The following is a 55293-nucleotide window of genomic DNA, read 5'->3' on the forward strand; positions in this document are numbered from 1 at the left end:
GGACGAACTTCTTGAGCCGGGGGTGGTTCCTGAAGAAGGTAACGACCTCTCTGAGGTTGTCTTGGACGCGGTCGAACGTAACGCTCGAAACGGTCTTCGAACTCATGCGCTCTCTTTCTCCGCCGGGAACACCTGTGCATCTGCGTGTGACCACGTAACGTAGACGTCGTCGTCGACCGAGAACTGGTCGTCCGACCCCTGAATGACGAACGTTCCCAGTGACGTACTGATGCGATACGAGACGTTCTCACCCTGGTAAATGCGGTTTTCGACCGTTCCTGTGAGGGTGTGGGGCTCCGAGGGGGGGTCCCCGTGAAGCTCGAGCTGGTGTGGACGGATACAGAGGTCGATCGTCGATCCGTTGGCCCCGGTGATGTCGGCGAGTTCGCCGACGAGGGTGGCGTCGTCGACGCGAACGGTTTGCTCGTCGAGACGCAACGCCGCGTCGGTTTCGTTGACGTGTTCGACCGATGCCGGGATCACGTTGACGTCCCCGATGAAGTCCGCGACGAACTTGCTACTCGGTTCGACGTAGAGCTCCTCGGCAGTGCCGACCTGCTCGATCTGTCCCTCGTTGAGGAGAACGAGCTTGTCGGAGACGGCCATCGCGACCTCCTGGTCGTGGGTCACGTACAGAAACGAGATGCCGGTCTCTCGCTGAATCCGCTGGAGTTCGACCTGCATGTGTTGGCGGAGTTTCCGGTCGAGCGAGGCGAGCGGTTCGTCGAACAGGACGAGTTCCGGCTCGTTGACGATCGCCCGGGCCAGCGCGACGCGCTGTTGCTCGCCACCCGACAGCTCGTCCGGTTTCCGGTCTTCGTACCCCGACAGGTGAACGACGTCGAGCATCTCCGTGACCCGCTGTTCTCGTTTCTCTTTGGGGACGCCGCTTTGTTTGAGGCCGTACTCGATGTTTCCTGCCACGGTGAGGTGGGGGAACAGCGCCAGTCCCTGGAACATCATGTTGACGTTCCGCTCGAACGGTGGCTGTCCGACCATGTCCTCGCCGTTGAGCAGGATTTCTCCCGACGTGGGAGATTCGAAGCCGGCGACCATCCGCAGAATCGTGGATTTGCCCGATCCACTCGGTCCGAGAATCGAGACGAACTCGCCGTTGTCGACATCGAACGAGACGTCGTTGACGGCCAGTACGGAGCCAAAGTCTTTCGTGAGGTTGTTAATTTCGAGTAAAGACATGTATGTGTTCGTTCAATCGCGTTGTTATGCACTCTTGACTTCGGTCCAGATCTCGTCGAACGTTTCCAGAACGTCGTCGTCGAGCGGCCGTTCGAAGTAGAGTCGATCGTCCCACTCCTCCGGCCACATGTGGAACTCGATCCGTTCTTCGGTGAGGGTGCCGTCCTCCAACTCCGGTTCGTACAGCGCCATGAGATCGTCGTCGTCGACCGGCGGACGGTAGCCGAGTTCGGTCAGCATGTGTTTGATATTTTCCGGCCGGGAGACCCAGTCGATGAACAGCAGCGCCGCTCGCGGGTTGGGGGCATTCGACGGCAGCACGAAGTCGTTCATCCCGTAGAGGGTGCCCTCCTCGGGCACCGTGTAGTCGACGGGTGCCTCGTCGTCGTACTTGGCGATGTACGTCTGCCCGTCGAGCAGGGGGCCGACGACGACGTCCTCGTTGAGGAACATCCCGCGGGCGTGGTTGAACTCGGACCAGTACGTGACGTTCAGATCGCGCTGCTGTATCAACACTTCTCGGATCTCGTCCATGTCGTCCGGATCGAACGGATCCTGGCCCGTGTACAGCGCTGCGATCTGACACGCGTAGTAGGATCGGTCCCACATGAACATCTCGTCGGCGAACTCGTCGTCCCAGAGGACGCCCCACGACTCCGGCGGACTGTCAAAGACTTCCGTGTTGTACGTCAGCGACGGGTTGATACTGAGCGCCTGTGGCAGCGCGTACACGTCACCGTCCGTCGTGTGATACTCGTCTAAGATCTCCTTCAGCGAGTCGGGAACCTCCTCCCAGGCGGGCATCATATCGACAGGGAGCGGCTCCAGGTACTCGTTGTTCATCGCGCGGTCGGTCCAGTCGATGCCCGAGCCGATGCTGTCGATCTCCCCGTTCCCACCCTCGAGCTGGGAGTACCACTCCGACGGATCCGAGTAGGCGCCGGTGTTTACCTCGAGGTCGTACTCGTCGGCGAACGTCTCGGCCGCCCAATCGCGGAAGTCGAAGTACCAGTTCCAGACGTTGAGTGAGTCCTCGTAGTCCTCGGGAGGCCACTCCTCGAGATCCATCGGCCGGAAACCGTCGTCCGAACCCCCGCCACCCATACACCCCGCAAGTGCAGCCGCAGCGACCGCACCGGTTCCCTTCAAAACCGAGCGGCGTCTACGATTCATGTTATCTTGAACCATACAGGTCTCTGGTATCGCGCCCCATATATAATAGTTTGGTATACATCCAGATTTTTGGCCAGTATTTTGAATGCAGATGTCATATATTCTTTATTGCTAGATTGTATTCGGCCCGCCCGCCAGTTTTACAATATCGGTTCGCCTCTACTCACGGGATGGATGCCGATCGATCTAGACGGGCGGTCGTCGATCACATCGCGAACAGTCGCGACGAACTGGTCGACCTGTTGTGCGAACTCGTCGCACAGCCCTCCGTGGCGGGCGACGAACGAGCCGTACAGGAGACTATCGCAGCGAAACTAGACGCGCTCGGACTCGAGCCGGACGTCTGGGAACCCGACGACGAGGCTCTCCGTGATCACCCGGGCTTTTTCGAGACGACCTCCTACCAGCGACAGGGGTACGAGGGCCGGCCGAACGTCGCCGCGCGCATCGACGGTGGCGACGGTCGGTCGCTCGGACTCAGCGGCCACGTCGACGTCGTGCCGGTCGAGGCGGAGTCGTGGACAACCGATCCCTGGGAGCCGACGGTGATCGACGGACGCGTGTACGGTCGCGGAACGATGGACATGAAAGGCGGCATCGCCGCCGCCCTCACGGCGGTCCGGGCGCTCGTCGAACGGGACGTCTCCCTTGGCGGCGACCTCCTCTTGCAGACGACGATCGAGGAGGAAGAGGGGGGCTGCGGCGGCGTTCTCTCCGCGCTCGAGCGGGGGTATCGACCGGACGCGGCGATCATCCCCGAACCCTACGGCGTGCCGAACGTCGGGATCGCCAGCGCCGGCGTCCTGTACTTCCGGCTCACGGTTCACGGGAAGGCCTCACACGCCGCGCGCGGCTACGAGGGCGTTAACGCGTTCGAGAAGGCGACGAAACTTTCCGGAGCGCTCGCGGAACTCGATCGAGAACGGAAAGCGCGCATCTCGTACCCGCCGGCCGCACGGAGCGATCCCGCCGCCGAAGGGAGCGTCACGAACCTGAACGTCGGCATCGTCCGCTCCGGCGACTGGGTCTCGACGGTCCCCTCCAGGGCCGTCCTCGAGTGTCGCATCGGCTGGCCGCCGGGGGAGAGCCGCGACGACGTTCGACGGCAGGTTCGGGAGGCCGTCGACGGCGTCGTCGAAAACGACGAGTGGCTCGCGGAACACCCGCCGGGCCTCGAGTGGTTCGGGTGGAGCGCCGAGCCACACGAAGTGCCGAGAGACGCCGAGATCCTGTCGATAGCGAAACGCCGCGCCGAGGAAGTAACTGGCGACACGACCGAGTACGTCGGCGGACTCGCCGGGATGGACGAGCGATTTTACAACAACTACTACGACATCCCCTGCGTCACGGTCGGGCCCTCCGGAGAGAACGGACACGGCGCGGACGAGTCCGTCGAGATCGAATCGCTGGTTGAAACCGCCCAGACCATCGCGCTGTCGGCGATGGACTGGTGCGGAATCGACGAGTAGCGCCTGCGCCGTCTCACTCGTCGCGGACGCGAACGTCGAGCACCGACGGGCCGGACTGCTCGAGTGTGCGCTCGAGTGCGGGGCCCAGAGCGTTGGGATCGTCGACGCGTTCGGCGTGGGCACCGTGGCTTTTGGCGTTCGCGACGAAGTCGATCGGCGGATCGAAGTCCATCCCGTCGTACTCGTGGTCTTCCGCGTCGCCGCCGAACAGGCGGGTCGCGTTCTGTTTCAGTACCCGGTAGTTCCGGTTGTTAGGGATGACAATCGTGAGGTCGAGGTCGTACCGAACCGCGGTGTAGATCGCCTGCGGGTAGTACAGGTACGAGCCGTCTCCGACGACGCCGACGACCGGACGCGAATCCGATGCCATCGTCATCGCGACCGCCGACCCGACCGTGGCGGGCGTGCCGTAGCCGAGTCCGCCGCTCTTGTTCGAGATCATCCCCTCGGATTCGAAGTTCCACTCGTTGCGGATGTAACGCGCCGTCGTGATAGCCTCGTTGACGAGATAGGCGTTCGGAGCGACCCGCTGTAGCTCCGCGATCAGTTCGCGTTTCGAGAGGACGTCGGCGTTGACGGACTCCTGGCCGCCGTCCTCGCGCTCGAGGCGGCGCTCTATTGTGGCGATCGCCCGCTCTCGTCTGGCCGCCGTCTCCGAGCCGAGTTCGTCCTCGACCGCCTCGGCGACAGCGTCCATCGTCTGCCCGACGTCGCCGAGCACCGCGACGTCCGCCGGGTGGTTCTTCCCCAGTTGCCAGGCGTCGTCGCTGAGATGGAGGAGGGTCGCATCCGGATCGATCAGCGGCTGGTCCGGTTTAAGGTCGGGAATGTGCGTCGAACAGCCGACGAACGCGAGCGCGTCACCGTCCATCCACTCGGCGTACGATTCTGTCGAAGGGGCGACGGTGCCGACCCACTGGTCGTGGTCCGTCGGGAAGTTGACCTCGCCCATGAGGATCTCCCCGTGAACGCGCGCACCGCACGCCTCGGCTAGTCGAACCGCGGCGTCGATCGCGTTGGTTCCGGCGCGGGCGACGCCGTCGCCGACGACCAACACCGGATCCTCCGCGTCGATCAGGCGGTCAGCCGCGCTGGCGATCTGTCCGGCGTCACCGCCGCCGGCGTTCGGAATCGCGCCCAGCTGTTCGGGCTCGGCGGTCGTCTCGGCGGTCATCACGTCGACCGGCAGACCGAGGAAGACGGGACCGGTTGGCGGCGTGAGCGCGATCCGAAACGCGCGCCGCAACATCGCCGGCAGCGCGTCGACGTGTTTCACTTCGGCGCTCCACTTGGTGAACTGCCGAGCCATCCGCTCTATGTCCCCGTGCAGGATCGGCTCCGTGTGTTGATGATCGGTCGAATGATTGCCGGCGGTGACGACAAGGGGAACGCCGGCGAACATCGCCCCCTGGATGTTCGCCAGTCCGTGTGCGAGCCCCGGTGCGACGTGGAGGTTGACGACGCCGACGGGACAGGTGTCCGGCGGCCGGTAGCTGTCGTGGCGGAGCGTGCCCGCGTAGCCGGCGGCCGCTCCGACCGCGACGTCCTCGTGAAGCCCGAGGACATAATCGAGTTGACTCCCACTGAGTGCGTTCATGACGGGCAACTCCGTCGTCCCCGGATTCCCGAATACGTGCTCTACACCGTACTCGAGAAGCGTCTCTACGAACAGATCCGCGCCGGTACGTGCCGCTCTCTCGGACATACCGTCACCCTACTGAAAGCGACCCAATAAGCATTTGGGATGTTGATTTCAGTTCAGAAAAAGACGCTCTCGTTGTCTTCAGTTTGAAGAGTGGCGTCGGTCGGCCGGATTACGACTCCTCGAGCGGCCAGTACGTCTCGTGGTGGGAAACGGCCGCGTCGATCCACCTCGGGAGGTGGCCAGACGATTCGTCGACCCACGCGAACGGGTCGTCAACACCGTATTCGGGGAGTTCGACCGCCGACCCGGTCGCGCCCTCGAGGACGCCGAGCGTGGCGAACGGGAGGTGGCTGATCTGATAGCCGCCCTCCTGGACGATCGCGAGCCGACCGTCGCTCGCCTTGGCCGCGAGCGTCTGCGCCCGACGCCCCAACTCCCGGAATCCGCCGCGGGTCACGACGTTTCGGCCCAGCGGATCCGCCGTCCCGGGATCTTGTCCCGCACTCACCAGCACCAGATCCGGATCGTACGCTGTCACGACGGGTTTGACGAGGCGGTCGAAGACGTCCGCGTACCCCCGATCGCCGATGCCCAGCGGCGTCGGGACGTTGACGGTGTACCCCTCGCCCGCGCCGGTTCCGGTCTCCTCGAGCGAGCCCTCCTGGGGGTGGTACTGCGGGTCCCACGCGCCATGGTCGTGGTGGACGCTGACGTAGAGCACGTCGTCCCGGTCGTAAAAACACTCCTGCGTGCCGTTCCCGTGATGGACGTCCCAGTCGACGATGGCCACGCGCTCCGCTCCCGCTTCCAGCGCTGCCTCCGCGGCGATGGCGGCGTTGTTGAAAAAGCAGAATCCGTCGGGCTGGCCGGGCTGTGCGTGGTGCCCGCTCGGTCGGGCGAGAGCGTAGGGAACCGCCTCGTCGTCGCTCAGCGCGGCCTCCGCGGCGGCGATAGCGGTCCCGGCGGCGTACCGCGCCGCGTCGTACGTCGCCTCGTTCGCCCCGGTCGTCGTTCCGTCGATCCGGCCGCCGCCGTCCGCGCTGAACTCCCGGAGCCAGTCGACGTACGATCCGTCGTGTACACGGAGAAGCGCCTCTCGACTGGCGGGCGACGCGGATTCGAACTGCGCCCGATCGCCGAACCCCGACTCGAGCATCGCTTTGATGTTTTCCACGCGGGCCGGCTGATCCGGATGCGGTTCGTCAACCGCCAGGAAGGGCGCACTCGGGAGTTTGAACGACCCTGCCGGCGGCTCGTGTGCGATGGTCTTCCGGTGCCAGTAGACCGTCAGCGGCATCGTCTCCGCGCTCCCGTCGGCCGGTCTTGTGTCAGTCATCGGCTTCCTGATAATTGACGATCGTGTGCGCGATCGTCGTCGCGGTCTCGAGCAGCGAGTCGACGGTCGTGTGTTCGTCGGCACCGTGGAGGTTGTGGCCGACCGGGCCGACCGACACCGCGTCGACGTCGTAGTACCGCACGAAGAACCGCTCGTCGAGGCCAGCGTTGCCGCCGACGAACTGCCCGGCGGCTCCCGTCACCGCCTCGGCGTTCGACTTCGCGACCCGTACAATCTTCGAGTCCGTCGCTGTTTCGTGGGGCGCGGCCTGCCAGCCGAACCACTCGATGGTCGGCGGATTCGCCGCGAGCCACTCGTCGTCCTCGGCGACGGCCGCGATGGTCTCATCGATCTGCGTTCGGACCTCGGCGCGACTCTCGCCCGGCGGCCAGCCGACCCGCCCCTGCAGGACCGCCTCGCTCGGGACGGTCGAGGGCCAGTCGCCCGCCTCGATCGTCCCCAAGTTGAGGTTCGTGACGTTACCCTCGAGTTTCGGATCGGCAGCGTGAGCGGGCGGATACTCGATCCGCTCTTTCCGCTCGGCGTCGAGCTCCTCGAGCGCTGCGTACAGTTTCGCCGCCTTCCCGATCGCATTGACGCCCTCGTGACCCCACGCCGCGTGGACGCTCTTGCCGGGGACCTCGATTCGAAAGTACATCACGCCGGCGCTGGCCACGCCGATGTTCGGCACGTCGAACGGTTCGGCGATGACCGCGGCGTCCGGGACGTACCCCCGCTCGAGCGCGGAGAGCGCCCCGCCGACGCCGCCGTCCTCCTCCTCGATCGTGCTCTGGAAGAGGAGGTCGCCGCCGAGTTCGACTCCCTCCTCGAGAAGCGCCTCGATCGCGATCAGCACGGCTGCGAGTCCGCCTTTCATGTCCGCGACGCCGCGGCCGTACAGCGTGTCGTCCTCCCTCGTCATCGACCAGGGGTCGCGGTCCCACTCGGATTCGGTCACGTCGACGACGTCGATGTGGCCGCCGACCGTGAGGGTCGGCCCGTCGCCACCCTCGATGCGCGCGGCGACGTTCGGCCGGCCCTCGTAGCCGACGTCCGCGAACGAGGAGGTCTCGAAAAAGCCATCGTGGCCGCGGAGAGCCTCGTCGTCGGGTTCCCAGACGTCCGGCTCGAGCCCGAGGGTCTCGAGTGCGTCAACGATGACCTCCTGACCCGGCCCCTCGTTCCCGGTGACGGTTTTCGTCTCGACGAGCGCCGAGACGAGTTCGAGCAGTCGCTCCTCTCGCCGTTCGATCGCTTCCGTCAAGGCTGCCTTCATGCTTGACGCCACCCGATCGGTCGGTCGTGTGGATGCGGTTCGACGCTGCCAGCGCCGTTCGGATCGATACGGATCGGACGTGTCGTCGCTGTCGATATCATGAGCGTGTCGGGTTCTGAGAGAGCCGCGTGACGTGGCGTACGGGTTCGGTGACGCCGTTCTCGCCGGCCTACGGCTCGTCCTATCCGATGGGCTCATTCGAGCGAGAGATTAAATAGCTTCCCGTGACCGCAGACTATTTTAGACAAACTCCGGAAATAGATGACATGGTTAGTTCGGATTCAATATCTTCTGGAAGAGTTGTACAGTACCGAAACACTTAGCAACCGCTCTGCGGTATTCCGTCGCATGATATCTATCGACGAGGGTCGGTTTCGCGAGACGTTCGAACGATACGCCGACATCGGGCGGACCGAGAACGGGGGGATCCATCGTCTCGCGCTGACGGAAACCGACGGGCGCGTCCGCGATCAGTTCGTGAGCGACCTCGAGGCGCTCGGTCTCGATGTCAGGATCGACGAAGTCGGTAACATCTTCGGCCGCCGCGAGGGAACGGAGCCGGACGCAGCGCCGGTGGTCGTCGGCTCGCACCTGGATTCCCAGCCCTACGGCGGGCGATTCGATGGCCAACTCGGCGTCCTGACCGCCCTCGAGACCGTGCGAACGTTCGTCGACGAGGGAGTCGACCACCGTCGCCCGATCGAGGTCGTAAACTGGACGAACGAGGAGGGGTCGCGGTTCAAACCGGCGCTGATGGGTAGCGGGACGTTCACCGGCGAGTTCGATGTCGACGAGACGCTCGAGCGGACGGACGACGACGGGACGAGCGTCGAGGAAGCGCTCGAGGAGATCGGCTACCGGGGCGAGGTGCCGTGTCGACCCGGCGAGGACGTCCACTCCTACCTCGAACTACACGTCGAACAGGGACCGGTCCTCGAAGAACGCGATGTCGCCGTCGGCGTCGTCGAGGGCATCCTCGGGATGGTGTGGCTCGACGCGACGATCCGCGGCGAGGCCGATCACGCCGGCCCGTCACCGATGCACACGAGACAGGACGCGCTCGTCGCCGCAACCGACGTGGTCCAGGCCGTGCGGCGGCTGTCGAACCGGATAGCCGACGACGTCGTCACGACCGTCGGCGAACTGGACGTCTCGCCGAACTCGATCAACGTTATCCCCTCGACGGTCTCGTTTACCGTCGACGCCCGAAGCTACGACGACGACGTGGTCGCCGAACTCGCCGAGCGAATCGAACGGGAGATCGACCAGGCCTGTCGACGCGAGGGGACGACGTACGACCTCGAGGAGATCTGGCGGATCCCCCACACCGAGTTCTCGCCGACCGTTCGGGATACCGCGTTCGAGGCGGCGTCGGCGACCGACACCTCGACCCGGGAGATGGTCGGCGGCGCGGGCCACGACGCCTCTTATCTCAACGACATCACCGACGCCGGACTGCTGTTCGTCCCGAGCGTCGACGGGAAGACCCACAACGAAGCCGAGTACACCGAGTGGAGCGACGCCGTCGCGGGGGCGACTGTGTTCGCCGAAACGACCAGGAGACTCGCGCGATGACCGACCTCAAGTACCGGTCTCGGGTTGGCCGAATCAGTTCCGATCCCCACGGAACGATCAGAGATATGCCCTTTCCATCCAAATGACCGCCGACATCGACGAGCGAGACGTCGAAATCCTGCTCGCGATCGCCGAAGAGAAGACCCGGAGTACCGAAACGATCCACGAGGTCACCGGAATTCCGAAGTCGACGGTCCACTACCGGATCAAATCCCTCGAGGAAGCGGACGTAATCACGAACGACCTGCTCGAACTGGACCTGGCGAAGATCGGGCTCGAACTGACGGTCATCTCGGAGGTCTGGGCCGAGTTCGACGAAGGCTACCACGACGAGGTCGGACGGAAACTGAGCGACATCGAGGGCGTCAACCAGGTCTTTTTTACGATGGGGGATACGGATTTCGTCGCCATCGCGCGGCTCTCTTCACGGGACACGGTCGTCGACCTCGTCGAGAAGTACGAAACCATCGACGAAATTCAGCGAACAAGTTCGAAGTTCGTCATCACGACGATCAAAGAACACAGCGGCATCGGCCTCCTGAGCAACTACGAGGAAGCGACGTTGCTCGAGGCACACGACCTGGACGAGGACGCGTCGAGCGAGTGACGCCGGTCACGGCTGGCGAGTCTGGACGGGGTGGGGTGACATCCTCCCCGCCGTGAACGGCGGGGCTTCCCACAACAGTGGGATTCCGGCTGTGCCGTAGGTTTCAGTCCTGGTAAGCCGCGAGCGTCATCTGCGAGGATTTCTCGCTCGTCTCGCGGTGGACTGTGGCGCTGTCACTGGCGCTCCCATTCCGTGGCGAGTCATCGCGTTCCGGTTCCCAAGGAACGCTCTCTCCCCACGGATCTACGCGACCGGCGATGTTCGCCGCCGCGTTGATATCTGCTTGGAACTCCGTTACGTGGCAGTCGTCGTTGGTACACTTGAACTCCGCTTGCGACCCACGAGATCCGATGTGACCGCAGGCGTGGCACGTTTGGGATGTGTAGCGCGGGTTCACGCACTCGACCGGAATGCCGGCCTCGGTGGCCTTGTCTTCGATACGGCCCTGAAGCCGTGCGAAGGCCCACGCGTGGAGCCGTCGGTTCATGTACTTGCCGTAGTCCAAGTTCTCACGGATGTACGACAGGTCCTCGAGTACGATCACCGGATCCTCAAAGGACTTGGCGTACTCGACGGCTTCTCGAGACGCCTTCTCGACGATATCCGTGAGTAAATTCTGGTAGTGGTCGAAACGTTCGTCGATCCGCCACTCGGCGGCATCCCGTTCTTGCAGGCGCTGGAGTGTCGTGAACATCTCCTTGCGGAGGTGTCGCGCCCGACTGCCGCTTTCGAGCATCGGCTTCGTCGGCGTGTTGCGCTTGAGGGCACAGCCCGTAATCAACGCGGATTCGCCGATATCGAACCCGATGAACGTCTCGTCACCATCCCTCTCGGATTCTTCGACCGAGTACGTGACGGTGACGTGTAACACCCAATTACTCCGGTTCTGCTGAAGTCGGATCTGCCCGGCCTTGGCATCCTCGTTGAGGAGGTCATGCCAGAGGTCTTCTTGTTCCGGATTGATCCGAAGCGGAATCCAGAAGTTCGTTCCACGGCCGGGTTGCGGGACGTTCCAACAAATCTCGTGGTGACGAGATTCCTCACGATCGAACTTCGCAGCTTGGTTCGTAAGGCGGAGCGGGTGTTCGTCGTCCAACTTGCGGGCGTTGTACGTCGTTCGAAGCTTCTTAACGTAGCTACACAGCGCAGCCTTCGCCTGATACGGAAGATCGTATGGAGTAACGATATTGCTGACTCCACCAAGCGTATCCGCACCAGAGTCGAATGCCTCGTGCAACGCCTCGCAGTAGGTGGAGAGGAGACGCTGGAGGCGAACCTCTTTGCCCTGTGTCGGTGGAGCAAATGTCGCCTCGAGTGTCTTCGCCTCCTCAACCATGTGTATTTATACACACCCGCCACACTTATACATTTTAGGGTTGTATCGTAGCGTGATGGAACGCAAGCAGATAACGATCCGAGAGGATCAGGTCGAATGGATCGACGAGAACCACATCAACCTATCCAGCCTCGTGAGAGGCTGTATCGACGAACGGATGGAATCCGACTCAGCCGATTAACGGCAACTACGTAGTCGAGTGACGCGATTCACGCCCGCCCTAAAGGGCAGGATTCTCTCGCTGTTTGAAGATAGGACGATCTGCGTCAGTCGCGCGGTTCGGTGACGACAGCCTCAGACGACATCTTCTGCCTCGAGCGCATCTATTTCGTCCGCCCGATAGCCGAGTTCGGCGAGCACGTCCGCCGTGTGCTCGCCCAGCTCCGGCGGGTGGCGACGGATTTCGGTTGCCGACCTCGAGAAGTGCATCGGACTTCCCGCCATCTCGATCGGGCCGACCGTCGGGTGGTCGACGGTCTCGCGCATCCCGCGGGCCTCGGTCTGTGGATGCTCGAACACGGCCTCCATGTCGTGAACCGCGCGAGCGGGAACACCTGCTGCGTCGAGCAGGTCGACGATCTCGTCCGTCTCGTACGACGACAGCTCTGCCGCGAGTTCGGCCTCGAGCGTATCGCGGTGGTCGACCCGATCTGCGTTCTCGGCAAACCGGTCGTCCGCGAGGAGATCCGAACGCTCGAGCGCCTCACAGAGGCGTCGCCACAGTTTCTCCGAGGCGGCGGCGACGACGACGTGGCCGTCCCGCGTGGGAAACGCCTGGTAGGGAACGATTGTGGGGTGTCTGCTCCCCATCTGTTCGGGCGACTCGCCCGTCGCGAAGTAGTTGCTGGCCATGTAGGACATCCAGGCGACCTGACCGTCGAAGAGGCTGACGTCGATCTTTTGGCCGCCGTCGTCGCCGAACTCGCGCCGAAAGAGCGCCGCGAGGATCGCCTGCGTGGCGTACATCCCCGCACCGATGTCGGCGACTGCGACGCCGACCCGGACCGGCGACCCGTCGGCCTCGCCGGTGATGCTCATCAGCCCGCCCTCGGCCTGCATGATGAGGTCGTAAGCCGGCTTCTCGGCGTAGGGGCCCCACTCGCCGTACCCCGACAGCGAACAGTAGACGAGGTCGGGATTAGTCGTTCCGAGGGCGTCGTAGCCCAGTCCCCACTCCTCAAGCGTGCCGACCCGGAAGTTCTCCACGAAGACGTCGGCGTCTTCGGCCAGCAACCGCAGGATTTCTCGGCCGCGTTCGCGTTTGAGGTTGAGCGTCATCGACCGCTTGTTTCGGTTGACGCTCGCGTAGTAGGCGCTCACGCCGTTGTCGCCCTCGCCGAACTGCGGCGGGTGCCACCCTCGGGTCTGGTCGCCGCTGCCCGGTCGCTCGACCTTGATCACGTCCGCCCCAAGATCCGCCAGCTGCATCGTACAGAACGGGCCGACGAGGACCTGCGAGGCGTCGACCACGGTGACGCCCTCGAGCGGGCCGGTCTCGGCGTCGGGGTCGCGTGCTTCTCCGACCATGTGTTATCGTGTTTCGTGCCCGCTCATTACTTGTAGGCCGGAATACCGATCAGTTCCTCGCCGAGGACGAGCGTGTGGATGTCGTGGGTTCCCTCGTAGGTGTAAACGGTCTCCATGTTCGCCATGTGACGCATCGGCGAGTAGTCGGTGGTGATGCCGTTGCCGCCGAGCACCTCGCGGGCGACCTTCGACTGCTCGCGGGCCATCCGGACGTTGTTTCGTTTGGCCATCGAGACGTGCTGGGGTCGCATCTCGCCCCGCTCCTTGAGTTCGGCGAGCCGATAGGCTAGCAGCTGTGCGAGCGTGATCTGGGTCGCCATCTCCGCGAGTTTGCGCTGTTGAAGCTGAAACCGGCCGATCGGCCCGCCGAACTGCTCGCGATCCGTGGCGTACTGCCGTGCTTCCTCGAAGCAGTCCCGCGCGGCGCCGACGGCTCCCCAGGCGATGCCGTATCGTGCTTGAGTGAGACACGACAGCGGCCCCTTCATCCCCGAAACGCCTGGCAGGACGTTCTCCTCAGGAACCGAGACGTCGTTGAGGCCAATCTCGCCGGTGATCGACGCGCGCAAGGAGAGTTTCTCGGTGATCTTGTTTGTCGAAACCCCGTCGCGGTCGGTCTCGACCAAGAATCCGCGAACCGGATTCTTGTCGGTCGAGTGATCGCGGGCCCAGACGACGGCGACGTCCGCGATCGGCGAATTCGTGATCCAGGTCTTCGAGCCGTTGAGCACGTAGCCCTCGTCGGTACGTTCGGCGTCGGTCTCCATCCCAGAGGGGTTCGAGCCGTGCTCGGGTTCCGTGAGTCCGAAACAGCCCACCGCCTCACCTTCGCCGAGTTTCGGCAGCCACTCCTCTTTCTGTTTCTCGCTCCCGTAGGCGTGGATCGGGTACATCACGAGCGCCCCCTGGACGGAGGCCATCGAGCGAAGCCCCGAGTCACCCGCTTCGAGTTCCTGCATCAGCAGTCCGTAGGCAGTCTCCGAGACGTTCGGCGAACCGTACCCCTCAAGATTGGGCGCGTAAAACCCGAGATCGCCCATCTCCGAGATTAATTCCTCGGGGAACGTCCCGCTCTCGAAGTGCTCCCCGATGTCGGGTTTGACACGGTCCTCGACGAACTCTCGGGCCGTATCCCGGATCAATTGCTCCTCCTGCTCTAAATCCGCCTCGAGACCCACGAAATCGAGCGTCATTGCCCCTCGTTGACCGCCGCACGGATCGCGTCACAGATGATATCCATCCCGACGGCCGCCTGGCGGTCGGTGAGCACGAGCGGGGGAATCAGGCGGAGCACGTTGCCGTGCCGGCCCGCACTCCAGACGAGAACGCCGTTCTCGTAGCACCGTCGCTGGACGTCGAGGACGAGTTCTTTGGCCGGCCCGTCCTCGTCGGCGAACTCGACGCCGACGAACAGTCCCTTGCCGCGGACGTCGACGATCTCCGGAACGTCATCGGCGACCTCCTGGAACCGATCGCGGATCTCGTCGCCGAGTCGTCGGGCGTTCGCGAGGAGGTCGTGTTCCTCGATGTACTCGATCGCACGGAGGCCGCCGACCATCGCCGGCACGTTGCCGCGGAAGGTGCCGACGTGACCGCCCGGCCCCCACGTGTCCAGTTCCTCACGGAACAGCATCGCCCCGATCGGCAACCCGGTGCCGCCGAGCGCTTTCGCCATCGTGATCGCGTCGGGCGTCACGTCGAAGTGATCGCTGGCGAACCACTCGCCGGTTCGCCCGAGCCCGGTCTGGATCTCGTCGGCGATCAGGAGCGCGTCGTTGTCGTCGGCGATGTCGCGAAGGCCGCAGAGGAAGTCCTTCGGTGGGACAACGACGCCACCCTCGCCCTGGATCGGCTCGACCCAGATACCAGCCGGCGACTGGTGGCCACCGTAGGGGTTCTCGAACTTCCGCTTGACCGCGTCGAGCGCCCGCTCGCTGTCGACGCCGAGCGACGGCGACGGGAACGGAACGTGGACGGCGTCGGCGAGCAACGGCCCGTACCCCTCCTTGTACTTCTTGCCGGCGGTGAGGCTGAGCGCACCGGCCGTGGTCCCGTGGTACGACCCCTCGAAAGCGAGGGTGCCGTGGCGGCCGGTGTTGTGTTTCGCGAGCTTGATCGAACCCTCGATGGCGTCGCTCCCGCTCGGCCCGCCGAAGATCACCGTACTGTTTCCGCTGAGGTCGCCGGGGGCAATCTCGTCGAGTTTCTCGATGAGGTCGAGCCGGGCCTCAGTGGGGAAATCGATAGTGTGCGTGTAGCGCTCGAGTTGCTCCTGGACGCCCTCGAGCACGTACGGATTCGAGTGGCCGACGTTCAACACGCCGATTCCCGCGAAGAAGTCGAGGAACGTGTTGCCGTCGACATCGCGGACGGTCGCACCTTTCGCCTCGTCAAGCGCGATAGGGATGCGCTTCGGATAGGCGACGGCGTTACTGTCGACGTCTCGCTGGCGCTCGAGCAGGACTTCGGAGTTGGGGCCCGGAACGTCGTCGACGTCCGGCTCCTCGGAAAAGTGTAGCTCGTCGGTCGTGAGACTGATTGCCATGCCGTACGATTTGCAGCATCGCACATATATGTTGTTATACGTCTCAATTAACGACCTCAAGTTGGATTCAGTCCAAAATATCTGGCCGCACTTTCGACGACGGTTACGAACCAGTACGGTGCCGTTCCGGTCAACACTCGAAAGCGAAAAATTGCCTCGAGGAGACGGTGATCGGGACCGGAAAGCGGGTTACGCTCCGAATTCTTCGACCGACACCCAGAGGTAAACGTGATACTCGGTGTCGTCAATCAATGGCTCCTCTGAGGTCTCACCGTCGGGGAACAGCAACCAGACGAGACGAATGTCATTATGAGAAGTATATGTTCTGTTCGATAGGTTTATGTTTAATCAATTAGAACTATCTACGGTAACGAATGGTCCCTCAGTTCAAGTCACGACGGTCCCTTCTTCGCGTTGCAACCGTCGTCCTCGGCAGTGGTGTCGGGATCGGAACCGCCGGTGCAGACCGGACGCTCGAGGGCGACACCCTCGCTGAGTACCCGACCAGCTTCTCGGCGACACTCACGAGTGACGCCGTTGCCCACCCGGTCGAGAGTGATGCTAGCGGCGCCATCACGCTCGAACTCGACCCGGATACACGGACGGTCGAGTATACAGTCGAGATTGCACACCTGTGTCAGGTAACGCAAGTCCGCCTTCACTGTGGAGCCGAGACCGACGACGGGCCCGCCGTTGTCTGGCTCTACCCTGAATCGGGGCCCGGGATCCGACCCACGGAGGGACGGGTTGACGGAACGCTCGCCGAGGGCACACTCACTGTCGCCGACTTCGATGGCCCGTTTCGGGACGAGCCGCTGGAGGCCGTCGTGCAGACGCTGGCCAGTGAAGCGGCCTACGTGACCGTCCACACCACGGAACACCCCGACGGAGCGCTTCGAGGCCGGGTCGCGCCCGACGACGCTCCAGGCGGGGACGCGGCGAGCGACAAGTGAGGGCCCCCGGGGTCGGCCCGGAACGTCCTTGCGACGGGATTCTCTCGCTGTTTGAAGATAGGACGCCGTCGAACGGGCGCGATGCCGCTCCGAGCTATCGGCGACACGTACTGGGGCAGCTCGCGGTCGGTGCAGTCGTAGGGGAGGATCGGTGGACCGCTGATTGAGTGGTGCCTCGGCGGGCCAGCCCCGGCCCTCGCCAGTGGACGCGAGCTCGGGTTCGATCCCAGTGCGTCGCTGGCAATCTCAGCAACGCGAGTCACGGCACTCGTCGCTTGCGCCCCTGGATTGGAGAGGCGAGCGGCCCCGCGGTGTGCTTGAGGACTCTACCACCGCTCGAGACAGTCGTCGACGTGCATATTCGACTGCTCTTGGCGGCCGTGCCTGAGAATCGTCATCATTGCCAGCCCTCGAAGACGTCGAGGCCGACGCCGAGATTCCGTATCTGTCGTCGAATCAATCGCGCTCGTTGCTGCGGAAGCCGATCGGACGTTCGAGACCGGTGACTCGCGGCTAGCTGCCGTCACCCCACAACCGGCGTCTCACGCGCAGGTGTCACTCCTCGGTATCGCCACCGCACGTGCGACAGAGGTTCGATTGCCACGGCACTGTTTTCTTGATCTCCCGCTCCTCGCCACAGTGTGGACAGTATGCGTGTATGTTTTCTTGCTCCATTGGTCCCCCACTAGCGAGACATCTCCCGAACAACTCATATATGTTGCGAGAAAATCTCCCATTTGCCCACATTCTCCGGGAAAATCCAATCATTTTGGAAGCATATTTAGATTTGAATATTAGTTAAATTTCCTTAATGTAGTGACTATCGAAAGGTACCGGTCTCCCAGCTTGAGGCACCTCACCGGACCGTTGACGGTCCAGCCCCGGTCGCGGCCGGTGGGCCTGGACCCGGGTTCGCGCTCCAGCACGTCGGTGCCGATCGTTGCGATCACGCTGGGTTGGTGCGCGGCCCGAGGTGGCGGTAGCAAGCGGCCCGTCGGAACCCTCGCGAACGGACAGCATTGCGTCACGACAGTCGGTGACGGATACGGAGGACTTCGGTGTTCATCGTGGGAGTCTGTTCGTCCCGTTCGCGATGCTGCTCGATATGCAGGCCGGCGTCGCCCCACACGCTGGGTCCCCTCGCTCGGCCATCGCACAGCTGGTAGTCACGTGGAGTCGCGTCTTCGTCAGGAGAGGCGGGTCACGAGTTCGGTGACTCGGCCGCCCGGGTACTCGACCTCGTCGATCTTCTGTTCGACAGCGTCGCCCGTCACTCCGCTCACGTTCGACAGTGGAACGACGATCTCTTGGCCATCGTTAGCCGGGCTCGCCCACACGATGTTCCCGATCACTTTGGCCTCCTCGCACTCGATTTCGTGGCGGTCGTCCATCGGGGTCTCGAGGAACACAGTCGTGCTCATGGCGTCTTCCCGTTTATCGCGACGGGGCATCAATCGATGTGTCAGGCGGAGACGGGATGGGGTCCCGGTCAACCCGTCGCTACCCGGCGGGCTCGACAGACCGTCGTACAGTCCGGGATAGAGCCAGAACGAGGCGAACACCAGTTCGTCGGCGCCCTGTTGGATATTGATTGACATCCTCTCGCCCTCGACGGTCCAGTTCCGGTCGCCGCTGGTGGGAGATGGAAAAGATGATTTGACAGGTTTCTGTAGTCGGTCGAACAGCAGGGACAAAAGAGCGTTGCCGTCCCGTATGACAGTCTGGGAATGTGTGTCGCTCACACACCGAATTTCAATTGAAATTCTCTCGGTTACGATTCCCGACGAACAGCAAGAGAGCATCGAGACTAGGAGTACGCAGCCCTAGTTGAGCAGCGCTCGAAAAGGTGGAGAATCAGCGAACGGCGTTGAGTGCGTCGCTTATACCGGTTCGAACTGGTAGCCATCCCAGTCCTGACTCTCGGGCTTTCTGATGCCGGCGCCGGGGTCGCGAAGCTCCTCGACGAAGACCGGCCGGACTTCGTCACCCGTCTCGAGATCGCCGGTCGTCAGTTGGACGAGCGCCCGAACGGATTCGCTGTCCTCATCGGACTCCGTCCGATTATCCGAGGCGTCGACCGCCTCGCTGACGTCGAACTCGACGATCGCGAGGTGGTTCGGCTCGCGCACGCCGGGTGGTGTCGCTGTACTGGTCGTCCACGTCACGACCTCCGCGGTGTGCTCGCTCAGGTCGATCGTCTCGACCGGCTCCGCGCCGTTCCGGCTGCGCGGGTGGCCGGGATAGCTGATCGTGCCGTCGTCGTAGCGGGTTGCTTCCATCGTCATCGTGCTGCCTCCATGATCGTGGTGATAACGCAGTTCCCGAAGCCGCCGACGTTACAGCAGAGGCCGACGTCGGCCTCGACCTGTCGCGGACCGGCCTCGCCGACGAGCTGTTCGTAGATCTCGACGCCCTGTGCGACGCCGCTCGCGCCGAGCGGGTGGCCCTTCGACTTGAGGCCGCCGGAGGTGTTGACCGGCAACTCGCCGTCGCGTTCCGTGTAGCCCTCCTCGACGAGCTTCCAGGCCTCGCCCTGGTCGGCGAAGCCCAGTCCCTCCATCTGGAGGAACTCGAGGATGGTGAACATGTCGTGGAGCTCCGCGACGTCGATATCGTCGGGCCCGTAGCCGCTCATCGCGTAAGCGCCTTTGCCGCTCTCGACGACGCCGCCCATGACGGTCGGATCCTCGCGCTCGTGGACGACGTGCGTGTCCGTCGCGCCATCGACGCCGGCGATGACGGCGTACTCGTCGGTATACTCTTTGGCAACTGACTCCGGACAGAACAGCAACGCCGCCGAGCCGTCGGTGATCGGACAGAAGTCGTACAGCCGCAGCGGGTCCGCGACGATCGGCGACTCGAGCACCGTCTCGAGATCGACCTCCTTCTGGAACTGGGCGTTCGGATTATCGACGCCGTTCCTGTGGTTTTTGACCGCGACTTTCGCGAGGGTCTCGCGGGGTGCGTCGAAGCGTTCCAGATAGTTCCGCGCCGTGAGCCCGGCGAAGGAGGGGAGCGTTACCCCCGCCTTGTACTCGACGGGGTGAGCGATCGAGGCGATAATGTCGGTCGTATCAGCGGTCGACTTGTGAGTCATCTTCTCGCCGCCGACGAGCAGCGTCATCTCGCTCGCTCCACTGGTGATCGATTGCCAGGCAGCGTAGATCCCCGCGCCGCCGCTGGAACTCGTCTGATCGACGCGCTGCGTATAGGCCGGCATCGCGCCGAGATCGTGTGCCAGCGCGTTCATCACACCCGTCATTCCCTCGAACTCGCCGCTGGTCATGTTCGAGACGTACAGGTGCTCGACGTCCGTCGCGTCGACGCCCGCATCCTCTAGGCACTCGAGTCCGGCCTCGGCGAGGAGGTCCTGGACCCAGCCCTCTCGCTGGCCGAACTGGGTCATCGAGGCTCCGATAACTGCCACGCGGTCGGACTGGCGGTCCGTGGAGTGCTCGCCTGCCGTCATTTGTAACTGCCCTCCAGAGGTGGTGAGTTCTGCTGGGTGAGCGTCGTCCATCGGATGGATTGCTGTCCGCTCGTCTCGTAAATCGGTCTGGATCTCATAGGTCGATTCCTCCGTTGATGTCGATCACTTCGCCGGTCACGTAGCCCGACTGCTCGCCGGCGAGGTAGCGCACGAGGCCGGCTACCTCGCTCACGCTGGCGAACCGCTCGAGCGGGATATCCGCGCGTAGACTGTCCTGAATATCGTCCGGAATCGCCTTGACCATCTCCGTGCGGGTGAAGCCGGGCGCGATGCAGTTGGCCGTCGCGTCTGAGCCCGCCAGCTCGAGGGCGAGTGAGCGAGTAAACCCGAACAGGCCGCTTTTCGCCGCCGCGTAGTTCGCCTGGCCGACGTTGCCTTGCTTGCCGATCACGCTCGAGATGTTGATCACCCGCCCGTGATCGACGGCTGTGATGTCGTCGTAAAACGTCTGTGTGCAGTTGAACGTCCCGTTTAGCGAGACGTCGATCACGCGGTGCCAGTCTTCCGCCGTCATCTTCTGGAACGTCCGATCGCAGGTGATCCCGGCGTTGTTGACGAGGACGTCGATCGGCCCGAACGCGTCGTGGACCGCGTCGCGCATCGTCTCGATCTCGGCGCGATCGGTGACGTCAGCCTGGACCGGGTGAGCCGTCCCTGCGGTGTCCGCTTCGGTAATTGCGTCGGCGACCACGTGGGCGGCCTCCTCGGAGGAGCGGTAGTTGATGACGACGGTCGCGCCGTACCGTCCGAGTTCGCGGGCGATCCCGTGTCCGATCCCCCGCGAGGCGCCGGTGACCAGGCACGTCCGGCCGGCGAGCGGCTGACGGGACGGCCGGTCCAGGTCGGCCGGCTCTGCGAGCTTCGCCGTCATTGTTCCTCCTCGGGAAGTGTCGCCTGCTCGTGCTGGAAGGTGTATGTGGGCCCCTCACCTGCATCCGTTTCGATCGTGGAGAGCCACTCATCCACAGTGTATGTCCGCTCCGCACCGGTGTCCGATCGGTCCGTGTACGGGACGACCCCGCGGAGTAGCTCCGTATCCGGGTCCGTCTCGGTGTCGTCCTCGTAGAGCGCCAGTGCTACGATCGGGACCCGAATTCGCTCGTGTGTCTCGTCGGTCCCCAGTCCGAGGGGTGACGACGGTATCTCCTTCCGACGAAACGCCGGCTCGAGCGTGTAGCCGTGCTGATCGGCCCACTGTTCGAACGCGGCCACGAGCTCGTCCCGCGTGGGCTCTCTCGTGTCGTCCGCGTCGGCGATCGCAGGGTGTTCCGGCGGCCAGTGAGTGATCTGACTCTCGGTGATGAATCCCTGGTCCTGAAGGTGCTGCAGGCGCTCGGTGACGGAGCTGACCGCCTTCATGAGAGGAGCAGGCACAGTGGATCGCACGTAACAGTCGACCCGGAGATCCCCCAGGAGATCGGTACCGCCAACCTGAGCCGGGGTGTCCGCAGACTTACTAACTGGCATACCCGCCCTCCGTCCGCTGGGCGAGCCCACGCGCAACGAGCGACGTGAGTATCGGCAGGAGCGTTAGTTTGGGCAGCCCCAGTAACTGCTGGAGTTCGGTCACTGTCGTCTCCTCCGTCACGAGGAGCGTCAGATACACCAGTTTGGCCTGTGGTGAGCCAAGATCGTCTGGTAATGTCGGTTTTTGTTCGCTCGTGGACATCATTCGCATGGAAACCCCCAACGAGATGAGATATAAAGCTTAGTGATTGGTGCAAACATCTCCCACGAAATGAACTGACACGGTGTCGATCACCCAGTCATATTACTGACGACAATGGCTCTACATAATTATTTTTCCATACTGATACGAACGGGGTACTCACCGTTCAGCGTACAAACCCCCTCCAGTGAAGCCGGATGGCGGTCCTCGGTCATCGTCTCCGATGCAGACACGAATGAGGCCTCAACGAGGGTGCGTACTCGCCGTTGCAGTAGGGACTCTCGAGAATCGTGAACTCCGAGATGATGTCCACGAGTGGCCGCTAAGCGGCGGCCAGCCGTGTGCGGCTCCTTCAGATGAATTAACCGCACCCCTGTCTATGTATTCAGGGGATAAATTCGCAACCCCAACATAGTTTGGAACAGAGACGAATCGTGCCGAGATCTCCTGCACTGACGACCTCGAATCCGTAATCACCGACCTCGGTGAGACGATTGCTGATCGCGAGTCCACGCACACGTGCACAACGAGGATTTCCCAGGGGCAGCCCAACTCCTCGGAGAGAACGCACTCGCCATGCAACGAACGGCAGTCGTCACTCTGGAGCTTCGCGAACAGATTCGACGATGCCGATACCAATTCTGCTGAGAGTGCGTGGGGCGCCGGGGTCTCTCGCGCCCGCGCACATCTAAAATCGAATCGATCGGTGTGGAGACTGCGCTCCCTGTAGATACGCCCGTATCTGCAAAGCGCGTTCGCCAGATGTAGTCTGGCGGGCTGTCAGACTCTTCGAGTCTGACAACGTCGTGGAAACAGGAGGCCCCACCCTCATAGAGCGAACGGCGTCAGCCGTGAGCGAGTAGGGTGGGGTAGTTCACTATCACTACTACTCCTGTGAACACCGCCCACGTAAGGCATATCCGTCTCTCCGATCTTTTCTCAGGTGATGTCAAAGGACTACTACAAATGCGGAGAGTGTGACTGCGAATTACACTACCAAACGACGAAACACAACGGCTGTCCGAACTGCGGACTCGTTCCGCTGCATAGTGCTGACTGAGTCGACGCCTGCTAGCGCTGGGATCGCAGTGCTCCCGTGCGGATCAGTTCGTCTTTCGCTGAACCCCTGGCTGTGGTGATCGACCCTCGCTCGAGTGTTCCACACCGGCTCCGTCCTGGAGCTCGCGATACGTCGCACAGTGGGGACAGCCGTGGACCTTGCCGTCGACACCGAACACTCGGATGAAATCGCGGGTGACGTACTCGCCACAATCATCACAGCTGGGCATGAGGTATTCATTGACACTCACCACTGATAACCGTGGTGCCAAAGACGATAGTTAGCCGTCCACGACTCGCACTGCCACGGCGAGGAGATCGTCTCGCAGTCAGCCCACGGAAAGGAGGTAGTTGGCGGTGAGAATACTGCCAGTCTAGACCGGCCTCGAGGCTCCTCACCACTGGCCAGATTTCCGGTGGGCAACCTCCTCGACGACGTTGAGAAACACCGCCTCGAGCTCGTCGGCCGGAAGCTCCTCGAGCGCCTCGGTATGATCGTTCTCCGGAGAACCACCGCCCCGACGAGCTCGGGATTGCGTTCTCGGTGTCGGTCCCGTGGTCGGGCGTGGCTCATTCGGGAATCGGTCCCGGTACGGGCGTTAGGTGTACCGAAGCGACGTCTGGACCCGAACGGTCCGCATTCCACATCCCGCGACAACGAGACATCCCGCGCCTCGAAGGCGGGAACTGACACCCAACTCACTGACGCCAGTCCGGGCCCGATCAGGAGAGACTGCGTTACCTCCCGACCCTGAGCAGTCGTGAATAGTGCTTCACAGCCATATTCGTCCGTGACGTCGTGTCGCTGGGTTTCGATCCAGTCGTCAAGCAACATGCCGATGTTGTCGAACAGCGCGACAAATGCTTGCTCCTTTTTATTAGCGATTAAGGGATATTTCAGTCCTCGAGCGTTGGTTGTTCGGGCGCTTCTGGAGCAGGAGCTGGCGGTTCGTGGGTGCCGAAGTCAGGATGAGTCTCTTCCATCCACAGATACACAATTGCCCCAGAAATGAACATCAAGATGGCAGTCATATAGAAGGCGGCCTCAGCGTTCACAATCTCCATCGAGAGACCAATCAGAATCGCACCGACGCCATAGCCGGCGTCACGCCACATGCGGTAGACACCCATCCCCGCCGACCGCCACGTCGGGTGGGCAGCGTCGCTCGGGACCGTCATGAGATTCGGATAGAGCAGCGCCATCCCGAGCCCGGAAATTCCGGCCAGGGCCGCCCATGGGAGGTAACTGTCGACGAACACCATCCCGAGGACGCCTGCGCCGGCGAGGAACATCCCTGCGACGACCGGCGGGCGTCGCCCGATGCGGTCGGCGAGCCCGCCAGTCCCGATCTGGAGGAAGTACATCGCGCTGTGGACGCCGACGACGACGCCAACGGCTTCGATCGCGAGCCCCTGACTCGTGAGATACAGCGGGACGGCAATCCAGAACAGCGTATCGACGAAGTTCTCGATGTGGCCGGCCTGAGCCGCCGCGAACAGAGTCTTGTCGCCGTAGGTTGCTCGCTTCAGAACCTCGTTGAACGGGAGGTTTGCATCGTGGTGGTCGTCGTCACCCTCGAGATGTGCAAGCTGGACCGTCTCCTTGATGAGGAAAACCGAGATAAGGAACGCTAACACCACGACGGCAGCGAGGAAGTAGAATGGTTCCGGCCGGAGACTGGTCTGGCCGGCAATGACGCCCGTAATCCACGCTCCAGCCGCGACACCAGTGTAGCCGAACGCCTCGTCGATACCGACTGCGAGCCCACGCTGGTCGGGACTCGCGAGATCGATCTTAGCGTTAATCGCCATGCTCCAGGTTAGCGCCTGGTTAATCCCGAGCAGGATGTTTCCGACGGTAATCCAGCCCCAACTCGGCGCAAAGATGAGGATCACCGGTATCGGCAGTGCGGTGAGCCAGCCGAGAATGAGCACTGGCTTGCGTCCGTACTCCTCACCCCACTTGCCGGCGTAGAGGTTGAGCAGCGCTTTGACGAAGCCGAACGAGACGACGAATGAGCCGATAACGAGAAACGACTTGACGCCGAATACCTCTTCGCCCAAGACTGGCACGACCGTACGCTCTGATCCGATGGTCAGCCCCGTCGCGAACACCAGCAGGACATGTAGTGAGAACTGTCCGAGGTGCTCGCGAATTCCCTGTTTCACCTCAACTTTATCCCTCATTACTGTAGTGAATTCTGTAGTTGGATCCAATTTCGATGATTTTTGTGTAAATGTGGAAAACGAGGTCGGATTGATTTGCCCGCTTTAGTTAGCAGCGCAGTTGTTCGGGCCGAGTTCAAGCGCTTCAGCGTCCCCGCTTGGCTGCTGCTTCCCCCAGTTGATCTGCTTGATTTCGTTGTAGTTCGCGGGCTCGTCAGCGAGACTTCCGACGATAGTTTCGACGAACGCCGTTTCGTCGCCGTCCTCAACGTAACTCAGGAGCTCATTCGTCGTTTCTTCCTGGAGTTCCTCAAGCTTTGTAGCGAGCGGTCGAATCTCTTCATCACTGAAGTGCCCCGGCAGAACGACCGTTTCGTCGTCCAGGTTCGTCAGCCGGTCCAAACTGTCGAACAGTTGGCCAGCTGCTTCGCGGACTGCATCTTCAGCGCTATCCTCAAGGTCTGGTCGGCCGACGCTGCGCAGGAACAGCGTGTCCCCGGAGAGGAGTGCATCACCGAACTTGAACGAGACGCTTCCGGGCGTGTGACCGGGCGTATAGACCACGTCGAGTTCACGGTCTCCGACAGTGATCGTCTCTCCGTCCTCAAGTTCTGTGACGCTTTCGAGCTCGCCATCGTCGTCCTCGTGCAGGTAGTACGGAACGTCGAGTTCACCGGCAAGCTGACGAGCGCCCGAAACGTGGTCCGCGTGCGCGTGGGTGTCTGCAACACCAACGATTTCGAGATCGCGCTCGTCTGCCGCGTTCAGATATTCGTCGATGTACTGGCTCGGGTCGACGACGATGGCCTCACCATCGCCGTAGGCGAGATATGAAACGCATCCCGTTCCGGGGCGGACAATCTGGGTGATCCCGTCGACGCCCTCTACCTCGTACTGGCGGTGAACACGTCCCCAGCCGTTCATTCCGCTGTCGATCGACTTCGCGTCGAAGCCGTTCTCACGGAGGAATTCGGCGGCGCGTGCCGACGTGACACCACCGACGCAGACGACCGCGATCTCCTCGTTTTCCGGTAGTTCATCGAGCTTTGTTTCCAGCGTAGAATAATCGTACTCCAGCAGTTCGTCGTAGACAGGGACGTTCGTACTCCTCGGGATCTGCCACTCGTCGTAATCGTCCTCGTTGCGGACGTCGAGGACGAAGAGATCCTCGGCGTCGGCTTCTTGGACACGTCGAGCGACTTCCGAAGGCGCAATCTTAGTCTTGCCCATTACACCCAATACTATGAAACAGCGACTATTAAATCCGTTGGTCGAAATACCACCGAGAAATTCTATTCACCCTTACAGTTTGGACGGTATTCGGCAATTCGCGGCAAATCACATATCGAGCTTCAAAGACACCCGGAGCCACCTTTGGAGAACAGCAGCGTTAACTCTTACATAGTTTAGACACTACTGTGAATTATGAGCTATCATACATACGAGGCTGAGCAAGCCGACAGATTAGAAGATGCAGCGTCTCGCTACCGGTACTCTCCGCTGAAGAACTTCTCTGGAGTGTTTCCCCTTCGGATGACGATGTAATCGCCGATCTCGGAAGTGAACCGGTTTCTATACGGACGATCTTTCCCCACACGTAGGCCAAGCGTATGCTGTCGACGTGCAGGAAGCAATGCATGACTATTACCTCGAAAAGGGGGTTCCCGAGAACGTCGCACTCGTCACAGCAGAAATCAGCGATCTACAGGTTGAACAGGGCGAGTGCCTCGGGGCTTGTCCCCGAGGTACTTCACCGTTCGATACCGACTTCCTTGCTACTGTAGTTTCGACAATGACCTACCACGAGTTCGCTAGTTCCGATGCATTGCAAGAACTCGCACGAGTCGTTAGTTCGGGGGGTCGGCTCGCTATCGCCGACTGGTCAGCTGATGGTCGTGGAGAGGCTGGTCCACCGTTAGACGAACGATTTACTGCCGAAGAGGCGGTGTCCTCGCTTCAGAATCATGGCTTCAAAATTCAGCACGAAGCTACACGAACTGAGACGTTCGTTCTTGTTGGAGTTCGAGAGTAGAGAGATAGATCAGCTTTCGATGGTGGGTGTCTGACCGGACTTGTCACCATATTTTTCGCTGAATTCGCCGATTAGCTGCCCCATCTGTGCGTACCAGTCGTTGAGCATTCGTTGCATCTCCTGGGTAATCTCGTCGGCGTCTCGCGGGAGGTAGACGTGGTAGTAGCCGCCCTGATCGTAGTTGACCTGCTCCTTTTGGATGAATCCGGCCTGCATCAACCGCTGGACAGATCGGTAGGCAGTCGACCGCTCACGATCGATCTCGTCGGCGATTTCGTCGACGGTGAGCGGTTCGTCCATTTCGTTCAGGAGTCGGAACACGTCTTTGTCGATTTCTTTGAGGTTGTGGAAACACTCAAGCAGGCCCTCACACTGCATGTCCTGCCGGAGCATTTCACTCATTGAGTCAGCCATTAGTTATCGGTCTTAGGTGCTGGCCACTCAAAAATATTTGCATAGTCGGCACAATACTGTGCCCATCTATGACGACATGAGCTTACACCATGTCTCAGTACGTTCCTGCCGAAGGGCGCAAATTGCTGCGAGTACGACCGCAGTGCTGACCAAGACCGTTGCACCGAAGATGAGCACGATACTCACCGTGTTAAGCGCTTCAATACCGAGGTAGTTGCTCAACTCTTTGGCTGCGACTGAGAGGCTCCCAGCAAGCAACATTGCGGCGAAGTAGCCCTTGATGTCATCTTCGTCGACCAATTTCGTCGCCCCAGCACCGATACGTGCACCGAGCGCACTCCCGGCGAGGAGCGAGCCGACAACCGGAATCGCTACAGCATCAGCCTGTGCGTAGACGAATGCACCATACGCTCCGGAGATAGTAATCTGGAGGATGTCAGTCCCGACAGCGACCGCAGCGGGCACGCCAAGACCGTACATCATCGCCGGCATTAGGAGGAATCCACCACCGACACCGAGGAATCCAGAGAGAATTCCGATCGCACCACCGAGAGTGAGGACGATCCAGACCGAGACGGAGATGTCACCGGATATCGTAACCATCGGTGGAATGTGAATCGCCTGCACCCGCTCTGCGAGACTGATTCCACCTGATTCCCTCCTCTCGCTTCGCGCATCCTGTAGGGTGAACAGTCCGACGATGGCAAGCAGCCCGACGTAAGCAATGCTGACGACGAGATCGGCCGAACCGAGTTCCTCGAGCAGGAAGACAACCCGCTTACCGAGTTCGATACCGAGGGTCATGCCGACTGTCATCAACGCTGCGAGCTTGTAGTCGACTTGGCCGTGGTCACGGTGTTTGAGTGCGCCGATGACGCTCGTCCCAAAGACGAACGCGAGCCCGCTCCCGACCGCGACCTTCGCTGGATAGCCCAACACCAGTAGTGCTGGCGTCACAAGGAAGGACCCACCCATCCCGAAGAACCCGAAGAGGATGCCGATCAGAAGGCCAAACCCAACGAAAAGGGCGATCATCGCAATACTCAGGCCTAATAGTTCCATCCCTATTCACCTCCGAGGATGTCACGAGCGGCTGGACTGGCCACCTGCATCACTGCTCCGTATCCGATGTAGAGAGCGATTGCTTCAGCGAAGACGAGTCCAACCGTGGTGATGGCCTGGGCTGAGCCTGATAGGGGTTCAAGACCGAACATCTCAATCACACCTCTTTCGATTGTCTAATGATTCCATTTCTATACAATACTCCTGGGCAAACTGTATCTGGTAATTCTGATGGGACATCGGTACTTAGCTGGAAGTAATTTCTGTCATATCGTCGGTGCTGGTCGGCCGAAGTGCTCGCCAGTATCCCTGTGCGTATGCACCGAGGAACATCCCGAAGACTGCCCACAAGATCGGGTAATTCCCGATGCCGACGCTCGCGTAGGCGGCCCCCGGACAGATGCCTGAAAGTCCCCAGCCGACGCCAAAGATCGTCCCTCCAACGACGACGTTGCGATCGAACTCCTTCACTCGGCGCGTGTACTCGCTGGCTGTCAGCGGTGCACGGTCAAGGGATCGCGTGGCAACAGCGAAGGTGATTCCGGTCACAATAGCTGCCCCACCCATGACGAACAAAAGGCCGAAGTCCTCGAACTGGAGGAAATCCAATACGACCTCCGGGCGGGCCATCCCGCTGATCGCGAGACCGAAGCCGAAGATCAGTCCACCGATATAGATAATCGGCATGAACCACGGACTACGGTGATTCTCGCTCATGGTGCCACCCCCATCGCCTGGACGAGTTGAGCAGTCCCGATCGCGACGGCGAGGAACGTCGCCACGTTCACAAGCGAGGTATTCGACAGTGATCCGACGCCGCAAACGCCGTGCCCCGACGTGCAGCCCTTGCCGAGACGGGTTCCCACGCCAACGAGAAAGCCGCCGCCGAGCAGCCGCCACCACTGGACGTCAGTCGTCCAAATCGCTCCCTGGAAGAGAACCGCGTAGACGGCGGCGCCGCTGACGATGCCCGCGGTGAACACGAGCCGCCAGTCCCGCGATTGGACGTACTTGAACCGGTTAAACCGTGGAACGTCGGAGACGTACGACAGCGTCGACTCGAGGAACGTACTCGCACCGGCGATGATCCCCGTGGCGAGGTAGATGACTGCGGCGCCGAGCCCGACGAGCAGTCCACCGAGGAGATACGGCAGGACCCCTCGCGGGAAGAACTCTCCGAGCGCGAGTAGCGGTGTGAGTTCGCTCATCTTAGTTCGTTAGCGCCTCCTCGCTGGCTGCGCAGTTGTTCGGCCCGAGTTCGAGCTCAAACGCTTCCTCGTCGTCAGGCGATTCCTGACCGAGGTTCGTGGCGATGATCTCTTCATAGTTTGCGGGCCGCGGCGGCATGTCCGAGACGATGAACTCGACGAACGACTCTTCGTCCATCGACAGTGCATCCATCGTGTCTCGCAGTTCACCGAGTGCAGCGGTGTACGTGCCGTCATCGTTCGGCGTTGCGGAATCGCTGAAATGTGCAGGTGCGATGACCGTATCATCAGACTGCGTCAGCACCTTCTCGGTGAGCGATTCGTACAGCGTCCTGGCTGCGTCTTTGGCTGCCTCCGGGTCTTCCAAGTCAGGACGCGCGACGCTTTCTGTGAACAGCCCGTCGCCGGTGAACAGCACGTTTCCGACCTTGTATGCAGTCATCCCCGTCGTGTGACCGGGCGTATGAATCACGTCGATTTCCACGTCGCCGACCGTGAGCGAGTTACCGTCTTCGACGGTCTCGTACTGGAGATCATAATCGACGCCGCGCGCCGCAGCTGCTTTGGGCACGACCGCAGTTGCGTCCGTCCGCTCGGCGACTGACCGAACTCCAGAGATGTGATCTGCGTGGATGTGCGTGTCGAGCGCGTATACGAAGTCAGCACCGAGGTTCCGCGCGTCTTGGGCGTAGGTATCGGGAAACGCGCGAAGCGGATCGATGATCGCGGCTCGACCGTCCGAAACCACAAGATACGCGAGACACCCGCTCGACGGACGCTGATACTGCGCGATCGTCGCATCGATGTCGACGTCAAGTTCAGTGTATTCATAGATGCGCGCCCACCCCTTCATTCCGCGCTCGAGATGGTTGACGTCGTAGCCCTCCTCTTCGAGGTTCTCGGCAACCATCTCACTAGAGCCGCCCTTCGCACACAGGGCCGTGATTTTTTGTTCTTCGGGCAGCTCTGCGAGGAGATCCTCTGGAATCCCGTCGAGCAGTTGGAAGTACGGGTAATTCACGATCTCGACGTTCTCGCCATCGATATGCCACTCGTCGAAGTCACCTTTCGAGCGGGCGTCAAGGATGAACACGTCCTCGCCACTATCAATTCGCTCTTTCAGTTCCTCCGGCGTGATCGATTCGACTTCTTCCTCAGCGTTGGGAAGGTCTCCTTCAGTCATCGTCATCCCTCTCTACAGACGGGCCACCAATAAGACTTTGCATAGTATTTCTACTTCTACACAATACCACATCGGTCAAATGGCCTCTAAAACCCTCTACACGCGCGATATAGAATAATATGCTATATAGTAGTGCTCAATATGCAGTCTACTACCGACACACTTTTACTACCGGCACCAATATTGGGCAGTGAAGTCAATACCATGGCTGAGTACAAAATCACCGAGACGCTCGACGTGAAAGGACAGAACTGCCCGATGCCTGTCGTCAAAACAAAGCAGAACATCGACGAACTCGCTGAAGGCGAGGTTCTGGAAGTTCTCGCAACCGACCCCGGGAGTATGAGCGACATCGCTGGCTGGGCAAACACGACTGATGGCGTCGAACTCGTCGATCAGGACGAGGGAGACGACGTCTTCACGCACTACGTGCGCAAGACGGAGTAACAAAATGAGCACGGACACCCAACAGGCGCCTACCAACGATGACGAGACGCTGACTCGCGCAGAGCTCGAAGAACGGGTCGCCGAACTCGAGGACCGACTCGCTGCCGTGGAAACCGAGAGTGGCGACGACCAGCCAAAAATGTCCATCATCGCGACGAAGGGTACCCTCGACATGGCGTACCCGCCGCTCATCCTCGCGAGCACCGCCGCGGCATTCGGCTACGAAGTCACAGTCTTCCATACGTTCTGGGGGCTGGATATCCTCCACGAGGAGAAATCGAAGAACCTGAAGCTGAGTTCGGTCGGGAATCCCAACATGCCCGTCCCGAATGCGATCGCAGCACTTCCTGGTATGGATCGCATGACGACGAAGATGATGGAAAAGCAGATCCGGGACAACGACACGGCCACGATCGATGAACTCATCGATACCTCACTGGAGATGGGAGTCGAATTCCAAGCCTGCCAGATGACGATTGATCTCATGGACTATGACGAGGACGACTTCTACGACGGTGTTACTGTCGGTGTCGGCGCGGCGACAGCTATTCAGGATATGGCCGAGTCCGACATCCAACTTCTTGTTTAGTCGCCGTTTTTGAGTACGCCACACTTCGAGCAGAACCGCTAACTAATAGTAGTCCAAAATATTGTACGTATTAAGAAATACTAAAATGCAACCAGCCGAAGCGGTGAACAGCCTCGGGGTCAAGCCCCGAGGCACTCGGCCTGCCCCGCCTGTAGACCAGCGTGAGAACGTGTTCATCCTCGATATTCGACCGCAGTATGGAATCCGACTCAGCCGATTAACGGCAACTACGTAGTCGAGTGACGCGATTCACGCCCGCCCTAAAGGGCGGGATTCTCTCGCTGTTTGAAGATAGTTTCGAGGAAGAGCATATTCCAGACAGTCACAATCTGCCCATCTACGACCAACTCGAGGGGAAGAATTTCATTGGTCTCGATGCCTCACTTGATGATCTGCCGGAAGATCGAGTTGTACTTTCGGGGTCGACTGGCGGTGAATATCGAGCGTTCGGTCGATACCCTCGAGAAGTCGGTACAGTGTTTTGAATCGAGAGTGGTCCTCCCAGCAGTTGACGGACTGGTAGTTGAGGCTGATAACTGATTCGCGTAGTTTGGTAGTGGTGTACTGCGCGATACAGGTCTTTCCCGCACCGGAAGGGCCGAACAGGAATGATGTTTCAACCTGTTCGCCGTCAGTGATGGGTCGTAGCGCACTGGAGAGATGATTGATCTCGACGTCACGATGCACGACATCTTTCGGTACGAATTCCGACTGGAATACGCGTGCATCTGTTATCGTTGTGGAGTAATGATCCCTGTCTGTCGGCCCAAGGTGAGCGTGACGGTCCCGACCGGGTCCCCACGGTGAGCACGACCTCCCACGTCAGCCCACCGCTTTGGGCCGTTTCTCCCGAAATTAGCTGGCGTTACCAAACACGCGGACGCCGCATCGCCACACTAATGTGAAGCTCCCAACTAGTATAAACAAGAGAATACTATTATGGGGATTGAACGAGATGTGAGGCATAACGAGGATCGGAGTTAACCCCTATGCCACCAGAACGACCGAACGCGGACGACTATATCGAGTATCCTGCTGCCGAGCGCTCCAGCGACTCTCAACGGGGATGCGACATTTGTGGAGCGACGGACTCGCGCTCGGAGTACTCGTTCGGTCCCTCGTCGGATGCCGATTCAACGGCGGTTCTCTGTTCATCCCACTATCAAGTCGCGACTCTTTTGAGCGACTCCCGTTCTCACGACGCAGAGGCGCCGCTGGATTACGATTTACAGGACACGAAGAAGATAACGGTTCGTGTTCCACGAGCCCTGATCGAAAGTGCCGATTCTGCCGCTGAACAGCAGGGCCACACGCGGAGCGAGTTCGTTCGCGATGGAATACAGCTGGCTATCAAGCTTCAAGACGTCGACGAGGCGTTCGACGATGTCCTCGCTCGAGCAGTGCAATCGCCGACCGAGACGGAATCCGAAGCCGTCCCATCGGAGACGGACACGGCCTCGGAGACCGATGTCGAGTTCCTCAAAGAGCGCATTCGAACGCTCGAGTCCCTCCTCGAGGATAGTATCGACAAGATTTGACCTCCCCACCTAGTTACGCGCGGAATTCTCTTGGTGACCGATCACTCCCGGCAGAGCCGCTCCCCAACGCCAGTCCGAGGCCGATCAGGCGCTACTGCACCGCCAATCATGTTAATTGTTCACATCTAACATCTGATTTAGCGATCCGACAGTGCACTATATTGGGGAGAGCCTCGTTAGTGCCAGCAATGGGTGATGCGGTGTTCGCGTTGGCAGGTCCATCCCCCAGACAGGCACTGGTCCCGTGGAGACACACACGCCCGTTTGTGCGGCATTCCCTGACGACTCCCGCATTCGCGTCCCCGCTCACAGTCCATGATTACTCTCCGAATCGACGAGATCCACATCAACGGCGGGCTACACCGAAACCGACGACGCTTCCAGCCCATCCTTGATCTGATTGCGGAGACCGACCCCTCGATTCTCGCGATCGAGTACGACCCGCCACGGTTCGAGCGGTTCGTTGACGCCGTCCTCGTGAATCGAATCCGCTGCGACCCAGCGGATGTCTTTCTCGCGATCTTTGCGAGCAAGGCCCTTGACATCCCGTTAGCCCTGATCGATACCGGCCACACTGCGGCTGCCCTCGCTGCCGAAGCACACTACCAACGCGAGATCGTTCCCGCGCGCATCGATGAGTCCGGACGCTTTCAGGAAGCGAACTCGCTGTCCACCATCCGCAGCGAGCTTCACAGACTCGAACGGCGCGCTCCTGACGCGTATCGCGCGCTCGTTCACGACCGCGATCAGCGGATGGCCGGTCATCTCCGTGCGCTGCACTACCGCGACGAACGGATCGTTGCCATCGTCGGCGAAAACCATACGGTTGGGCTACAGTCGTATTTGACGAACCCCGCTACGATCGCTGACTCTCACATCGAACCTCCACCGATCCGTGAGCCGCCTCGCGGTGCGTTCACACCGTGGGCCGTCCGCCACCTCTCATCCCATCCGTCGATGCCGGATGTGACTGCGAAAGCATGAATGAGCCACTCCGTGGTCCCCGTCGAGCAGCCGTGGTGGCAGCGTCGGATGAGACCAGCACACCGAGAGATGCTGAGCACCATCCTCGTTCTCTGTTATCAATCAAAATACAACGCGTCAAGGTGCTTCTGAACGGTGACAAGGTGTTTGCCCCGCTCGGTGAGGGCGATCAAATTCTGCTCTTGATCGTATGTGATCACGTTCTCCTCGACCAACTGCGGCACATGCGAGTGAGTGAGCGCCAAGTAGATTTTCTTCACCTCCGCTTCTGGGATCTCCGATATCGGTTCGCTTTTGCAGTCTCGCGCCACTTCTTCTGCCGCATCGGCCACTGCGAGCGGGACGTCGTGCTGATCGAGACAGCCGAGAAGCGCTTGTCGATAGACGTGACTCAACAACCGGTACACGACATCTTGAGGCAATTCTTTGTTTTCCATTCGAAACACGTGTCCGGATAGTGTTAGCACTTAACATGGAAAATGGACCCAACTTGCCGCGAGCAAGATTTTATATGAAGCTCGATGAGAGAAGAGTCGTCTTACTGCTCAGGTTGCGTCTCTGCGGTCAACGTTGAGAAGATGAGATTTTCGATCCCGCGTCGAAGGAGTTCGGAAACCGCTTGATGAGTTACGTCGAGTTCGTCCGCGAGTTCCGCAGTTGTGGTTTCTCTCGGAATGCGGAAGTAACCGTGTTCCGCAGCAGTCACGAGTGCGTCCCGTTGTGCCGGTGTGAGGTCCCGATACCCTTGGTGAGGTTGCTCCGGTTCGTACAGGCCCAACAGTTCGAAGGAGTAACTGCGGTCTAACAAATGCTCTCGGAACGCGTCGAACTGCTCACGATGGGTGAAGCGGAAGTCGAGTTCCCAGTTGCCCTCTCGGAGCCGTGCTTCGAGTATCGATCCCTCTTTATCGATGTAAGAGTTGATTCGCTGTTCGACTTCCTCGGCCCACTCAACGTGGTAGTACGCTTCATCATTGAACCTCACAGTCTCAATGATTGTCTCTACTGAGGGGTCCGATTGAAATGCGTCCTTCACAGCATCGAACTCCGGATGAGCAACCCACAGACACGGCATCACCCATTCTGTGCTGTGAGCGGCGATCCGCTCCGCTTCGATTTCGATTTCGGGGACAGCACTCGCCGAGTGTTCTAATGCGAGCGCCTCGGGAGGAATCGAGACGGACGCTATCAACATACCCTGAGTAGGGTCTTCTACAAGATAAAGCGGCAGTCTAGTTCAAGTCAAAGAAGATGAGAAAGTGATACCGGTGAACTACCCTACCCTACCGCTCGCCTGACGGCTCGCGCTTGAGAGGAGAGCTTCCTGTTTCCACGACGTTGTCAGACTCTTCGAGTCTGACAGCCCGCCAGACTACATCTGGCGAACGCGCTTTGCAGATACGGACGTATCCACAGGGAGCGCAGTCTCCACAGGCGGTGATTCGGAGTGTCCCACTCCTACGTTCTTGATACCGCGAGAAAGGATGTTCTATGCAGCATTCGCGTCCCTATCCGCCGTGAAACCACAAGCAGGTGACTGGGAAATTTGTCACCGAATTTGTCACCGATCGCGAAAAATAAACGAATACAGCATACAATCATCATCAGATATACGAGTCGATCTGCGAAGAGTAGTGACCGGTCAGTATAGGGAACTCGTGTATCGTTTCGCACTCCTCTCCGACGGCCTGAGTAGACGGTGACCAGCGAGTTGCCCACCTGGTTCGATTTTGGTAGGGATGGAACTGGCTGACAGTGCAGAAGCGGTGATCAATGAGCTTCCCTGCAGGGGCCTGCGCTCTCGTTATTTCCCAACGCTGGCTATACTGTTTGGAGTTCATTATGAGTGACACACCATCGAACACACGAACAGAGCGAGATACCGAATCCAACATGGGCGCCGAGACCGAGACCAAGCGTGATACCCTGAACACGGACGTAATGCAGTGGCTGAGCGCGCTCGTCGCGCTGGTCGGGCTGTGGCTCGTCGCCTCGCCGTTCATCTTCGAGGCCACGGAGGCGGCCGTATGGAATAACACTATGGTCGGGACGGCGATCTTCCTGCTCGCCGGTTACAACTTCTACCGACTGTCGAAAGATCGGCTGGCAAGCGTCGGAATCGCGGCGCTGGCCGCCCTACTCGGGCTGTGGGCGGTCATCTCGCCGTACGTCATCGAGATGGGAAGCGACCAACTGGCGGCGAGTACACTCTCTGCCGGACTGATTGTTGCGGTGCTCTCCATCTACAACGCCTACGCGAACAGGAAGACCGACGCGCCAGACCACGCCCGCGCTCGTGCCTAACTCAGCCAGCGATTCTCTTTTAGCGGTGGCGGTGAGGGTGCCAAACCCCCGTCCTCAACGAGCGACCGAAGGGAGCGAGTAGGACGGGGATACGGCACCCGCACGAGCATCAAACACGCAAGAGTCAGAATCTTTACAACCGAATACTTCGAACACATGGACAAGCCGTATGATGTACAGCCCCCGCTTCCGCCTGCTCCCCACCACGGAGCAACGCGAAGCGATGGACTGGACACGAAACATCGTGCGGCAAACCTACAACCACGCACTCCGCGAATTCAACCAGATACCCGAGGACACCGGGACGCTCCGCCAGCGTGTCTGGAGTGTGCGAGACACGCTTCCAGCGATGAAAGACTGGTGGCCCGACCTCAAACAAGTCTACTCCACCGTCCTCCAGAAAGCCGTCGAGCGCATCCGCGACAACATCCAGAACCTCGGAAAGCTCAAGGCCAAAGGCTACGACGTGGGGTCGTTGAACTGGAAGAAACCGCGAGAGTACAGGAGTTTCACGTACCGGCAATCGGGCTTCGAACTCGACAAGAAGAGTGGCCCAAACGGACGCGGACTCCTCATCCTCAAAAAACTCAAAGGCGAAACCCGCGAAATCCCAATTCGCCTTCATCGCGACCTTCCAGACCACGAGCAAATCAAAGAAGTCACGCTCAAGAAAGGACCCACGGGAGCGTGGTACGTCTCGTTCTGCATCAAAACAGAAGCTCTCGAGAAACCCGCTCCTGAGGACATCGGCTCCGACGACGCGGTGGGTCTCGACCTCGGCGTTCTCAACTTCGTCCATGACTCGGACGGACGCTCGGTTGGGCGACTCGACCTCTCGGCTGACCGCGAGCGCCTTGAACGCGAGCAACGCTCGCTTTCCCGCAAAGACTACGAGTCGAAAAACTGGGATAAACAACGCCGGAGGGTCGCAAAAGTCCACGCACGGATGTCGAACAAGAAGCGTGATTACAAGCACAAACTCGCGCACTTTTACACCACGGAGTACGACGCCGTGTTCGTCGAAGACCTGAACGTCAAGGGAATACTTGAATCGCCACAGAATGCGCGGAACAAGGCCGAGGTGGGCTGGCGAGACTTCATCACCATTCTCAACCACCACGGTGAGAAGAACGCCTGCCACGTCGAAGAAGTCGAACCCGAAGGAACGACGAAAGAATGCGCCTCGTGTGGTGTTTCAACGTGGAAACCCATCTGGGTACGCGAGCATTCCTGCCCGAGTTGTGGATTTGAACTTGACAGGGACTGGAACGCGTCGTTAAACGTTCTTTCCCGGGGACTGGACAAACTAGGAGTGGTTCACTCCGAAGACACGCCCGTGGAGACTGCGACCAATGTGGATTCCTTTGTGGTATCTGCAAGTCGCGTCGTTGAAGCGGGAAGCCCCGCCCTCAAGGAGCCTGCGTAGCAGGCGAGTAGGGCGGGGTAGTTCACGTTTCTCGAAACGTATCATAGCCCGAACGAGGTACGGAACAAGTAGCTCGCCCTGTGGCAGGGACACTTAACCGTTCCATCCGCAGGTCTAATGAACGGCTGGTTCACTGGCTTCAACGTGAAACAAATGAAGCCGCCATGCTGAACTCATCCTCTGTATCTCGCACGCATTTTCTAACAGCTACGTGATAGTTCGAGCGGGACGTGCAAGATACACGGCGCGATTGCAGCAAGTGGTGACTGCCATGTTAGCACCACGACCGAGGTGCGTCGCCACCATTGGGGCGGGCTAGGAAGCAGGCGTAGGATACGCCATTCGATCCTCCCCAGGCCCTCGAATGTAGAGTCGTCTGTCTCCCCCACGGTAGAAACGCTAAGCTCTTCGCCTCCCTATATCGCCTATGACTGCGGGAATTGACAACATTCAGTTCTTGGCCGCATCGGCCCACCGCGTCGGCGTCCTCGAAACGTTGCGCGACGGACCGACCGACCGTCAAGAGCTGTGTGAGGCCACCGGCGCCTCCTCGCCAACCGTCGGACGAGTGCTCGCCGACTTCGAAGAGCGTAAGTGGCTCGTTAGGGACGGCCCCACGTACGGACTGACCCCCCTCGGCGAGTACGTCGCCGACCAGTTTCTGGCTCTCCGGGACGCGATGGAGATCGAGGGGAAGCTCCGCGACGTCTGGCAGTGGCTGCCGGTCGAGATGCCGAGCTTCTCCGTCGACCTCTTCGCCGACGCGGTGGTCTCCTACCCCGGGCCAGGTTACCCCTACGAGCCCGTCGAGCGTCTCGGTCAACTCATCGCGTCGACCTCGTCGTTGCGCGGGTTCGACAACATCGTTTACAAGTCGAGCAACCTTGAGACGGCCTGCGGTGCGGTCCTCGAGGGAATGACGTTCGAGTACGTGTTCACGCCCGAGGCCTTGGAGGGGATGTTCGCCTGGAACCCAGACCGGATCGTGGAGGTCGCATCCTGCGAGAACGCGACCATCCTCGTCCACGACCACCTCCCCGATGGCGACCGCTGCGGCCTCGGCATTGTGGACGATCGGGCCGGCATCTGCTGCCACGACGCCGAGACTGGGGCGCTCGTGGCGGTCATCGACACCGACGCCCCGGAGGCCTGTGACTGGGCCGTCTCGGTCTTCGAGCAGGTTCGCGCAGAGGCGACCCCGATAGACCCCGCCGCCTTCGAATCCCGCGCGCCGTCATAACGCCACTGACGACGACCGCCATCAGACTGGCAAACCGATCAGCCAAGACCCTCTGAAGTAACAGACATCCGGCTTATCCGAGATTTCAGGGTATGAAATCCTGCACGCGGCATCATCATTCCCCTCCTGCACGTACGCTTACCGAGGAACGAACACATGATCGAACGACACGACACCGTCATCATCGGCGGCGGCCAGGCAGGACTGGCGACCGGGTACTACCTGCAGCAGCACGACCAGGACTTTGTCATCCTTGACGCGAGCGACCGTGTCGGCGACGCATGGCGGGCCCGCTGGGACTCCCTCCAGATGTTCACGCCCGCCAGTTATTCGAGCCTGCCGGGGATGGACTTTCCGGGCGCACCGTACGCCTTCCCCACAAAAGACGAGGTGGCCGATTACCTGGAGACCTACACCCAGCGGTTCGACCTGCCCGTCGAACTCGGCGTCCGCGTGGACGGGCTGGAACGGAGCGGCGATGACTTGCTCGTCACCGCGGGCGACCGACGGATTGAGACGGACAACGTCGTGGTGGCGATGGCGAGCTATCAGATCCCGAAGGTCCCAGATTTCGCGGCGGAGCTCTCCGACGACATCGTCCAGCTGCACACGAGCGACTACCGCAATCCCAATCAGCTCCAGGACGGGGACGTGCTCGTCGTCGGGGCGGGCAACTCCGGTGCCGAGATCGCCCTCGACGTCGCCTACGAGCACGAAACGTGGCTGTCGGGCCGGGACGTCGGCCACGTGCCGTTCCACATCGACTCGTGGGTCGGCCGTCACCTCGGGGTCCCGTTCGTAATGCGCGTGCTCTTCCACCGGATCTTCACAACGGGGACGCCGATCGGGCGCCGTATCCGCCCGAAGGTGCTCTCACAGGGCGGCCCGCTAGTGCGCACGAAGCCGAGTGACCTGGCCGCAGCCGGCGTCGAGCGGGTGCCTCGCATGACCGGCGTCCGCGACGGTCGCCCCGTTGTCGGGGACGATGACGTTCTCGACGTCGAGAACGTCATCTGGTGCACTGGCTTCCGCCCTGACTTTTCATGGATAGACCTCCCGATCTTCGACGGGAAGGAACAGCCCAAGGAGCCCGTCCACGTGCGCGGCGTCGTCCCGGACGAGCCAGGACTGTACTTCGTCGGCCTATTCTTCCTGTACGCGATGACGTCGGGGCTGTTCACCGGCGTCGGCAGGGATGCGGAGTATGTCGTCGACCACCTGACGTCGACGGCGCGGCAGCAGCCGCCTCGGCCGAGCTACACGGGATCGGTGGACGGACTTCCACAGCAGTCGTAGTCGAGTTCGGCGCCGGCACCGAGTCTGAGAAAGGCCAGTCTCGCAAACGTCGCCATCTCATGCGGTCTAACTCATCCTGACTTGGAGCCGGACCACCCGCGGTGACTGATACATCCTCTGAAGCTATGGGAGCCTGCTAAGCCTCGATGCGTGGTTTAGGAACCGGGATGGCAAAGGCCGATGCTGAATATGCACGTCCCAGTGCGGCCCTCTGAATGGCCTGAGTGCCAAGGAAGCAGCTTCGTGGGCCTGAGCCCGAGTGACATCCTCCCCGCCGTGAACAGTAGTTCCGAATGACGAAATCTGTGCATTGCTTATTTTCACATCACTTCGGGTGAATCGACTGGTCAGTACAGGTCAAGCAGGTAACGGAACGACATTTGATTTCACTAATGACTGTCAGGAGCGGTGTGCTGGATAGAGAAGATGAGTTCAGCAAATCAGTTCCGCTTGTTCAGGAACCTGTGCTGAGTTGGCCGATTGGTACGACTGCTTACGAAGTAGTGTGCAAGTCATAGAGGGTCGCAACTCCAATGAGAGCGACAAGAATACCGACTACACCGGTAACCCAATCGTTCGATACGAAGAAGGAACCTGCCAAGAGTACACCAATAACAATCGAGGCAGCCCCACCGAATTTTCGAACCCGGATACTGTCCATATGTTCATTTCTCTTGTTATTGTGTTAACTACTTTGATTGGAATGTATAATATTGTCTCCCGTTGGTCGAGGAGATTCGGTTCAGAATAGCCATCGATTCAGGCTATATTCGAGTTCTGTATTCCGCCCTGCTCTATCAACACAATCGATAGCTGAGAGAAGTAGCGGTGTTAGGTTCGCACACGTAGGTACCGAATCACCCAATTCAGTTTCAACCACATTTCTGAATAAAGAAGTTGCACTACCAACTACTGTTATCGACGCGTCCTCGGACATGAAGTGGAAATGTGGAAACCTGCCACCTAGTCTTGGGAAGCATCCAACTGACTCTCGTATTATGGGCGCATTAGACCCCATAGCGTTCGATATCGAGACCAGTGGATTAGAACCCGGGTCAGTCATCACCGTGGCCGGACTCGCGACCGACATGGGTGCATGTATCGTAGCGTGATGGAACGCAAGCAGATAACGATCCGAGAGGATCAGGTCGAATGGATCGACGAGAACCACATCAACCTATCCAGCCTCGTGAGAGGCTGTATCGACGAACGGATGGAATCCGACTCAGCCGATTAACGGCAACTACGTAGTCGAGTGACGCGATTCACGCCCGCCCTAAAGGGCGGGATTCTCTCGCTGTTTGAAGATAGACGACCACTCCGTGCGGGAGTGACGAGCTGTCGCGATTGGGTGAGTTGGTATGCAGAGGGAGTTGTTCGTTGGCCGATTCCACTGCTGCCACTACTTCCAGCGGCTACTCCATTCTGGGTTGTGTACATACGATTTCGTATCCCTTACAGAACCGTAACGCAGTAGCGGCCACGGTTTGCCGGACAAACCAACATCTATCGCTTCGGTTGCACAGCCCGCATGTTCCAAGGATGTCGCTCAGCGGTCGGCAGTGATAGGCGGCGCCACCTAGGTGGCCGCAATCACGGATGAGAGATAGGTGGTGATCACGAGACCCCCGATCATCACGCCGGCGGCCAACGATAGCAACATCACTCCCCCGCTGAGGACGAGTCCGGCCAGCCCGAGAGCCGCCGGCCGCGCGCCCGGATGGGCGGTCGGCTCCGGATCGGTCGGTGGTGCGGTCGGGTCGGCGGCTCCATCGAGCGCCGGCTCGGCTTCGGCTGTGGCGTGCTCGAGGATCCCCGTCGGGTAGACAAGGCCTCGTGTGCGGTCGTACTCGAGTACGCCGGCGCGGTCGAGCCGCGGCAGGTGGGTGCGATACAGCGCGGTGTAGATGCGCCGATACTGCGCGGTCGACAGTGCCTCGACCGGCGTCCCGGACTCGGCGGCCGCGACGTTGCGCGCGAGGGCGCCGATCCGAACCGGGTCCTCCCGCTCTGAGAGATACTGTTCCACGAACCGTTCCAGCCGGTGACTGTGAACCGCCGACTCACCGCGTTCAGCGCCTTCATCACCGTCGTCGGTTAGTTGCCGTGCTTGAAATTCTGATTGAAGAGACATTTGTTATCAGATACTACAATTTCCGACTGTTATAAAATTTCACACTGTTATCAGCGGAATAAGATCGATTGACAGGGGAGAGTGTAGCAGCCACGTCACCCCTGTCAGACGAAAAGACGAACGACGTGTAGGTAGTCAACTACCCCACCCTACTTCGCTCACCCTGACGGGTTCGCTCGTGGAGGGTGGGGCTTGTCCATGAACTCGGCCTCAAACCCTTCCGGGTGGGCGGTAAATCCGCCACTTGGCGTCACTGTTCCAGACTTTAGGGCAAGCTGACTGTTGCCCGTCCGCCGAGACGACTGTTGGCCCCGACGGACATACCGCATCCCGATGTTCTTCGCCGCGTTGTAATCCGCGTTCGCCTTCGACTCGCACTTCACACAGTGGAAGTCGTTGCGTGCCGGGCGATTCTCGTCTGCCGTGAATCCACATTCGGCGCACCGTTTCGACGTGTACGCTGGACCGACTTGCTTCACCGAAACCCCCACCGCTTCGGCCTTGTACTCCACCTGTTCGTACAGCGTTCGGAACGCCCACTTGTGACCCCACGACGCGCCTGTGCGATCGCGGATATCGGTCAGGTCCTCGAACGCGATTACGTCGCACTCATATCGGAGTGCTTCATCTACAATCGCGTTCGAGGCTCTATGTAGCACGTCGCGAACGTAACGGAGTTCGCGCCCACTCGACTCTCCGCGCTACTGCTTCAGTTGAAGAAGCCAAAGTCAGGGGTCGTCGATTCACCCGTGGGAAGGATCGTGGGCACCTCGCGGTTTCGGTAGTCGTCGTTCGGGAAGTTGTCTTGCTCCTCCCAGAACTCTCGTCTCTCTTCTTGCCGCGACTCCGTCTCTTCCTCCTCGCCTTCGTCCGCGATCACGTCGAGGCAACCGGCGAGGGCCGATGTGGCGGTTCCTATGCCCATTCCTAGCAATAAACGTCGCGTGAAATTCATACAAAGATATGTTTCTATTATAGTTATATTATTGATCAGTTTTTGATCTGTCAGTATGGATCGCAGTTTCTCTCACGTGTGGGCCGGCTATTCGTCACTGGTCGCCGAATATGAGAGTGTACTGCTCAGGACTCCTGCTTTGCAGGAGCTACCCTCCCCCCGGATTCACACCGGAAAGATATCGACCATCCACCCTCATCGCTTTTCGCCGTGTCCTCCTGTGAGAGTATGTATCCAGTATAGCCGTGTCATCTGGTGCCTAGTCGGCACCCAACGGACAGCGGTCAAACGCGACTTCCCTGACACGCTGTGTTCCTCGGTAGTTTCAGCGGCCAGCATCATCACCGGGCTGTGATCCGAACGCGTACGCCGTCCCCGTTCCGTCGGCACAGAACACGTACCCGTCTCCCGGAGCCGGCCACTGCTGCTGTGGGCTCACCCGCGTCATGTCGTGGTACCACAACAACTCTCCGGACTCGAGGTCGTTCGCCGTGAGCGCCCCGTGATCACCGACCCCGTAAATAACGGTATCAGCGATGGCGATCCCGCCTTTGTACCGTTGGATGCCTGAATTCGTTGCCTCGTAGACGCGGTCGCCTGTTTCCACTTCGGCGCCGACAATCTGGCCACTCCCGTTGCCGGCATAGACGACACCGTCGGCAACCGCGGGCGAGGTTTCGACCCAGCGATCGGTTTCGTGTGTCCAGTCGAGGCTCCCGTCAGCCGCGTCAACGGCGTGAATGGTGCTGTTTCGGCCGCCGAAAAACACCTTGCCATTCGCGATCGTCGGAGCGAACTTTGCGGTGGCACCGATCTCGTAAACCCATTGCTGGGCGCCGGACTCCGCATCGAACGCGATGAGCTGGCCGTCACCGGGCGTCCCCTCGGTGTGGAACACGGTGACACAGACAAGTCCGTCGCCGACCGCGGGCTCGTGACGGGCTCGATACTCACCCGGGGTCTGGGCTCGCCACCGTTCCATGCCAGAAAAATCGAACGCGGCGACTGTATCCCGTCCGCGGGCGTAGAGAAGATCATCCGCAACTGTCACCCCGTAGGTTTCGAACGACTGGTGCCACGCGATCTCGCCAGTGTCCGCGTTGAGCGCCGCGAGTGCGGAGTCGTTACCCGCGAAAACCAAGCCATCCGCGTACGCCGGTGTCGGGCGAAACCCGGTAAACGGTGATTCCCAGAGCACGTCGCCAGTCTGGGGCTTGAGTGCCGTGACGCCGTTGACGATCACCTTCCCGTCTGCGAGGATCGGTCCGCCCGCTTCGCCCCCGACTCCGTAGTTGTGGGTCCACTGGAGCTCTTTCTCGGTGACTCCAGCTCCCGATATCACCCCGGTGTTCGCCGCATCGTTCCCGAACTGCGGCCAGGTCCCTATGACTGCAGGGGGCTCACTGTCGTCTTCCTCGGCCTCGCTGTCATTTGTATCGCCACCGTCTTCTTCAGTCTCGCTGTCATTTGCATCAGGTGGCTCCGTGTCTTCGCTTCCATCAGATTCAGCTGTCTCCGAGGGCTCGTCTGTCTCCTCCCCTGTAGCTGCAGAATTGGTGTCCTGAGTGGCGATCTCCTCAAGTCTCAGACAGCCTCCTGTCAGCAAGACACCACCACTCCCTAAGAGCGTTCGTCGTCGCATGCTTTGTCGATCTCATTCGTATCACTTCATAGTACTGTATCTATCTCTAACTTGAATCGCCGTTCGCCGAACGACGATCCGTCTCCGGGACGGGTACAGGAGTACGACATAACGAATATCACTCGCGTGTCTCGGTCGAGACCCTTCGTATCTCCGCCCGGACACGTTCCGGATCGTTGAGATGTTCGAACTCAATAAACCCGAGGCTCCGATTCGTCCCGGCAGTGAGCAGTCGAATCGTCCCGAAGCCGAGCAGCGCTTGGATACGGCCCTGAGAGTACTCGTGGCCGCGAAGTTTCCGGACGGGTATCTCACGCGACTGCGTCCGGTAGAGGAGATCGTACTCACGGTGAAACGCATCGTCGCGTATCGTATACTGCGTGCGCGCCAGCACAAGGATTTTGATCAGTAGGCGGAGGGTGCTGATCGCCACGAGGATCGCAACCGCGCTCATGACGATAGTCGCGAGTTCCTCTCCGCCGATGAGCTCCGGTGCCACCCATAGGAGTCCAACGGTGACGAATCCGGACCCCAAGACCAGTCCGAGCACGATGAGTACCGGCCGTACGGTCGGCATCGTTTGATACCGGACCGTCTCCCGGTCGGCCGCCGAGTTGTGCTCGGCCGACCGCCCAGCTGCTGGTGGCTGACTATCGTTCAATTCCTCCGTACGCGTCTCCGTTTCGGTCGCTGCAGTCTGTTGGTGAGAGTTGGGTGTCATGGGTTATCCGAGAATCACAGTAACAACAATGAGGCCGAGTACGTACAGCACGGGTGCGAGGATAACGCATCCGACGGCGACCGCCGCCTCGAACCGAGTCGCCTGATGCGCGACCCGCGCCCCCAGATACAGCACGTACAGATAGTAGACCGCGGCAAGCAGCAAGAGGACGAGCAGCCCCTGGCCGATCGCCGTGAGCTGGCTCAGGTCGACGGGGGCGGGTCGGCCACCCGGCAGTCCGAGTTCCGCACCGGTGAGATCGATCACGGCGTAGATGAATTCCGCCTGGAGATAGATCAGGAAGTCATCAGCAACCCGGATCGCCGGTGTGGTGGCCATGACCCAGACAACGGTGAAGATGATTGCGAGGTAGATTCCGGTACTGTAACTCACTGTCCGGAGCGACCGTACGACCCCCGCGGAGCTTCCGGTCAGAAACACACCCAGGTGAAAGGTCCCAAACGTCAGGGCGGTCGCCACAAACAGGAACGCGCTGTTCTGAGCGAGTGCCATCGTCACCTGCCACGCAGCATCAGGCGCCCTAAGAAGGGGGGCGACGATCGTTGTGAAGGTGGCGGGCGCAGGACCCGTCTCGGTGATCCCGATGCCGGCCAACGTCAGGGGCAGGGCATAGAGCACGAGGTTCGCGAAATAAAAGGTCGAGAGCCGGATGCTTGCGATTATCGCCGACCTGACTCCCGGAACTCTCTCGGCAGCCCGCGTCGAAACGAGACCCCGTGGCCGGAAGATGACGTCAACCGGCCACCGAAGGAGTCCACTGTCCGTCACATCCCGACCAACGAAATCATCAGATAAATATTCACTGTTTCTTACTATTCCGAGATCAAAGTGATGATTGGCAGCATGCTGGTGGCGAGAGCCAGCATCCAACTGGACAAGGAAGCGTCTAGCCGGGAGGTGATCCGGACTAAAAATGGAGGTATCGCGTGAACCAGTTCGCTATGCTCGAGACGTCCGCCGGTCGGTCGCGCCGGACTAATTGACTATCGCAACCCTTGGGCCGATTCTGAAACGGGATGGACTCGGTAACGTCGTGGGAATCACGCGCCGGGCGGAGTGCAGTGGTTTCAATTACCGGGCCTGTCGCTCAGACCCCGCCCTGAAGGGCGAGGCTTTCGCTAACTTTCGTCACCAGGCCGAGCAGTTCCAGACTTTTGCCGGCGCATCAGGGAATCTCGTACCGGGCGACCTCGGCGGCGCCGCAGGCCGGACAGCACTCGGTCTCGTGGTCGACGGTGGTGCCACAGCGGCGGCACTCGCGGATCACCCGGTGTGTATCGCGACCCACCACCCGCTTCAGGCGGGCGAGCAGCGTGGCGGTCATACCGGATGCACCACCTCCCTGCAGTCGGGACAGTCGGCCCAGACTGCTGGCTGGCCGTTGACGTCGTACTCGACCAGCACGTCGACAGCGGTGATCGTCGCAGCGCAGGCGGGGCAAGTCCCGAGTCGGGAGGGAGACTGGCGTGACATAATCGGTGTCATGTGAGGGGAACGGCGAGGAGTGGGTGACACTGGTGTCGTGCGGTCAGCGGTGAACGGGTGTCACCCGCTATCAACCACGCAGGACTGGCTGAGATAAATAAGTCTTCCAACCAGAGTGAAACTGAAACCGCACGACCGGGCGGTGATCGACACCGGCGCCGGTCACCCGCCGGACGGGAGTACGGTGGCGTCCCGGCGGCCGCGTCGCGGACAGCGTGTCGTCGAACGAGCCGCCCTGCCACGAACGGAGTGCAACCACGGCAGTGAAACGGAGCCCGACCGGGGCGAGCGCTGGATACGCGGCGCCTAGCCCGGTTAGTGGGGCCACGTCGGGCAGCGCAGCGGGCGCCATAGTTTCCGGCGGTGTTGTCCACGGTGGCATCGCCGCCCTCGAGGGGCGAAGCCGTGAGGCCCGGTCAGGAGGAGGTCGTTTATCGTGGGCTTACACGGCCGAGACTCTCGCCCGACCAATAGCCGACAACGGCGATGTCTTCCTGCCGTTTCCGACGCGTGTTGATCGCCCGAATGCGAATAAATTAAGACTCGACTATACGCGTTAATAATATACGCTGCGCCGTCGAGCGACAGGGCATGCCTCGGTCGTCTCCCTCCTCCGACGATTCATCCGCCCGTGACGCCGAGCCAGCCGACTCGGACGCTGGCGACGCCCCGTACAGAGCAGTGTCCACGACGCGGCGGCGATATCTCGCACTCGCAGGCGTCGGTCTCTCCGCAACCACTGCTGGGTGTGCCTCGACGGAGTCCGACGGCTCACCAACGGGATCTGGAATTCCGGAGTCGGCCGATGACACGTCCTCCGACCCAGAGATCGCCGAGCGTGGCACGGCGAGCAACGACGACGATAGGGAGTCCGACGACGATACGGAACCGGATGACGATGCTGACCCGGAGTCCATCGACGACCTCCCGCTGTTCGACGCGCACACGCACATCGTTCCGACGGAAGCGCGGGGTCGCGACCCGCTTTCGACCGACGAACTCGTCGACTGGATGGATGCCACCGGCATCGATCGTGCGGTCGTCCTCCCGTTCGAGTATCCCGAGAGCTATCCGGTCCAGGCACCGACCTCGTTGGTGCTCGAGGAGGTCGCGGCGTATCCCGACCGCCTCGTTCCCTTCTGCGCGGTCGATCCGCGAAACGTCGACGGCGAGGACGCCGCTGCACTCCTCGAGCGCTACATCGACCGCGGCGCCCGCGGATTCGGCGAGCTCAAAATCGAGCTGGCCGTCGACGACGCCCGCCTCGAGCCGCTCTACGAGCTCTGTGCGTCCTACGAGTTACCGATCCTCTTTCATACCGACCAGCAGTCGATGCGGGACGAGGTCGGCCTCCCGCGACTCGAGAGCGTGCTCGCCTCGTATCCCGAGGTCGATTTCATCGCGCACGCCCACGGGTGGTGGTCGCACATGGCCGCAGACGTCGCGCCGCGAGATCTCGGCACCATCCCGGAAGGGTCGATCGAGGCACCTGGCCGCATCTGGGAGCTGCTTGGGAGGTACGACAACATCTACGGCGACCTCTCCACGCTGGGAGGCTGGAACGCGCTGACCCGCGACCACGAGTACGGGCAGGCGTTGCTCGAGTCGCACCACGACCAGCTCGTGTTCGGGAGTGACTACCTCTTTCCCGGCCAGCAGGTGCCACTCGTCGCCCTGTTCGAACGGTTCGAGCTCGAGCTCGATGCGTGGGCGAATATCCGGTCTCGAAACATCGAGAACCTGCTTCGCTGAACCGACGGTTGGGGCAAAGACATTCACAGAGCGACGCTATCGTCCTGTTCGATACCACATCGTTCGACACCATGGAGAGAACAGGCGAGGGGTTCGGCAAGTCCGACGGCGCTGCACTCAAACAGGTCACGCTCAAGAAGGAGCCGACGGGCGAGTGGTTCGCCACGTTCGGCGTTGAAATCGAACGAGAGCCGCCAGAGAAACCCGACCGGCCGAAGAACGCCGTCGGGATCGACGTGGGTATCCTCAAGTACGCCCACGACACTGACGGCCACGCAATCGAATCGGTCGACCTTTCGGACGAACGCGATCGCCTCGAGCGAGAGCAACGGAAACTCTCACGCAAAGAGCACGGCTCGAACAACTACGAGAAGCAACAGCGAGTCGCCGCCAAACGTCACGCCGACCTGAAGCGGAAGCGCCGGGACTTCTTGCATAAACTCTCGAACTACTACGCACGAGAGTACGACCTCGTGGCTGTCGAAGATCTCGATGCGAAGGGGCTGGTCGAACTCGACGGCAACTCTCGAAACCGCGCCGGAGCGGCGTGGGGAACGTTCCTGCGAATGTTTGAATAAGAGTGCGAACGCGAAGGGACGCACTTCGTGGCTGTCGATCCAGCCGGAACGACCAAAGAGTGTGCGGCCTGTGGTGTCTCGACCGACAAACCGCTGTGGGTCCGCGAACGCTCGTGTCCGTCGTGCGGGTTCACGGCGGACAGGGATTGGAACGCGGCCTGGAACATTCTTTCTCGCGGGATCAAGCAAGTAGGAGCGGGACGCTCCGAATCAACGTCCTCAGAATCGTTCTGCGATTCTGATGTCGAGGCGAATCTCCGATTCGCCGACCATTGGAGAGCTTTGCTCTCCAAGAGGCTGCGAAAATCGCTTCGCGATTTTCGAACGCCTGTGGAGACTGCGCTCCCTACGGGAACCACTTCGATTCCTGCACAGCGCGTTCGCCAGATGTAGTCTGGCGGGCTGTCAGACTCTTCGAGTCTGACAACGTCCTCGAAGCAGGAAGCCCCACCCTCAAGGAGCGAGCCGCCAGGCGAGCGGTAGGGTGGGTAGTTCACCTATCGACTCTCACGGCCGCTTGCTGGCCGTCGGTCTAGATGCCAAGCCACTCGTCGTTCCGGACCTCATACCCGTTCGTCCGGCAGAACTTCGCCGCTTGCCGGCGTACCGCCCGGGAACCCGGGAGTTTTTCTTTGTCGCTGATTTGCTCAACGATCCAGTCGCTGATGGCTTGGATTCCCTCATCGTCGTCATCGGCGTCGATTGCTTTGAGTTCCCGAAACGTTTTCTCGTAGCCTTTGCGCTGTGACTCACGGAGATCCGTGTTTGGGAGGGTTCCGGTGGCTTCTACGACTCGTTTCATAGCCGCAGCGACTGTCGGCCGCTGTACTCGCATTCGGACGGCAAACGGGGAGTCGAACGTCTCCGCGTCTGTCTCCGGAACGAATTCCTCGACAGTGTAGCTCCCGTCGTCTGCTTCGACTTTGCGGTCGCCGATCACCGCGACGACCTCCGACCCCGTTGCCGGGAATTCCAGCGATTCGAGTTCCGAATCGAAATCGGCGAGCTCTCCCGAGTCAACCGGCGGCTCTGTTTCGTCCCCTCGTTCCAGTTCCGCGGCAACGTCGCGCTCTCGCTGGCGTCTGTCGGCGTCGCGTGCTTGCTTCTCTCGGCCGCGCTTGTCGTCTGCCATCTCTGAATATAGCCTCTGCAGCCCGATAGTCCTGTGGTTGACGTGGGGGTACCTCTAGACGTAGTAGGCCGACTTCGAGATCTCTTGCAGAGTAGTGCGCTGCTATCTCTCGACTGACGGACTGACGAGATGACTCGTACTCACGACAGTCACGCGCGACTCGTCATTCGATGTGTGGAAGCGCGCGAAACTGATAACTGCCGAAAGCACCGAACCGTCGGCCCCCGGAGAAGGATCTTATCCCGCTATAGAACGAAGTACAAGTATGGAACGATATGAGGCTTCCTTCGAGATAGATTCGAGAACCAATTCGTACGCCGCTAGACGCGTCTTGGAGCAAGCATATGACGCGATCCGAGAAGAGTCACAGAGCATCCGAGACGGCTCGAAAGACACGAGCGCGTTACTTCAAGAGTTCAAGATGCTTCGAGATGCGGCGGAAAAACCGACGCCGGGGAAGTTGGTGATCACCTACGAACAATACGACGACGGGTTCGATGACTGATAATGGGACTCGGATAATCGATTCAGCTGCACTCTTCCTGAGAGGACGTAGGCGTGCTGAACACAGTTATGCGAGCTACATAGTGCGACTGTGGCACGAACCGAGGGGTGATCAACCCAGAGGGCTGAATGCTCAGCACAGGTCCTGTAGATAGTCTCTTCACTAGTGACGAAGCGCTTAAACTGGATCGTCTGAATCGTGTACGTTCGCCATCCGCGTAGCTTCAGTAGCGTACTGATTTTGCAACGTTTCATCGTTGACTGGGTCAAGGTCGTCTGGGTCAACATCAACCGCAGCGGTTGTAAGACGCGTTTCGGAGAGGCCCGTAATGGCGTGCTCCTTCATCGTGTACCGTTCACCGTCAGTTGTCGCATACACCAGTACAATGAGGTTCGACTTGTCTTCAGCAAACGTCCGTTCAACCAACCAGACTTGAACTGGGGCTGTATCCTCCGTCATAGCCGATCATACGGGCGATACGAGGTTAGTTGTTTGCAACTAGTACCGAGACACGCTTCTGACCGGTGGATCGATCAGTACGCAGGTTCTCTTTCGGGTAAATCAGGATTGGTGACGTGAAATAAAGCGAGTCGCCATGCTGCATCCATCCTCTAGGCCTTGTTTAGATGCTTGAATTCATCGGCTGTACCCTCGTCGACGATCTCCGTTCCGGCGTTGACCAGTTCCTCGAGCGTACGGAGATCATCTTCGTCGTACCCGACCTTCTCGAAGACGATGAGATTGTACTGGAATAAGACCGGGTTCGACTTCCAAGGCGCTTCGTGAACCGCCTCGGGGTCAAGTGGTTCGAGACGCCAAAGGCGTCTCGTCATCACGGAAATCGAAGATTTCCGAACGACCCCGTGGCACTCGGCCTGCTCCGCCTGTAGAATCTGGTCGTCCTGTTCGCGATGCTGTTCAATATGCAGGCCAGCACAGAGTGTGAGATCCAGATTCGCGAGGAAGGGCACACGGAGACTGTACAGCGACTTTCGGCTCAACACTCGAAGTCGGTCGTGGGCACGACGATCGTCACCGGATCCGTGCCGCCCGTCGCGTAGACGGCGTGCTCGGTCGCGATCGTCCCCTGATAGGCTGCGCGATCGATCGAGAGCGGCGAAGACGGATACCGCTGGGCGCCGACGGTTTGCCAGGAGGCTTGCATCACGGTCGGACACCGCAGCTCGCCGCCGCCGTGGAGCCAGCCGTAGGCGGGTTGGGGGGAGGCTCCAGCCTGGTGGTAATTGCTCGCAACCCGGGTAATGTGATCGTCGCTGGTCCACTCCTCAAGGCTGTGGGTCGCAAAGGTCGCGCTTGCGAACTCCTCGCTCGTGGTCGTTCCCTGGTAGGCGAGTGCCTCGAGGCCGGCAAAGGCCAGCGGGAGCGAGGCCAGCGCACACAGACAGAGCACCAGCGGGAGCCCGACGGTGACGGTCTTCCGCCGAGTCGGCGTATCCACCCGGCGGGCGAGCGCGAGGATCGCCAGGCCGGCACAGACGACGGTCGCGAGGTGGACGAACGTCTGGCCTCGACGAGCGAAGAGTGCGTAGACGGGGTCGACACCGGCAGTGATCGCGAAGCCGGTCCACGCCAGCGGGGCGGCGAGCAACGCCAGGACGACCGCTCGGTCGCCCACAAGGCCGGTTCCCAGTGGGAGTCCCCAGATCGCTAGGGCGGCCAACACCGTCAACGGTGCCATATACATGAGGAGTTGAGGCGGTGTCGCCGCGGTGGCGGGAAAGAGTTCCCAGACGGCGTTCGCGCCGAGAATTGCAAAGCCTCCCCCCATAGTGCCGCCAATAGCGAGCCGGAGGGGGCGAGCGGGGGCTCGAGCCAGCCACACGGCGCCGACAGCCATGACGATCACCCAGGCGGCGAACAGCCCCGGCTTCGACGCGAGTTCATCGGAAAACGGCGGCCGCGTCAGCGCGTAGTAGCCAAGCACGTAGAGCCAGAACGGCACGAGCACGACGAGGCCGGGGCCGAGTGCGCGCCGCCAATCGCGCGCGACGGCCAGGACGACGACGCCGGTCAGCGTCAGTGCCGCCATGAACGTGCTCAGATGGTGGGTGATCGGGAGGGCGACGAGCAGTATGATCGTGGCGATTCCCCACGCCGGTCGTCGCGTGCGACAGAACTGGTGGGCGCCGATCACGACGAGGGCGACGAAGAGGATTCCCAGCACTTCGTAGCTCACCGTCACGGTGCGGCGCAGGTAGAGCCCCTCGAGGGCGAGCGTCAGCCCGGCCGCCAGCGCCGCGAGCGTGACGGCGGACTCGTGGCTCCGAGAACTGGCGAGGCGCCAGACCAGCACGACGGCGATCACGGGCGGGAGCGCGCCAACGAGGGCGATGATCGGCTGGGCGAGCCAGAGCGGCCCGATGTTGGTGATAACGGCGACGAGTGACAGGAGTGTCGGGAGAACATAGCCGTGGGGTCCAATCGCCTCGAGTGGCAGGCTGCCGGCCGCGATCGCGTTGCGCGCTTGGGCGGCAAAGTTGAACCCGTCGGGATTGAACGGATACGGCGTCCACACCAGCGGTGCGAGCCGAACGGCAACCGCGACTGCGACGACGATCACTGCCGCCTTGCCGAGTCGCCGTCGGTCCATTACCGTTGTGACTGGGTATCGGTGACAAGTTAATGATTCCGACTTTCACGGTGAAACTTCTGTGCGGTCGGGGCGACGAGCGGTACGCGACGCCCGTCACTGCATGTCTGTCTGCCTTTTCCTAGCGACTGCCATGTGACTCCCCTCCGACACGCGGAGTAACCTCTCATTCTCGCCTTCACGACCCTCGGATCCAGCTAGAATTCTTGCCTCATCGAATAAGTTATATATAGAACTGTATATTGGGAAATTAAATGCTCCTCGGAAGTAATCCAATAGCTGATATAATCCAGACAAAGTGTTCATGGAATGTTACTTTTACTTGTTCCGTCAGCTATTTACCGGACCTAAGAGAAGGTTTGTTTGACTTGAAGATCAGCGGATCAATATATTCACACTGATAAATAATGGGAATTCGATCACGATTCGGCGTGAGAGCTGAGGGGGAAACGAATCGCACGCACGAGTCCGTCCGGACGCGTCGGATGTCGAGCCGACCAGACCACGCCAAGAGCGGTGGTGACAGCGATGAGTGAGCAGCGTTACGAGGCGCCAGAGACCGTCGTCGAGGCGGCCCGGATCTGCGTCGTCGGCCTGGGCTATGTCGGGTTGCCGCTCGCCCACGCGTTCGATGCGGCGGGCCACGACGTCCACGGGGTCGACATCGATCCTGAGAAGGTCGCGACGCTCGAGGCTGGCACGGATCCGACCGGCGACATCGGCGACGACGCGATCGCCGACAGCGAGATCGAGTTTACGACCGAGAGTTCGGTGATTGCGGAGGCGGAGTACGTCGTCGTCGCCGTGCCGACGCCAGTTGATGACCTCGAAAAACCCGATCTCGGCCTCGTCGAGAGCGCCGGCCGGACAATCGGCGAACAGTTGGAACCGGGGACCACGGTAGTCCTCGAGTCGACCGTCTATCCGGGTGCGACTCGCGAGGTCTTTGTTCCTGCGCTCGAGGAGGCGTCAGGCCTCGAAGCGGGCGTCGAGTTCGGCGTCGGCTACTCG

Annotated in this window: 55 protein-coding genes and 5 pseudogenes (2 of these 60 only partly in view); 20 read left to right on the forward strand and 40 right to left on the reverse strand. The window is 60.7% G+C overall.

Features of this window, described 5'->3' with window-relative positions:
• The 3 genes in view from NED97_RS12435 to NED97_RS12445 are tightly spaced (at most 24 nt apart) and all read right to left on the reverse strand, a layout consistent with a single transcriptional unit that may run on beyond the window.
• Positions 1-106, reverse strand: the 5' end (the start) of a protein-coding gene (locus tag NED97_RS12435; protein WP_252487353.1) for an ABC transporter permease. 815 nt of this gene lie to the left of the window's left edge; the window shows 106 of its 921 coding nt (coding positions 1-106); the start codon lies at positions 104-106; the stop codon falls past the left edge of the window.
• Positions 103-1197 (reverse strand): ABC transporter ATP-binding protein, encoded by a 1095-nt coding sequence (locus NED97_RS12440; RefSeq protein WP_252487354.1) that lies wholly within the window; start codon positions 1195-1197, stop codon positions 103-105. Before NED97_RS12440 ends, NED97_RS12435 begins: the two co-directional genes overlap by 4 nt.
• Before the next feature lie 24 nt (positions 1198-1221).
• Entirely contained in the window at positions 1222-2385 is a 1164-nt protein-coding gene (locus NED97_RS12445) for an ABC transporter substrate-binding protein (protein ID WP_252487355.1), read from the reverse strand.
• 155 nt (positions 2386-2540) lie between these two features.
• Between NED97_RS12445 and NED97_RS12450 the strand changes: the two genes are divergently transcribed.
• The gene (locus NED97_RS12450; protein WP_252487356.1) at positions 2541-3839 is read left to right on the forward strand and encodes an ArgE/DapE family deacylase; all 1299 of its coding nucleotides are present in this window, start codon (positions 2541-2543) and stop codon (positions 3837-3839) included.
• A 13-nt stretch (positions 3840-3852) separates the two neighbouring features.
• On the opposite strand, the gene NED97_RS12455 is transcribed toward NED97_RS12450, so the two are convergent.
• The 3 genes from NED97_RS12455 to NED97_RS12465 all read right to left on the reverse strand — a co-directional run bounded on the left by NED97_RS12455 (position 3853) and on the right by NED97_RS12465 (position 8096).
• Positions 3853-5544, reverse strand: coding sequence for a thiamine pyrophosphate-binding protein (locus NED97_RS12455; protein WP_252487357.1), 1692 nt, complete (start codon positions 5542-5544; stop codon positions 3853-3855).
• A 109-nt stretch (positions 5545-5653) separates the two neighbouring features.
• Entirely contained in the window at positions 5654-6820 is a 1167-nt protein-coding gene (locus tag NED97_RS12460; protein WP_252487358.1) for an arginase family protein, read from the reverse strand.
• Entirely contained in the window at positions 6813-8096 is a 1284-nt protein-coding gene (locus NED97_RS12465) for an ArgE/DapE family deacylase (RefSeq protein ID WP_252487359.1), read from the reverse strand. The genes NED97_RS12460 and NED97_RS12465 overlap by 8 nt, the downstream gene beginning before the upstream one ends.
• A 348-nt stretch (positions 8097-8444) precedes the next feature.
• On the opposite strand from NED97_RS12465, the gene NED97_RS12470 reads away from it, so the two are divergent.
• The gene (locus NED97_RS12470; RefSeq protein WP_252487360.1) at positions 8445-9671 is read left to right on the forward strand and encodes a Zn-dependent hydrolase; all 1227 of its coding nucleotides are present in this window, start codon (positions 8445-8447) and stop codon (positions 9669-9671) included.
• An 82-nt stretch (positions 9672-9753) separates the two neighbouring features.
• A complete protein-coding gene (locus tag NED97_RS12475; protein ID WP_252487361.1) occupies positions 9754-10278 on the forward strand; it encodes an Lrp/AsnC family transcriptional regulator in 525 nt (174 codons plus the stop codon).
• A 103-nt stretch (positions 10279-10381) separates the two neighbouring features.
• Here NED97_RS12475 and NED97_RS12480 read toward each other — a convergent pair whose 3' ends face one another.
• Positions 10382-11614: a transposase gene (locus NED97_RS12480; protein WP_252487362.1), complete on the reverse strand. Its 1233-nt coding sequence runs from the start codon at positions 11612-11614 to the stop codon at positions 10382-10384.
• Between the two features lie 55 nt (positions 11615-11669).
• Here NED97_RS12480 and NED97_RS23130 point away from each other — a divergent pair, with 55 nt between their 5' ends.
• Positions 11670-11795 carry a hypothetical protein gene (locus NED97_RS23130; protein WP_256493267.1) on the forward strand — a complete coding sequence of 42 codons (126 nt, stop codon included), beginning with the start codon at positions 11670-11672 and terminating at the stop codon, positions 11793-11795.
• 113 nt (positions 11796-11908) lie between these two features.
• On the opposite strand, the gene NED97_RS12485 is transcribed toward NED97_RS23130, so the two are convergent.
• The 3 genes from NED97_RS12485 to NED97_RS12495 are packed head-to-tail and all read right to left on the reverse strand — an operon-like array spanning position 11909 to position 15686.
• A complete protein-coding gene (locus tag NED97_RS12485; RefSeq protein WP_252487363.1) occupies positions 11909-13141 on the reverse strand; it encodes a CaiB/BaiF CoA transferase family protein in 1233 nt (410 codons plus the stop codon).
• A gap of 26 nt (positions 13142-13167) precedes the next feature.
• Positions 13168-14334, reverse strand: coding sequence for an acyl-CoA dehydrogenase family protein (locus NED97_RS12490; RefSeq protein WP_252487364.1), 1167 nt, complete (start codon positions 14332-14334; stop codon positions 13168-13170).
• Entirely contained in the window at positions 14331-15686 is a 1356-nt protein-coding gene (locus NED97_RS12495) for an aspartate aminotransferase family protein (RefSeq protein WP_252487365.1), read from the reverse strand. Before NED97_RS12495 ends, NED97_RS12490 begins: the two co-directional genes overlap by 4 nt.
• A 374-nt stretch (positions 15687-16060) precedes the next feature.
• Here NED97_RS12495 and NED97_RS12500 point away from each other — a divergent pair, with 374 nt between their 5' ends.
• On the forward strand, positions 16061-16639 hold the full coding sequence (locus NED97_RS12500; protein WP_252487366.1) for a CHRD domain-containing protein: 579 nt from the start codon (positions 16061-16063) through the stop codon (positions 16637-16639).
• A gap of 1187 nt (positions 16640-17826) precedes the next feature.
• Here the strand turns inward: NED97_RS12500 and NED97_RS12505 are convergent.
• From NED97_RS12505 to NED97_RS12530, 6 genes are all read right to left on the reverse strand, one after another.
• A complete protein-coding gene (locus NED97_RS12505) occupies positions 17827-18237 on the reverse strand; it encodes a hypothetical protein (RefSeq protein WP_252487367.1) in 411 nt (136 codons plus the stop codon).
• 282 nt (positions 18238-18519) lie between these two features.
• Positions 18520-18924: a nucleic acid-binding protein gene (locus NED97_RS12510; protein WP_252487368.1), complete on the reverse strand. Its 405-nt coding sequence runs from the start codon at positions 18922-18924 to the stop codon at positions 18520-18522.
• Complete coding sequence (locus tag NED97_RS12515) at positions 18921-20108, reverse strand: thiolase family protein (protein WP_252487369.1); 1188 nt, start codon at positions 20106-20108, stop codon at positions 18921-18923. Before NED97_RS12515 ends, NED97_RS12510 begins: the two co-directional genes overlap by 4 nt.
• Before the next feature lie 94 nt (positions 20109-20202).
• Positions 20203-21000: a 3-oxoacyl-ACP reductase FabG gene (gene fabG, locus NED97_RS12520; RefSeq protein WP_252487370.1), complete on the reverse strand. Its 798-nt coding sequence runs from the start codon at positions 20998-21000 to the stop codon at positions 20203-20205.
• Positions 20997-21488 (reverse strand): HTH domain-containing protein, encoded by a 492-nt coding sequence (locus tag NED97_RS12525; RefSeq protein ID WP_252487371.1) that lies wholly within the window; start codon positions 21486-21488, stop codon positions 20997-20999. Before NED97_RS12525 ends, fabG begins: the two co-directional genes overlap by 4 nt.
• A 97-nt stretch (positions 21489-21585) precedes the next feature.
• Positions 21586-21798 carry a helix-turn-helix domain-containing protein gene (locus tag NED97_RS12530; protein ID WP_382207638.1) on the reverse strand — a complete coding sequence of 71 codons (213 nt, stop codon included), beginning with the start codon at positions 21796-21798 and terminating at the stop codon, positions 21586-21588.
• Between the two features lie 663 nt (positions 21799-22461).
• On the opposite strand from NED97_RS12530, the pseudogene NED97_RS23355 reads away from it, so the two are divergent.
• Positions 22462-22661: pseudogene (locus NED97_RS23355) on the forward strand (hypothetical protein); the annotation flags it as partial.
• Positions 22662-22901: 240 nt separating this feature from the next.
• On the opposite strand, the gene NED97_RS12535 reads toward NED97_RS23355, so the two are convergent.
• The 3 genes from NED97_RS12535 to NED97_RS12545 all read right to left on the reverse strand — a co-directional run bounded on the left by NED97_RS12535 (position 22902) and on the right by NED97_RS12545 (position 26253).
• Positions 22902-23087, reverse strand: coding sequence for a DUF7563 family protein (locus NED97_RS12535; RefSeq protein WP_252487372.1), 186 nt, complete (start codon positions 23085-23087; stop codon positions 22902-22904).
• A gap of 667 nt (positions 23088-23754) precedes the next feature.
• Positions 23755-25044 (reverse strand): MFS transporter, encoded by a 1290-nt coding sequence (locus NED97_RS12540; RefSeq protein WP_252487373.1) that lies wholly within the window; start codon positions 25042-25044, stop codon positions 23755-23757.
• Between the two features lie 84 nt (positions 25045-25128).
• Positions 25129-26253, reverse strand: coding sequence for an MBL fold metallo-hydrolase (locus NED97_RS12545; RefSeq protein ID WP_252487374.1), 1125 nt, complete (start codon positions 26251-26253; stop codon positions 25129-25131).
• A gap of 195 nt (positions 26254-26448) precedes the next feature.
• Here NED97_RS12545 and NED97_RS12550 point away from each other — a divergent pair.
• A pseudogene (locus tag NED97_RS12550) lies at positions 26449-27055 on the forward strand (class I SAM-dependent methyltransferase).
• A gap of 9 nt (positions 27056-27064) precedes the next feature.
• Here NED97_RS12550 and NED97_RS12555 read toward each other — a convergent pair.
• The 6 genes from NED97_RS12555 to NED97_RS12575 form a co-directional block, all read right to left on the reverse strand.
• Positions 27065-27469 carry a helix-turn-helix domain-containing protein gene (locus NED97_RS12555; RefSeq protein WP_252487375.1) on the reverse strand — a complete coding sequence of 135 codons (405 nt, stop codon included), beginning with the start codon at positions 27467-27469 and terminating at the stop codon, positions 27065-27067.
• A 66-nt stretch (positions 27470-27535) separates the two neighbouring features.
• Positions 27536-28531 carry a sulfite exporter TauE/SafE family protein gene (locus NED97_RS12560; RefSeq protein WP_252487376.1) on the reverse strand — a complete coding sequence of 332 codons (996 nt, stop codon included), beginning with the start codon at positions 28529-28531 and terminating at the stop codon, positions 27536-27538.
• A 2-nt stretch (positions 28532-28533) separates the two neighbouring features.
• Positions 28534-28683, reverse strand: coding sequence for a DUF7512 family protein (locus NED97_RS23470; RefSeq protein WP_455429874.1), 150 nt, complete (start codon positions 28681-28683; stop codon positions 28534-28536).
• Positions 28684-28777: 94 nt separating this feature from the next.
• Positions 28778-29248, reverse strand: coding sequence for a YeeE/YedE family protein (locus NED97_RS12565; protein ID WP_252487377.1), 471 nt, complete (start codon positions 29246-29248; stop codon positions 28778-28780).
• The gene (locus NED97_RS12570; protein ID WP_252487378.1) at positions 29245-29739 is read right to left on the reverse strand and encodes a YeeE/YedE family protein; all 495 of its coding nucleotides are present in this window, start codon (positions 29737-29739) and stop codon (positions 29245-29247) included. Before NED97_RS12570 ends, NED97_RS12565 begins: the two co-directional genes overlap by 4 nt.
• A 1-nt stretch (position 29740) precedes the next feature.
• Positions 29741-30922 carry an MBL fold metallo-hydrolase gene (locus NED97_RS12575; RefSeq protein WP_252487379.1) on the reverse strand — a complete coding sequence of 394 codons (1182 nt, stop codon included), beginning with the start codon at positions 30920-30922 and terminating at the stop codon, positions 29741-29743.
• 204 nt (positions 30923-31126) lie between these two features.
• Here NED97_RS12575 and NED97_RS12580 point away from each other — a divergent pair, with 204 nt between their 5' ends.
• From NED97_RS12580 to NED97_RS23360, 4 genes are all read left to right on the forward strand, one after another.
• On the forward strand, positions 31127-31369 hold the full coding sequence (locus tag NED97_RS12580) for a sulfurtransferase TusA family protein (RefSeq protein ID WP_252487380.1): 243 nt from the start codon (positions 31127-31129) through the stop codon (positions 31367-31369).
• A gap of 4 nt (positions 31370-31373) precedes the next feature.
• The gene (locus NED97_RS12585) at positions 31374-31958 is read left to right on the forward strand and encodes a DsrE/DsrF/DrsH-like family protein (RefSeq protein WP_252487381.1); all 585 of its coding nucleotides are present in this window, start codon (positions 31374-31376) and stop codon (positions 31956-31958) included.
• Between the two features lie 1178 nt (positions 31959-33136).
• On the forward strand, positions 33137-33496 hold the full coding sequence (locus NED97_RS12595; RefSeq protein ID WP_252487382.1) for a ribbon-helix-helix domain-containing protein: 360 nt from the start codon (positions 33137-33139) through the stop codon (positions 33494-33496).
• A 315-nt stretch (positions 33497-33811) separates the two neighbouring features.
• Entirely contained in the window at positions 33812-34480 is a 669-nt protein-coding gene (locus NED97_RS23360) for a TraB/GumN family protein (RefSeq protein WP_382206813.1), read from the forward strand.
• 98 nt (positions 34481-34578) lie between these two features.
• On the opposite strand, the gene NED97_RS12605 is transcribed toward NED97_RS23360, so the two are convergent.
• The 3 genes and pseudogenes from NED97_RS12605 to NED97_RS12615 form a co-directional block, all read right to left on the reverse strand.
• Positions 34579-34917 carry a DUF7344 domain-containing protein gene (locus tag NED97_RS12605; protein ID WP_252487384.1) on the reverse strand — a complete coding sequence of 113 codons (339 nt, stop codon included), beginning with the start codon at positions 34915-34917 and terminating at the stop codon, positions 34579-34581.
• A 101-nt stretch (positions 34918-35018) separates the two neighbouring features.
• Entirely contained in the window at positions 35019-35675 is a 657-nt protein-coding gene (locus tag NED97_RS12610; protein WP_252487385.1) for a helix-turn-helix domain-containing protein, read from the reverse strand.
• Between the two features lie 177 nt (positions 35676-35852).
• Positions 35853-36014, reverse strand: a pseudogene (locus NED97_RS12615) (RNA-guided endonuclease TnpB family protein); the annotation flags it as partial.
• A gap of 308 nt (positions 36015-36322) precedes the next feature.
• On the opposite strand from NED97_RS12615, the gene NED97_RS12620 reads away from it, so the two are divergent.
• From NED97_RS12620 to NED97_RS12635, 4 genes are all read left to right on the forward strand, one after another.
• The gene (locus NED97_RS12620; protein ID WP_252487386.1) at positions 36323-36784 is read left to right on the forward strand and encodes an SPW repeat protein; all 462 of its coding nucleotides are present in this window, start codon (positions 36323-36325) and stop codon (positions 36782-36784) included.
• A gap of 169 nt (positions 36785-36953) precedes the next feature.
• Positions 36954-38210 carry an RNA-guided endonuclease InsQ/TnpB family protein gene (locus tag NED97_RS12625; RefSeq protein ID WP_252487387.1) on the forward strand — a complete coding sequence of 419 codons (1257 nt, stop codon included), beginning with the start codon at positions 36954-36956 and terminating at the stop codon, positions 38208-38210.
• Between the two features lie 427 nt (positions 38211-38637).
• Positions 38638-39450 (forward strand): helix-turn-helix transcriptional regulator, encoded by an 813-nt coding sequence (locus tag NED97_RS12630; protein ID WP_252487388.1) that lies wholly within the window; start codon positions 38638-38640, stop codon positions 39448-39450.
• A 156-nt stretch (positions 39451-39606) separates the two neighbouring features.
• Complete coding sequence (locus tag NED97_RS12635; protein WP_252487389.1) at positions 39607-40746, forward strand: flavin-containing monooxygenase; 1140 nt, start codon at positions 39607-39609, stop codon at positions 40744-40746.
• Positions 40747-42325: 1579 nt separating this feature from the next.
• Here the strand turns inward: NED97_RS12635 and NED97_RS12640 are convergent.
• The 8 genes and pseudogenes from NED97_RS12640 to NED97_RS12675 all read right to left on the reverse strand — a co-directional run bounded on the left by NED97_RS12640 (position 42326) and on the right by NED97_RS12675 (position 47704).
• Positions 42326-42880 carry a DUF7344 domain-containing protein gene (locus NED97_RS12640; RefSeq protein ID WP_252487390.1) on the reverse strand — a complete coding sequence of 185 codons (555 nt, stop codon included), beginning with the start codon at positions 42878-42880 and terminating at the stop codon, positions 42326-42328.
• A gap of 158 nt (positions 42881-43038) precedes the next feature.
• Positions 43039-43575 (reverse strand): annotated as a pseudogene (locus NED97_RS12645) (RNA-guided endonuclease InsQ/TnpB family protein); the annotation flags it as partial.
• A 14-nt stretch (positions 43576-43589) separates the two neighbouring features.
• Complete coding sequence (locus NED97_RS12650; RefSeq protein WP_252487392.1) at positions 43590-43805, reverse strand: hypothetical protein; 216 nt, start codon at positions 43803-43805, stop codon at positions 43590-43592.
• Positions 43806-44160: 355 nt separating this feature from the next.
• Entirely contained in the window at positions 44161-45477 is a 1317-nt protein-coding gene (locus tag NED97_RS12655; RefSeq protein ID WP_252487393.1) for an outer membrane protein assembly factor BamB family protein, read from the reverse strand.
• Positions 45478-45595: 118 nt separating this feature from the next.
• The gene (locus NED97_RS12660) at positions 45596-45976 is read right to left on the reverse strand and encodes a PH domain-containing protein (RefSeq protein ID WP_252487394.1); all 381 of its coding nucleotides are present in this window, start codon (positions 45974-45976) and stop codon (positions 45596-45598) included.
• A 225-nt stretch (positions 45977-46201) separates the two neighbouring features.
• Complete coding sequence (locus NED97_RS12665) at positions 46202-46987, reverse strand: hypothetical protein (protein WP_252487395.1); 786 nt, start codon at positions 46985-46987, stop codon at positions 46202-46204.
• 397 nt (positions 46988-47384) lie between these two features.
• The gene (locus tag NED97_RS12670) at positions 47385-47543 is read right to left on the reverse strand and encodes a hypothetical protein (RefSeq protein ID WP_252487396.1); all 159 of its coding nucleotides are present in this window, start codon (positions 47541-47543) and stop codon (positions 47385-47387) included.
• Entirely contained in the window at positions 47540-47704 is a 165-nt protein-coding gene (locus tag NED97_RS12675) for a DUF7837 family putative zinc-binding protein (RefSeq protein WP_252487397.1), read from the reverse strand. Before NED97_RS12675 ends, NED97_RS12670 begins: the two co-directional genes overlap by 4 nt.
• Before the next feature lie 115 nt (positions 47705-47819).
• On the opposite strand from NED97_RS12675, the gene NED97_RS12680 reads away from it, so the two are divergent.
• The 3 genes and pseudogenes from NED97_RS12680 to NED97_RS12690 form a co-directional block, all read left to right on the forward strand.
• Positions 47820-48014 carry a hypothetical protein gene (locus tag NED97_RS12680; RefSeq protein ID WP_252487398.1) on the forward strand — a complete coding sequence of 65 codons (195 nt, stop codon included), beginning with the start codon at positions 47820-47822 and terminating at the stop codon, positions 48012-48014.
• A gap of 281 nt (positions 48015-48295) precedes the next feature.
• On the forward strand, positions 48296-49456 hold the full coding sequence (locus tag NED97_RS12685) for an amidohydrolase family protein (protein ID WP_382206826.1): 1161 nt from the start codon (positions 48296-48298) through the stop codon (positions 49454-49456).
• Positions 49457-49560: 104 nt separating this feature from the next.
• A pseudogene (locus NED97_RS12690) lies at positions 49561-50427 on the forward strand (RNA-guided endonuclease InsQ/TnpB family protein); the annotation flags it as partial.
• 139 nt (positions 50428-50566) lie between these two features.
• Here the strand turns inward: NED97_RS12690 and NED97_RS12695 are convergent.
• A complete protein-coding gene (locus NED97_RS12695; protein ID WP_345781203.1) occupies positions 50567-51166 on the reverse strand; it encodes a DUF5789 family protein in 600 nt (199 codons plus the stop codon).
• A gap of 265 nt (positions 51167-51431) precedes the next feature.
• On the opposite strand from NED97_RS12695, the gene NED97_RS12700 reads away from it, so the two are divergent.
• On the forward strand, positions 51432-51671 hold the full coding sequence (locus NED97_RS12700) for a hypothetical protein (RefSeq protein WP_252487401.1): 240 nt from the start codon (positions 51432-51434) through the stop codon (positions 51669-51671).
• 177 nt (positions 51672-51848) lie between these two features.
• Here NED97_RS12700 and NED97_RS12705 read toward each other — a convergent pair whose 3' ends face one another.
• The 3 genes from NED97_RS12705 to NED97_RS12715 form a co-directional block, all read right to left on the reverse strand.
• Positions 51849-52130 carry a hypothetical protein gene (locus NED97_RS12705; RefSeq protein ID WP_252487402.1) on the reverse strand — a complete coding sequence of 94 codons (282 nt, stop codon included), beginning with the start codon at positions 52128-52130 and terminating at the stop codon, positions 51849-51851.
• 152 nt (positions 52131-52282) lie between these two features.
• Complete coding sequence (locus NED97_RS12710; RefSeq protein WP_252487403.1) at positions 52283-52642, reverse strand: hypothetical protein; 360 nt, start codon at positions 52640-52642, stop codon at positions 52283-52285.
• Between the two features lie 26 nt (positions 52643-52668).
• Positions 52669-54282, reverse strand: a complete 1614-nt coding sequence (locus NED97_RS12715; protein ID WP_252487404.1) for a sodium/phosphate symporter — start codon at positions 54280-54282, stop codon at positions 52669-52671.
• Between the two features lie 528 nt (positions 54283-54810).
• Here NED97_RS12715 and NED97_RS12720 point away from each other — a divergent pair.
• On the forward strand, positions 54811-55293 hold the 5' end (the start) of the coding sequence (locus NED97_RS12720; RefSeq protein WP_252487405.1) for a nucleotide sugar dehydrogenase. Its footprint extends 837 nt past the window's final position; only the first 483 of its 1320 coding nucleotides appear in the window; the start codon lies at positions 54811-54813; its stop codon lies off the right edge, out of view.

Source organism: Natronococcus sp. CG52 (genome assembly GCF_023913515.1).
GTDB lineage: Archaea > Halobacteriota > Halobacteria > Halobacteriales > Natrialbaceae > Natronococcus > Natronococcus zhouii.

What these genes read in the sequence shown, in the direction of transcription:
- NED97_RS12605 (WP_252487384.1), bottom strand. Translation starts at nt 34,917, where the DNA reads ATGGAAAACAAAGAATTGCCTCAAGATGTCGTGTACCGGTTGTTGAGT.
- NED97_RS12585 (WP_252487381.1), top strand. Translation starts at nt 31,374, where the DNA reads ATGAGCACGGACACCCAACAGGCGCCTACCAACGATGACGAGACGCTG.
- NED97_RS12640 (WP_252487390.1), bottom strand. Translation starts at nt 42,880, where the DNA reads ATGTCTCTTCAATCAGAATTTCAAGCACGGCAACTAACCGACGACGGT.
- NED97_RS12505 (WP_252487367.1), bottom strand. Translation starts at nt 18,237, where the DNA reads ATGTCAATCAATATCCAACAGGGCGCCGACGAACTGGTGTTCGCCTCG.
- NED97_RS12565 (WP_252487377.1), bottom strand. Translation starts at nt 29,248, where the DNA reads ATGAGCGAGAATCACCGTAGTCCGTGGTTCATGCCGATTATCTATATC.
- NED97_RS23470 (WP_455429874.1), bottom strand. Translation starts at nt 28,683, where the DNA reads ATGTTCGGTCTTGAACCCCTATCAGGCTCAGCCCAGGCCATCACCACG.
- NED97_RS12485 (WP_252487363.1), bottom strand. Translation starts at nt 13,141, where the DNA reads ATGGTCGGAGAAGCACGCGACCCCGACGCCGAGACCGGCCCGCTCGAG.
- NED97_RS12670 (WP_252487396.1), bottom strand. Translation starts at nt 47,543, where the DNA reads ATGACCGCCACGCTGCTCGCCCGCCTGAAGCGGGTGGTGGGTCGCGAT.
- NED97_RS12650 (WP_252487392.1), bottom strand. Translation starts at nt 43,805, where the DNA reads ATGGGCATAGGAACCGCCACATCGGCCCTCGCCGGTTGCCTCGACGTG.
- NED97_RS12525 (WP_252487371.1), bottom strand. Translation starts at nt 21,488, where the DNA reads ATGAAGGCGGTCAGCTCCGTCACCGAGCGCCTGCAGCACCTTCAGGAC.
- NED97_RS12625 (WP_252487387.1), top strand. Translation starts at nt 36,954, where the DNA reads ATGATGTACAGCCCCCGCTTCCGCCTGCTCCCCACCACGGAGCAACGC.
- NED97_RS12495 (WP_252487365.1), bottom strand. Translation starts at nt 15,686, where the DNA reads ATGGCAATCAGTCTCACGACCGACGAGCTACACTTTTCCGAGGAGCCG.
- NED97_RS12465 (WP_252487359.1), bottom strand. Translation starts at nt 8,096, where the DNA reads ATGAAGGCAGCCTTGACGGAAGCGATCGAACGGCGAGAGGAGCGACTG.
- NED97_RS12630 (WP_252487388.1), top strand. Translation starts at nt 38,638, where the DNA reads ATGACTGCGGGAATTGACAACATTCAGTTCTTGGCCGCATCGGCCCAC.
- NED97_RS12715 (WP_252487404.1), bottom strand. Translation starts at nt 54,282, where the DNA reads ATGGACCGACGGCGACTCGGCAAGGCGGCAGTGATCGTCGTCGCAGTC.
- NED97_RS12700 (WP_252487401.1), top strand. Translation starts at nt 51,432, where the DNA reads ATGGAACGATATGAGGCTTCCTTCGAGATAGATTCGAGAACCAATTCG.
- NED97_RS12535 (WP_252487372.1), bottom strand. Translation starts at nt 23,087, where the DNA reads ATGCCCAGCTGTGATGATTGTGGCGAGTACGTCACCCGCGATTTCATC.
- NED97_RS12610 (WP_252487385.1), bottom strand. Translation starts at nt 35,675, where the DNA reads ATGTTGATAGCGTCCGTCTCGATTCCTCCCGAGGCGCTCGCATTAGAA.
- NED97_RS12470 (WP_252487360.1), top strand. Translation starts at nt 8,445, where the DNA reads ATGATATCTATCGACGAGGGTCGGTTTCGCGAGACGTTCGAACGATAC.
- NED97_RS23130 (WP_256493267.1), top strand. Translation starts at nt 11,670, where the DNA reads ATGGAACGCAAGCAGATAACGATCCGAGAGGATCAGGTCGAATGGATC.
- NED97_RS12575 (WP_252487379.1), bottom strand. Translation starts at nt 30,922, where the DNA reads ATGACTGAAGGAGACCTTCCCAACGCTGAGGAAGAAGTCGAATCGATC.
- NED97_RS12695 (WP_345781203.1), bottom strand. Translation starts at nt 51,166, where the DNA reads ATGGCAGACGACAAGCGCGGCCGAGAGAAGCAAGCACGCGACGCCGAC.
- fabG (WP_252487370.1), bottom strand. Translation starts at nt 21,000, where the DNA reads ATGACGGCGAAGCTCGCAGAGCCGGCCGACCTGGACCGGCCGTCCCGT.
- NED97_RS12445 (WP_252487355.1), bottom strand. Translation starts at nt 2,385, where the DNA reads ATGGTTCAAGATAACATGAATCGTAGACGCCGCTCGGTTTTGAAGGGA.
- NED97_RS12490 (WP_252487364.1), bottom strand. Translation starts at nt 14,334, where the DNA reads ATGACGCTCGATTTCGTGGGTCTCGAGGCGGATTTAGAGCAGGAGGAG.
- NED97_RS23360 (WP_382206813.1), top strand. Translation starts at nt 33,812, where the DNA reads ATGATTACTCTCCGAATCGACGAGATCCACATCAACGGCGGGCTACAC.
- NED97_RS12475 (WP_252487361.1), top strand. Translation starts at nt 9,754, where the DNA reads ATGACCGCCGACATCGACGAGCGAGACGTCGAAATCCTGCTCGCGATC.
- NED97_RS12555 (WP_252487375.1), bottom strand. Translation starts at nt 27,469, where the DNA reads ATGGCTGACTCAATGAGTGAAATGCTCCGGCAGGACATGCAGTGTGAG.
- NED97_RS12450 (WP_252487356.1), top strand. Translation starts at nt 2,541, where the DNA reads ATGGATGCCGATCGATCTAGACGGGCGGTCGTCGATCACATCGCGAAC.
- NED97_RS12545 (WP_252487374.1), bottom strand. Translation starts at nt 26,253, where the DNA reads ATGGGCAAGACTAAGATTGCGCCTTCGGAAGTCGCTCGACGTGTCCAA.
- NED97_RS12510 (WP_252487368.1), bottom strand. Translation starts at nt 18,924, where the DNA reads ATGACGATGGAAGCAACCCGCTACGACGACGGCACGATCAGCTATCCC.
- NED97_RS12500 (WP_252487366.1), top strand. Translation starts at nt 16,061, where the DNA reads ATGGTCCCTCAGTTCAAGTCACGACGGTCCCTTCTTCGCGTTGCAACC.
- NED97_RS12620 (WP_252487386.1), top strand. Translation starts at nt 36,323, where the DNA reads ATGAGTGACACACCATCGAACACACGAACAGAGCGAGATACCGAATCC.
- NED97_RS12570 (WP_252487378.1), bottom strand. Translation starts at nt 29,739, where the DNA reads ATGAGCGAACTCACACCGCTACTCGCGCTCGGAGAGTTCTTCCCGCGA.
- NED97_RS12635 (WP_252487389.1), top strand. Translation starts at nt 39,607, where the DNA reads ATGATCGAACGACACGACACCGTCATCATCGGCGGCGGCCAGGCAGGA.
- NED97_RS12530 (WP_382207638.1), bottom strand. Translation starts at nt 21,798, where the DNA reads ATGTCCACGAGCGAACAAAAACCGACATTACCAGACGATCTTGGCTCA.
- NED97_RS12440 (WP_252487354.1), bottom strand. Translation starts at nt 1,197, where the DNA reads ATGTCTTTACTCGAAATTAACAACCTCACGAAAGACTTTGGCTCCGTA.
- NED97_RS12705 (WP_252487402.1), bottom strand. Translation starts at nt 52,130, where the DNA reads ATGACGGAGGATACAGCCCCAGTTCAAGTCTGGTTGGTTGAACGGACG.
- NED97_RS12455 (WP_252487357.1), bottom strand. Translation starts at nt 5,544, where the DNA reads ATGTCCGAGAGAGCGGCACGTACCGGCGCGGATCTGTTCGTAGAGACG.
- NED97_RS12460 (WP_252487358.1), bottom strand. Translation starts at nt 6,820, where the DNA reads ATGACTGACACAAGACCGGCCGACGGGAGCGCGGAGACGATGCCGCTG.
- NED97_RS12580 (WP_252487380.1), top strand. Translation starts at nt 31,127, where the DNA reads ATGGCTGAGTACAAAATCACCGAGACGCTCGACGTGAAAGGACAGAAC.
- NED97_RS12540 (WP_252487373.1), bottom strand. Translation starts at nt 25,044, where the DNA reads ATGAGGGATAAAGTTGAGGTGAAACAGGGAATTCGCGAGCACCTCGGA.
- NED97_RS12560 (WP_252487376.1), bottom strand. Translation starts at nt 28,531, where the DNA reads ATGGAACTATTAGGCCTGAGTATTGCGATGATCGCCCTTTTCGTTGGG.
- NED97_RS12515 (WP_252487369.1), bottom strand. Translation starts at nt 20,108, where the DNA reads ATGACGGCAGGCGAGCACTCCACGGACCGCCAGTCCGACCGCGTGGCA.
- NED97_RS12675 (WP_252487397.1), bottom strand. Translation starts at nt 47,704, where the DNA reads ATGACACCGATTATGTCACGCCAGTCTCCCTCCCGACTCGGGACTTGC.
- NED97_RS12480 (WP_252487362.1), bottom strand. Translation starts at nt 11,614, where the DNA reads ATGGTTGAGGAGGCGAAGACACTCGAGGCGACATTTGCTCCACCGACA.
- NED97_RS12685 (WP_382206826.1), top strand. Translation starts at nt 48,296, where the DNA reads ATGCCTCGGTCGTCTCCCTCCTCCGACGATTCATCCGCCCGTGACGCC.
- NED97_RS12655 (WP_252487393.1), bottom strand. Translation starts at nt 45,477, where the DNA reads ATGCGACGACGAACGCTCTTAGGGAGTGGTGGTGTCTTGCTGACAGGA.